The sequence below is a fragment of the Plantactinospora siamensis genome (assembly GCF_042434095.1).
Taxonomy (GTDB): Bacteria; Actinomycetota; Actinomycetes; order Mycobacteriales; family Micromonosporaceae; genus KBS50.
In genome coordinates this window covers 115,344-172,415 of sequence record NZ_JBHLUE010000001.1, presented here as the reverse complement: position 1 = coordinate 172,415, position 57,072 = coordinate 115,344, and the positions used below count along the sequence as shown (strand labels likewise).

Annotated in this window: 49 protein-coding genes and 3 pseudogenes (2 of these 52 running past the window's edge); 31 read left to right on the top strand and 21 right to left on the bottom strand. The window is 72.5% G+C overall.

Annotated features, from left to right (window positions below):
* Positions 1-438, top strand: partial view of a cell division protein PerM gene (locus ACFFHU_RS00705; protein WP_377334577.1) — the 3' end only. The gene continues 951 nt to the left of window position 1, outside the view; the window shows 438 of its 1,389 coding nt (coding positions 952-1,389); the start codon falls outside the window, past its left edge; the stop codon is at positions 436-438.
* 249 nt (positions 439-687) lie between these two features.
* Here ACFFHU_RS00705 and ACFFHU_RS00700 read toward each other — a convergent pair whose 3' ends face one another.
* The gene (locus tag ACFFHU_RS00700; protein WP_377334575.1) at positions 688-1,341 is read right to left on the bottom strand and encodes a DUF4190 domain-containing protein; all 654 of its coding nucleotides are present in this window, start codon (positions 1,339-1,341) and stop codon (positions 688-690) included.
* A gap of 237 nt (positions 1,342-1,578) precedes the next feature.
* Here ACFFHU_RS00700 and purN point away from each other — a divergent pair, with 237 nt between their 5' ends.
* From purN to ACFFHU_RS00685, 3 genes are all read left to right on the top strand, one after another.
* A complete protein-coding gene (gene purN / locus ACFFHU_RS00695) occupies positions 1,579-2,199 on the top strand; it encodes a phosphoribosylglycinamide formyltransferase (protein ID WP_377334573.1) in 621 nt (206 codons plus the stop codon).
* On the top strand, positions 2,196-3,779 hold the full coding sequence (gene purH, locus ACFFHU_RS00690; RefSeq protein ID WP_377334571.1) for a bifunctional phosphoribosylaminoimidazolecarboxamide formyltransferase/IMP cyclohydrolase: 1,584 nt from the start codon (positions 2,196-2,198) through the stop codon (positions 3,777-3,779). The genes purN and purH overlap by 4 nt, the downstream gene beginning before the upstream one ends.
* A gap of 454 nt (positions 3,780-4,233) precedes the next feature.
* Positions 4,234-6,867, top strand: a complete 2,634-nt coding sequence (locus ACFFHU_RS00685; protein ID WP_377334569.1) for a beta propeller repeat protein — start codon at positions 4,234-4,236, stop codon at positions 6,865-6,867.
* Between the two features lie 325 nt (positions 6,868-7,192).
* On the opposite strand, the gene ACFFHU_RS00680 is transcribed toward ACFFHU_RS00685, so the two are convergent.
* The 6 genes from ACFFHU_RS00680 to ACFFHU_RS00655 form a co-directional block, all read right to left on the bottom strand.
* Positions 7,193-8,107, bottom strand: coding sequence for a DUF559 domain-containing protein (locus ACFFHU_RS00680; protein WP_377334567.1), 915 nt, complete (start codon positions 8,105-8,107; stop codon positions 7,193-7,195).
* Between the two features lie 141 nt (positions 8,108-8,248).
* A complete protein-coding gene (locus ACFFHU_RS00675; protein ID WP_377334565.1) occupies positions 8,249-9,313 on the bottom strand; it encodes an ABC transporter ATP-binding protein in 1,065 nt (354 codons plus the stop codon).
* On the bottom strand, positions 9,303-10,334 hold the full coding sequence (locus ACFFHU_RS00670; protein WP_377334563.1) for an ABC transporter ATP-binding protein: 1,032 nt from the start codon (positions 10,332-10,334) through the stop codon (positions 9,303-9,305). Before ACFFHU_RS00670 ends, ACFFHU_RS00675 begins: the two co-directional genes overlap by 11 nt.
* 6 nt (positions 10,335-10,340) lie before the next feature.
* On the bottom strand, positions 10,341-11,291 hold the full coding sequence (locus tag ACFFHU_RS00665; protein ID WP_377334561.1) for an ABC transporter permease: 951 nt from the start codon (positions 11,289-11,291) through the stop codon (positions 10,341-10,343).
* Complete coding sequence (locus ACFFHU_RS00660) at positions 11,284-12,189, bottom strand: ABC transporter permease (RefSeq protein ID WP_377334861.1); 906 nt, start codon at positions 12,187-12,189, stop codon at positions 11,284-11,286. Before ACFFHU_RS00660 ends, ACFFHU_RS00665 begins: the two co-directional genes overlap by 8 nt.
* Positions 12,190-12,394: 205 nt before the next feature.
* Entirely contained in the window at positions 12,395-14,020 is a 1,626-nt protein-coding gene (locus ACFFHU_RS00655) for a peptide ABC transporter substrate-binding protein (RefSeq protein ID WP_377334559.1), read from the bottom strand.
* Positions 14,021-14,328: 308 nt separating this feature from the next.
* Here ACFFHU_RS00655 and ACFFHU_RS00650 point away from each other — a divergent pair, with 308 nt between their 5' ends.
* Positions 14,329-15,189 carry a bifunctional methylenetetrahydrofolate dehydrogenase/methenyltetrahydrofolate cyclohydrolase gene (locus ACFFHU_RS00650; protein WP_377334557.1) on the top strand — a complete coding sequence of 287 codons (861 nt, stop codon included), beginning with the start codon at positions 14,329-14,331 and terminating at the stop codon, positions 15,187-15,189.
* A 160-nt stretch (positions 15,190-15,349) separates the two neighbouring features.
* Positions 15,350-16,300 carry a malate dehydrogenase gene (mdh, locus tag ACFFHU_RS00645; RefSeq protein ID WP_377334555.1) on the top strand — a complete coding sequence of 317 codons (951 nt, stop codon included), beginning with the start codon at positions 15,350-15,352 and terminating at the stop codon, positions 16,298-16,300.
* A 100-nt stretch (positions 16,301-16,400) separates the two neighbouring features.
* On the opposite strand, the gene ACFFHU_RS00640 is transcribed toward mdh, so the two are convergent.
* Positions 16,401-17,180 (bottom strand): TetR/AcrR family transcriptional regulator C-terminal domain-containing protein, encoded by a 780-nt coding sequence (locus ACFFHU_RS00640; protein WP_377334553.1) that lies wholly within the window; start codon positions 17,178-17,180, stop codon positions 16,401-16,403.
* 93 nt (positions 17,181-17,273) lie between these two features.
* On the opposite strand from ACFFHU_RS00640, the gene ACFFHU_RS00635 reads away from it, so the two are divergent.
* Both ACFFHU_RS00635 and ACFFHU_RS00630 read left to right on the top strand, forming a co-directional pair.
* The gene (locus ACFFHU_RS00635) at positions 17,274-17,672 is read left to right on the top strand and encodes a VOC family protein (protein ID WP_377334551.1); all 399 of its coding nucleotides are present in this window, start codon (positions 17,274-17,276) and stop codon (positions 17,670-17,672) included.
* Positions 17,673-17,743: 71 nt separating this feature from the next.
* A complete protein-coding gene (locus ACFFHU_RS00630) occupies positions 17,744-18,961 on the top strand; it encodes an NADP-dependent isocitrate dehydrogenase (RefSeq protein WP_377334549.1) in 1,218 nt (405 codons plus the stop codon).
* 334 nt (positions 18,962-19,295) lie between these two features.
* Here the strand turns inward: ACFFHU_RS00630 and galT are convergent, their stop codons facing one another.
* The 3 genes from galT to cysC form a co-directional block, all read right to left on the bottom strand.
* Positions 19,296-20,375 (bottom strand): galactose-1-phosphate uridylyltransferase, encoded by a 1,080-nt coding sequence (galT, locus tag ACFFHU_RS00625; RefSeq protein ID WP_377334547.1) that lies wholly within the window; start codon positions 20,373-20,375, stop codon positions 19,296-19,298.
* Positions 20,372-21,154, bottom strand: coding sequence for a DeoR/GlpR family DNA-binding transcription regulator (locus tag ACFFHU_RS00620; RefSeq protein WP_377334545.1), 783 nt, complete (start codon positions 21,152-21,154; stop codon positions 20,372-20,374). The genes galT and ACFFHU_RS00620 overlap by 4 nt, the downstream gene beginning before the upstream one ends.
* A 400-nt stretch (positions 21,155-21,554) precedes the next feature.
* Positions 21,555-23,084: an adenylyl-sulfate kinase gene (gene cysC / locus ACFFHU_RS00615; protein ID WP_377334543.1), complete on the bottom strand. Its 1,530-nt coding sequence runs from the start codon at positions 23,082-23,084 to the stop codon at positions 21,555-21,557.
* Between the two features lie 187 nt (positions 23,085-23,271).
* Between cysC and ACFFHU_RS00610 the strand changes: the two genes are divergently transcribed.
* From ACFFHU_RS00610 to ACFFHU_RS00590, 5 genes are all read left to right on the top strand, one after another.
* Positions 23,272-24,192, top strand: a complete 921-nt coding sequence (locus ACFFHU_RS00610) for an ABC transporter ATP-binding protein (RefSeq protein ID WP_377334541.1) — start codon at positions 23,272-23,274, stop codon at positions 24,190-24,192.
* On the top strand, positions 24,179-25,081 hold the full coding sequence (locus ACFFHU_RS00605; RefSeq protein WP_377334539.1) for an ABC transporter permease: 903 nt from the start codon (positions 24,179-24,181) through the stop codon (positions 25,079-25,081). Before ACFFHU_RS00610 ends, ACFFHU_RS00605 begins: the two co-directional genes overlap by 14 nt.
* A gap of 11 nt (positions 25,082-25,092) precedes the next feature.
* Positions 25,093-26,043 (top strand): ABC transporter ATP-binding protein, encoded by a 951-nt coding sequence (locus tag ACFFHU_RS00600; RefSeq protein ID WP_377334859.1) that lies wholly within the window; start codon positions 25,093-25,095, stop codon positions 26,041-26,043.
* A 7-nt stretch (positions 26,044-26,050) separates the two neighbouring features.
* Entirely contained in the window at positions 26,051-26,764 is a 714-nt protein-coding gene (locus ACFFHU_RS00595) for an ABC transporter permease (protein ID WP_377334537.1), read from the top strand.
* 96 nt (positions 26,765-26,860) lie between these two features.
* Positions 26,861-27,562 carry an SDR family oxidoreductase gene (locus ACFFHU_RS00590; RefSeq protein ID WP_377334535.1) on the top strand — a complete coding sequence of 234 codons (702 nt, stop codon included), beginning with the start codon at positions 26,861-26,863 and terminating at the stop codon, positions 27,560-27,562.
* An 81-nt stretch (positions 27,563-27,643) separates the two neighbouring features.
* Here ACFFHU_RS00590 and ppc read toward each other — a convergent pair whose 3' ends face one another.
* Positions 27,644-30,430: a phosphoenolpyruvate carboxylase gene (gene ppc, locus ACFFHU_RS00585; protein ID WP_377334533.1), complete on the bottom strand. Its 2,787-nt coding sequence runs from the start codon at positions 30,428-30,430 to the stop codon at positions 27,644-27,646.
* A gap of 113 nt (positions 30,431-30,543) precedes the next feature.
* The gene (locus ACFFHU_RS00580) at positions 30,544-31,599 is read right to left on the bottom strand and encodes a hypothetical protein (protein ID WP_377334531.1); all 1,056 of its coding nucleotides are present in this window, start codon (positions 31,597-31,599) and stop codon (positions 30,544-30,546) included.
* 54 nt (positions 31,600-31,653) lie between these two features.
* On the opposite strand from ACFFHU_RS00580, the gene ACFFHU_RS00575 reads away from it, so the two are divergent.
* Both ACFFHU_RS00575 and ACFFHU_RS00570 read left to right on the top strand, forming a co-directional pair.
* Positions 31,654-32,694 carry a S66 family peptidase gene (locus tag ACFFHU_RS00575; protein ID WP_377334529.1) on the top strand — a complete coding sequence of 347 codons (1,041 nt, stop codon included), beginning with the start codon at positions 31,654-31,656 and terminating at the stop codon, positions 32,692-32,694.
* A gap of 85 nt (positions 32,695-32,779) precedes the next feature.
* Positions 32,780-33,970, top strand: coding sequence for a right-handed parallel beta-helix repeat-containing protein (locus ACFFHU_RS00570; protein WP_377334527.1), 1,191 nt, complete (start codon positions 32,780-32,782; stop codon positions 33,968-33,970).
* A gap of 210 nt (positions 33,971-34,180) precedes the next feature.
* Here the strand turns inward: ACFFHU_RS00570 and ACFFHU_RS00565 are convergent, their stop codons facing one another.
* The 3 genes from ACFFHU_RS00565 to ACFFHU_RS00555 all read right to left on the bottom strand — a co-directional run bounded on the left by ACFFHU_RS00565 (position 34,181) and on the right by ACFFHU_RS00555 (position 37,760).
* Complete coding sequence (locus tag ACFFHU_RS00565; RefSeq protein WP_377334525.1) at positions 34,181-35,653, bottom strand: alpha/beta hydrolase; 1,473 nt, start codon at positions 35,651-35,653, stop codon at positions 34,181-34,183.
* A 205-nt stretch (positions 35,654-35,858) separates the two neighbouring features.
* Positions 35,859-36,758 (bottom strand): helix-turn-helix domain-containing protein, encoded by a 900-nt coding sequence (locus ACFFHU_RS00560; protein WP_377334523.1) that lies wholly within the window; start codon positions 36,756-36,758, stop codon positions 35,859-35,861.
* 114 nt (positions 36,759-36,872) lie between these two features.
* Positions 36,873-37,760 carry a hypothetical protein gene (locus ACFFHU_RS00555; protein ID WP_377334521.1) on the bottom strand — a complete coding sequence of 296 codons (888 nt, stop codon included), beginning with the start codon at positions 37,758-37,760 and terminating at the stop codon, positions 36,873-36,875.
* Between the two features lie 200 nt (positions 37,761-37,960).
* Here ACFFHU_RS00555 and ACFFHU_RS00550 point away from each other — a divergent pair.
* The 8 genes and pseudogenes from ACFFHU_RS00550 to ACFFHU_RS00515 form a co-directional block, all read left to right on the top strand.
* Positions 37,961-38,335 (top strand): annotated as a pseudogene (locus ACFFHU_RS00550) (transcription-repair coupling factor); the annotation flags it as partial.
* Between the two features lie 63 nt (positions 38,336-38,398).
* Positions 38,399-41,674 (top strand): annotated as a pseudogene (gene mfd / locus ACFFHU_RS00545) (transcription-repair coupling factor); the annotation flags it as partial.
* A 124-nt stretch (positions 41,675-41,798) separates the two neighbouring features.
* A complete protein-coding gene (locus tag ACFFHU_RS00540) occupies positions 41,799-42,575 on the top strand; it encodes a hypothetical protein (RefSeq protein WP_377334519.1) in 777 nt (258 codons plus the stop codon).
* Positions 42,572-43,546, top strand: a complete 975-nt coding sequence (locus ACFFHU_RS00535) for a nucleoside triphosphate pyrophosphohydrolase (RefSeq protein WP_377334517.1) — start codon at positions 42,572-42,574, stop codon at positions 43,544-43,546. Before ACFFHU_RS00540 ends, ACFFHU_RS00535 begins: the two co-directional genes overlap by 4 nt.
* Positions 43,547-43,663: 117 nt before the next feature.
* Positions 43,664-45,283 carry a DUF885 domain-containing protein gene (locus tag ACFFHU_RS00530; RefSeq protein ID WP_377334515.1) on the top strand — a complete coding sequence of 540 codons (1,620 nt, stop codon included), beginning with the start codon at positions 43,664-43,666 and terminating at the stop codon, positions 45,281-45,283.
* Between the two features lie 182 nt (positions 45,284-45,465).
* The gene (locus ACFFHU_RS00525) at positions 45,466-45,966 is read left to right on the top strand and encodes a DUF1877 family protein (RefSeq protein WP_377334513.1); all 501 of its coding nucleotides are present in this window, start codon (positions 45,466-45,468) and stop codon (positions 45,964-45,966) included.
* A gap of 210 nt (positions 45,967-46,176) precedes the next feature.
* Complete coding sequence (locus ACFFHU_RS00520; RefSeq protein ID WP_512699507.1) at positions 46,177-46,500, top strand: hypothetical protein; 324 nt, start codon at positions 46,177-46,179, stop codon at positions 46,498-46,500.
* An 80-nt stretch (positions 46,501-46,580) separates the two neighbouring features.
* A complete protein-coding gene (locus ACFFHU_RS00515; protein ID WP_377334509.1) occupies positions 46,581-46,988 on the top strand; it encodes a DUF805 domain-containing protein in 408 nt (135 codons plus the stop codon).
* A gap of 161 nt (positions 46,989-47,149) precedes the next feature.
* Here the strand turns inward: ACFFHU_RS00515 and ACFFHU_RS00510 are convergent, their stop codons facing one another.
* The 3 genes from ACFFHU_RS00510 to ACFFHU_RS00500 all read right to left on the bottom strand — a co-directional run bounded on the left by ACFFHU_RS00510 (position 47,150) and on the right by ACFFHU_RS00500 (position 49,055).
* Positions 47,150-47,869 carry a hypothetical protein gene (locus ACFFHU_RS00510; RefSeq protein ID WP_377334507.1) on the bottom strand — a complete coding sequence of 240 codons (720 nt, stop codon included), beginning with the start codon at positions 47,867-47,869 and terminating at the stop codon, positions 47,150-47,152.
* Positions 47,870-47,977: 108 nt separating this feature from the next.
* Complete coding sequence (locus tag ACFFHU_RS00505) at positions 47,978-48,100, bottom strand: hypothetical protein (protein WP_377334505.1); 123 nt, start codon at positions 48,098-48,100, stop codon at positions 47,978-47,980.
* Positions 48,101-48,347: 247 nt separating this feature from the next.
* Complete coding sequence (locus ACFFHU_RS00500; RefSeq protein WP_377334503.1) at positions 48,348-49,055, bottom strand: hypothetical protein; 708 nt, start codon at positions 49,053-49,055, stop codon at positions 48,348-48,350.
* Positions 49,056-49,241: 186 nt separating this feature from the next.
* Between ACFFHU_RS00500 and eno the strand changes: the two genes are divergently transcribed.
* From eno to ACFFHU_RS00475, 5 genes and pseudogenes are all read left to right on the top strand, one after another.
* Entirely contained in the window at positions 49,242-50,525 is a 1,284-nt protein-coding gene (eno, locus tag ACFFHU_RS00495; protein WP_377334501.1) for a phosphopyruvate hydratase, read from the top strand.
* A gap of 127 nt (positions 50,526-50,652) precedes the next feature.
* Positions 50,653-51,270 carry an FtsB family cell division protein gene (locus ACFFHU_RS00490; protein ID WP_377334499.1) on the top strand — a complete coding sequence of 206 codons (618 nt, stop codon included), beginning with the start codon at positions 50,653-50,655 and terminating at the stop codon, positions 51,268-51,270.
* A pseudogene (locus ACFFHU_RS00485) lies at positions 51,267-51,791 on the top strand (DUF501 domain-containing protein); the annotation flags it as partial. The gene ACFFHU_RS00490 and the pseudogene ACFFHU_RS00485, both read left to right, overlap by 4 nt.
* An 82-nt stretch (positions 51,792-51,873) precedes the next feature.
* A complete protein-coding gene (locus tag ACFFHU_RS00480; RefSeq protein WP_377334497.1) occupies positions 51,874-52,392 on the top strand; it encodes an amino-acid N-acetyltransferase in 519 nt (172 codons plus the stop codon).
* Positions 52,393-52,416: 24 nt separating this feature from the next.
* Positions 52,417-53,478, top strand: a complete 1,062-nt coding sequence (locus ACFFHU_RS00475; RefSeq protein ID WP_377334857.1) for a Ppx/GppA phosphatase family protein — start codon at positions 52,417-52,419, stop codon at positions 53,476-53,478.
* Positions 53,479-54,325: 847 nt separating this feature from the next.
* Here ACFFHU_RS00475 and ACFFHU_RS00470 read toward each other — a convergent pair.
* Positions 54,326-54,874 (bottom strand): DUF402 domain-containing protein, encoded by a 549-nt coding sequence (locus ACFFHU_RS00470; RefSeq protein WP_377334495.1) that lies wholly within the window; start codon positions 54,872-54,874, stop codon positions 54,326-54,328.
* A 72-nt stretch (positions 54,875-54,946) separates the two neighbouring features.
* On the opposite strand from ACFFHU_RS00470, the gene ACFFHU_RS00465 reads away from it, so the two are divergent.
* The gene (locus ACFFHU_RS00465) at positions 54,947-55,474 is read left to right on the top strand and encodes a nuclear transport factor 2 family protein (RefSeq protein ID WP_377334493.1); all 528 of its coding nucleotides are present in this window, start codon (positions 54,947-54,949) and stop codon (positions 55,472-55,474) included.
* Positions 55,475-55,549: 75 nt separating this feature from the next.
* Here the strand turns inward: ACFFHU_RS00465 and ACFFHU_RS00460 are convergent, their stop codons facing one another.
* Complete coding sequence (locus ACFFHU_RS00460; protein WP_377334491.1) at positions 55,550-56,371, bottom strand: SAM-dependent methyltransferase; 822 nt, start codon at positions 56,369-56,371, stop codon at positions 55,550-55,552.
* 153 nt (positions 56,372-56,524) lie between these two features.
* Between ACFFHU_RS00460 and ACFFHU_RS00455 the strand changes: the two genes are divergently transcribed.
* Positions 56,525-56,857, top strand: coding sequence for a PadR family transcriptional regulator (locus tag ACFFHU_RS00455; protein WP_377334489.1), 333 nt, complete (start codon positions 56,525-56,527; stop codon positions 56,855-56,857).
* A 58-nt stretch (positions 56,858-56,915) separates the two neighbouring features.
* On the top strand, positions 56,916-57,072 hold the beginning of the coding sequence (locus tag ACFFHU_RS00450; RefSeq protein ID WP_377334487.1) for an HAAS signaling domain-containing protein. It continues 869 nt past the right edge of the window; the window shows 157 of its 1,026 coding nt (coding positions 1-157); its start codon is at positions 56,916-56,918; its stop codon lies off the right edge, out of view.

Here is a 57,072-nt window from a genome sequence, read left to right as displayed (position 1 = left end):
GCCGGCACCGTCGTACGGGTCACCGAGGTCACCGTCGGCGGGCTGCCCGCCGTACCGCTGCTGGCCGGACTCCCCACCGGGCCGGTGGGTGGGCTCGGGGCGTTCCTGCTCGCGGTGCCCGTGCTCGCCGGCGCGGCCGCCGGCACCCTGCTGGTACGACGGTTGGCGCGGGCATCCGGGCGGGACGCCGCCGGATTGGCCTGGGGCCCCCTGCTGGCGGCCGCGGCGGTCGCCGGACCCGCGGGCGGGGTCCTGCTCGGACTGCTCGCGCTGGCCGCCGGCGGCCCGCTCGGCGGCGGCCGGCTCACCCGGATCGGGCCCGATGCCTGGCAGACCGGCGCGGTGGCGGCGGCCGTGCTGGCGCTCGGCGCGCTGCTCGGGGCGGCCCTGACCCGGACGTTCTACGTGGCCCGCCGCCGGCCGCGCGTCCGCCGCTGACCCCCCTCGCTCCCCGCCCGGCCCCGCCTTGACCGGCGTCAAGCGGCTCTTGGTTCCGTTGCTGGCGCCGAAGGCGCACGTGACTCACCCACGGTGACCTCGCCCAGGGGCGATCCGACATCGAAACGCCATGCCCGAGAGTCATAACTATGACTGTCAGGCATGGCGCTTCCGCATGTCCTCGCGGAGCGGCGGTGCCGGGGGGAGGATTTCCGGCGCGGATGAAGCTGGGGCGGGCGCGGTCCGGGGCTAGCCGCCGAGGACGCCGCTGCGGCCCAACGCCACCCGGCCGATGATGGCGAGGATGCCGAGCACCACGGCCACCGCGCCACAGATGAGGCCGGTCATGGCCTGGCCCCGGTTGGTCGCCAGCCCCTGGTCGGCCTTCTGCTTGCCGAGGTAGCCGAGCACGATGCCGGCGATCCCGGCGGCGATGCCGATGTAGAAGCAGCAGACCAGCGGGATGCCGGCGATACCGAAGATCATGCCGAGCAGTCCGAGGGTGTTGCTCGGGGCCTGCGGCGGCTGGCCGTAGCCGGGCTGGCCGGGCATCCCGCCGTACGGCTGGCCCGGCTGCTGCCCGTACGGTTCCGGGTACTGCGGGGCGCCGTACGGCGGCTGCTGGCCGTAGGGCGGCTGCTGCCCATAGGGCTGGCCCGAGGTGGGCTGGCCGTAGGGCTGGCCCGAGGTGGGCTGGCCGTACGGCTGGCCCGAGGTGGGCTGTTGGCCGTAGGGCGGCTGCTGGCCGTAGGGCTGGCCCGAGGTGGGCTGCTGCCCGTGGGCCGGCTGGCCGTACGGCGGCTGCGGCTCCGGCGGCGGCGCGTACGGGTCCTGGTATTGCGGCGCAGACGGGTCCTGCGGTTGCTGGCCGTACGGGTCCTGGCCTGGATAGCCGGGCTGCATGTCGGCTCCTTCGTCGAAGAGGGGACGTTGTCACGGTAGTGGATCGCGTCGCCCCGCCGGACGCTGTGGCCGCGTGGCCACCTCAAGGCGACCTCCCGGCGACGCTGCGGTCCCCCATGAGCGCCGGACGCACCGACCGGCGGACGCACCGACCGGCGGGTGCGCCGGCCGGCGGCGGCAGACAGCGGCGGGTGCGCCGACCGCTGGGTGCGGCGGCCGGCCCGGTAGGGTGCTCGGGTGACCGACCCAGCGCCGGCCGCCCGGCTCGTCGTCCTCGTCTCGGGCTCCGGCAGCAACCTGCAGGCGCTGCTCGACGCGACCGCGGATCCCGGCTACGGCGCCCGGGTGGTGGCGGTGGGCGCGGACCGGGAGGGCATCGCCGGCCTGGACCGGGCCGCCCGAGCCGGGGTGCCGACCTTCGTGGACCGGGTGCCCGCGTACCCGACCCGGGACGAGTGGGACCGGGCGCTCACCGAGCACGTCGGGGCGTACCGGCCGGACCTGGTGATCTCGGCCGGCTTCCTGAAGCTGGTCGGTCCGCACTTCCTGGCCGCCTTCGGCGACCGCTACCTGAACACCCACAACTCGCTGCTGCCCGCCTTCCCCGGCATCCACGGGCCGCGGGACGCCCTCGACTACGGCGTCAAGGTGGCCGGTGCCACGTTGTTCTTCGTGGACGCCGGGATCGACACCGGACCGATCGTCGCCCAGGTGGCGGTGCCGGTGCTGGACGGCGACGACGAGGAGAGCCTCACCGAACGCATCAAGGAAGCCGAGCGGCGCCAGCTGGTCGAGCAGGTCGGCCGGCTGGTCCGCGAGGGATGGACGATCACCGGAAGAAGGGTCACCGTTCCATGACCGAGGGCACCGCCACCCAGGGCGACCGCCGGCCGATCCGGCGGGCGCTGGTCAGCGTGTACGACAAGAGCGGGCTGACCGAGTTGGCGACCGCGCTGCACGCCGCGGGCGTGGAGATCGTCTCCACCGGTTCGACCGCCGCCACGATCGAGAAGGCCGGCGTGCCGGTCACCTCGGTCGAGGCGGTCACGGAGTTTCCGGAGTGCCTGGACGGCCGGGTGAAGACGCTGCACCCGCGGGTGCACGCCGGCCTGCTGGCCGACCTGCGCAAACCGGAGCACGTGCGGCAGCTCGCCGAGCTCGGCATCGAGCCGTTCGACCTGCTGGTGTCGAACCTCTACCCGTTCACCGAGACGGTGGCCTCCGGCGCCTCCGTGGACGAGTGCGTGGAGCAGATCGACATCGGCGGTCCGGCCATGGTCCGGGCGGCCGCCAAGAACCACCCCTCCGTCGCCGTGGTGACGGCGGTTGACGCGTACCCGATGATCATGCGTGCCCTCGACGCGGGTGGCTTCACCCCGGCGGAGCGCCGGGGGCTCGCGGCCCGGGCCTTCGCGGACATCGCGGCGTACGACGCGGCCGTGGCGAACTGGTGCGCCGTGACCCTGGACGACGCGGCGGACGAGTGGCCGGCCAGCGCTGGGCTGGCGCTGGAGCGCCGGGCCACCCTGCGGTACGGGGAGAACCCGCACCAGGCGGCGGCGCTCTACACCGACCCGGCGGCCGCGCCCGGGCTGGCCCAGGCGGAGCAACTGCACGGCAAGGAGATGTCGTACAACAACTACGTGGACGCCGACGCCGCCTGGCGGGCGGTGCACGACTTCGGGCCGGACGCCCCGGCGGTGGCCGTGATCAAGCACGCCAACCCGTGCGGCATCGCAGTGGGCGCGGACCTGGCCGACGCCCATCGCAAGGCCCACGCCTGCGACCCGGTCTCCGCCTATGGCGGCGTGATCGCGGTGAACGGGCCGGTGTCGGTGGAGCTGGCCAAGCAGGTGGCCGACATCTTCACCGAGGTCATCGTGGCCCCCGCGTTCGCCCCGGGCGCCGTCGACGTGCTGTCCGGGAGGAAGAACCTGCGTGTCCTGCGCGCGCCGGAGTGGGCGCCGGCGCCGGCCGAGTGGCGGCAGGTCAGCGGTGGGATGCTCGTGCAGCTGGCCGACCGGGTGGACGCGCCCGGCGACGACCCGGGCGCCTGGACGCTGGCCTCGGGCGAGCCCGCCGACGACGCCACGCTGCGCGACCTGCTGTTCGCCTGGCGGGCGATCCGCTCGGTGAAGAGCAACGCCATCCTGCTGGCCCACGACCAGGCGACGGTGGGGGTCGGGATGGGTCAGGTGAACCGGGTGGACTCCGCACACCTGGCCGTCACCCGGGCCGGCGCCGACCGGGCGCGCGGCGCGGTGGCCGCCTCCGACGCGTTCTTCCCGTTCGCCGACGGGCTCCAGGTGCTGATCGACGCCGGCGTACGGGCCGTGGTGCAGCCGGGCGGGTCGATCCGGGACGAAGAGGTGGTGGCCGCGGCCGCCGACGCCGGCGTCACCATGTATCTCACCGGCACCCGGCACTTCTTCCACTGACGCGGCGGCCGGACCCGGCCTGCTGTCGGCGGCCCCGGCCCCTGTCGCCCGGCCGGCTGCTGTCGCCGAACCCGGCCTGCTGTCGGCGACCCCGGCCTGCTGTCGGCGACCCCGGCCTGCTGTCGGCGGACCCGGCCCCACCCCGGTGGGTTGGGCCGAACCGGTGATTGCCATCGGGCGACTGGCTGACGGCGGTCGATGTGTGGGCCGGTCGGGCTGACCGATCCGTCGACCCCGGTCGACGGATCGGTCAAATGTGTCCGCTCGCGGTCGTCGCGGGCCACCAGCTGTAACACCAGTGCCGCGACCCGTCGCTGTATCGATCGGAGTTGGCGTGCGCGTGGGGGGCGGCGCGCCGACGCCGCGACGGTCGCCGCCGATGGGGACGACGGCCGGTTCCACCCCCGACCTCCCGGACGGCAAACACCGGGCGGTCCCCTCAGCTGGAGGACCCATGTTGAAGTCACGCTGGCGCAAGCCGGCGGTCGCCGCGGGCGCCCTGGTGGTCGTCGCCGCGCTCGGCGGGGTAGCAGTCACCAACCACGAGGTGCGTGAGGCCCTGGGCATCGCGCACGAGCCCGGCGAGGGGCTGCCGGCGCAGCCCCGCGAATGGGCCGAGATGATCGCCGGCGAGGACCCGGCGGAGGCCGGCGCGGAGGCCTTCGAGGCCAGCACCCTGGCCGCACAGTTCGCCGAGGCCCGGACCGCGCCCGGGATCGTCGCACCCGGCGCCTATTCGAACGCGTACTCCCAGCTGACCGCGCTGCCGGCCACCGCCGGGACCTGGCGTGAGCCGACCAAGCTGCCGTACGACGCGGACGACCCGCGCTACCGCGACTACTACTCGAACTCGTCCGGCGGCGCCGGCAAGGTCACCGGCCGGATCACCGGCCTGGCCGCCGACAACGGCGGGTACGTCTACGCGGCCGGCGCCGACGGCGGGGTCTGGCGCTCGACGACCGGGGGCGGCCGGTGGACGCCGATCGCCGACAAGCTGCCCAGCCTGTCCAGCGGTGACCTCGTGCTCGCCGGCGACGGATCGCTCTGGTACGCCACCGGCGAGGGCAACACCGGCGGCACCGCCTACGTCGGCTCCGGCGTCTACCGGCTGGCCAACCCGCGCGGCGGGCAGTTCGCCACCACCGACCGGGTGGGCGGGCCCGAACTGGAGAGCACGGTCATCAACAAGCTCCGGTTCTTCGACGGCAAGGTCTGGGCCGCCACCAACCGGGGGCTGTACTCGCACGCCATGACCGGCACGACCGGCGCCTGGAAACTCGAGTTCGCGCCCAACCCGAGCTACCTGCCGGGCGGGACGGACGCGAGCAACCCCAACGCGGCGTACAAGAACATCGTCAACGATGTGGCGGGCGACCCGCGCAACCCGCGGCACGTCGTGGCGGCCTCCGCGTGGCGCTCCGGCGACGCGTACAACGGCTTCTACGAGACCACCGACTACGCCGCCGGCGGCTGGCGGAAGGTCAATCCCACCGGCGCCATGCCGGCCGACGACATCGGGTACGTGACCTTCGCGTTCTCCGCCGACGGCGGGACGCTGTACGCGATCAACCAGTCGCCCCGGCTGCTGAACAAGGCGACCGGCACCGTGAACAGCTACCTCGACGGCGTCTACGTCTCCAGCACCGGCAACCCGGCCGGCCCGTGGAACAAGATCGCCGACTCGCAGAAGCTGGCCAACTCGGGCTCCGCGCTCAAGCAGTCGGTCGGCGGCAAGGGCTACGGCCCCGGCATCCAGGCCTGGTACAACCAGTTCATGACGGTCGACCCGGCCAACCCCAAGCACGTCTGGGTGGGTCTGGAGGAGGTCTACGAGACCACCGACGGCGGGGCGACCTGGAAGACCATCGGGCCGTACTGGAACTTCTACTTCTCCTGCTGGGACCTCAGCGACGCCAAGAACACCTGCCCGGACTCCACCCACCCCGACCAGCACTCGGTGGCGGTGGGCAACGGGTCCGTCTACGTCGGCAACGACGGCGGCGTCTACAAGCGGCCGGTGAACGGCCAGACCAACGCCAACGGCAATGCGACCGACTGGGCCAGCCTGAACGACGGCACCATCGACGCCCTGCAGTACTACTCGGTGGCGGTGGGCAAGGACCCGGAGAAGTCCGGCGTGGTGGTGTCCGGTGGCCTGCAGGACAACGGCGCCTCCATCCTGCGGCCCGGGGACACGGTGATGGGCTCGCACTTCGGCGGCGACGGCGGCGACGCGCTGGCCGACCCGGCGAACGGCTGCCGGCAGGTCCAGGAGTACACCAACCTGGCGATGCGGATGACCGAGAACTGCGCGGTCAACCCGGGGGCGGCGTCGCTGGACGAGGCCACCTCGCGGTCCATCCAGCCGTACAACAACCAGCCCGGTGACGAGCCGGCCCGGTTCATCGCCCCGTTCTCGCCCGACGACAAGGACGCGAAGGTCTGGGTCGCCGGCGGGCAGCACGTCTGGGTGAACACCGCCGGTTTCGGCATCAAGGACGGCAAGGGCTGGAAGAACGTCTTCGACCTCGGCGCCGGCCACACCGCGACTGCCGTCTCGGTCTCCGCCGGCGTGGCGTACGTGAGCTGGTGCGGGCCGTGCAACAACAGCGGTTTCGCCCGGGGCATCGCCACCGGGAAGGTGACCGACCCGGCGAGCTGGCACCAGCTCACCCTCCCGGGTGACTTCCCGAACCGCTTCGTCCAGGGCTTCGGGATCGACCCGGCCAACCCGGCCCACGTCTACGCGGCGGTCAACGGCTTCTCGCGCCGCTTCACCGAGGGTCCGGGCGCCGGCATCGGGCACGTGTACGAGTCGACGGACTCCGGAGCGACCTGGAAGGACGTCTCGGGCAACCTGCCGGACGTACCGGCCAGCTCGCTCAAGGTGCTCCCGAACGGCGCGCTGATCCTGGCGACCGATCTGGCGCCGTTCTACCGGGCGCCGGGTGCCACCGGCTGGCAGCGGTTCGGCGCCGGGGCGCCGCTGACCGTGGGCATGGACATCGAGTACTCGGCCACCAACAACACGGTGTACCTCGCCACGCACGGCCGGGGCATCTGGTCGTTCGCCCTGTCCCAGCTCTGACAATGTCCCCGTCGGTGGCCGGCCTCGCCGTTGTGGCCACCGACGGGGACCCGGCGGGCCGGTACCGGAGATCCTCCGGTACCGGCCCTTTCTGGTCCGTCCCGGTCTCCGTCCCGGTCCGGCCTTCTGGTTCGTCCCGGTCCGGCCTCCTGGTTCGTTCCGGTCCGGCCTCCTGGTCCACCCCGGTCCGGCCTTCTGGCCCGTCCCGGTCCGGCCTTCTGGGCCCGGCCACGGACGTCTCGGTCCGGCCTTCTGGGCCCGGCCACGGACGTCTCGGTCCGGCCTTCTGGGCCCGGCCACGGGCGTCGCGGGCGTTGGCGCGGGTTCAGGCCGCCCGGCGGTTCCGACGCGCGCGTCCGATCTCGGCCACTACCCGGTCTGGGTGTCGCAGCACGTCGTCGGCCGTGAAGCGAAGCACGATCCAGCCGGTGGCGTGCAGCGCGTTGAGCCGGGCCACGTCCCGCTGGAAGTGTGCGCGTTCCCGGTGGTGGTCGCCCTCGTACTCGATGGCGATCAATAGCTCCGGGTAGGCCAGGTCGACGCGGGCCAGCCAGCGCCCGTTGCTGTCGTGGACGTCGTGCTGGGCGACGGGACGGGGCAGGCCCGCGTCGATGATCAGCAGGCGTAGCCGGGACTCCATCGGTGACTCGGCGAGCGGTTCGGCAAGCGTGAGCACCTGCCGGAGGAGGGTGACGCGCGGCCACCCGGCGCGTTCTGTGGCGTACCGGATGAGCGCCGGCAGCTTCAGCGTTCGGCGATGCAGCAGCGCGTCGACCGCGATCAGCGCATCGGCCAGCGGCGCCCGGCGGCCGAGGTCGAAGGCCGTGCGTACGGGCGAGGTCACGGGCAGGTTGGCGAAGCGCACCACGTCACCCGGGTCCAGCCGGGTATGAGCGGCGGTAATGCGCTCATGGCGGCGCATGCTCACGGCCAGCGGTACCGCGACCGAGACCGCCCGGGTCTGCGCCGGTGAACGAGGAAGCAGGTCGACTCCCCATAGAAAGGCGGCGCTCAAGCCGCCGATCGCGGCGCCCTGCGGTAGCACGAGCGCCACGGCATCGCACCACATCCGGTGGTCATCGGGGCAGAAGGCGTCGGCATGGACGTACACGTCGGGAAGGAGGCGCCGCCACATCCGGCCCTCCAGCTTGCGCCGGCTCAGCAGGCCATCGGCGACGGCCGTGCTTCCGCGGAACGGCAGGAAACCGAGCCGGCGCGGGAGGACGGCGTGACGGGGCACTGGAGCAGCCTGCCCCACCCCGGCACTCCGCCGGGGTCTCCGCTCGCCGCCTGTGGATAACTCACGCACCTCGGCTACGACGTATACGCCAACCACCTCACCGGGGCTGCGTGAGGTGGTTGGCGTATACGTCGCCGTGGCTCAGCCCGCGACTGCGGCCTTCAGCTCCGGGAAGTGGCAGGCGCTGGGGTGGGCGTCGCCGGCGGTGCCGGCGTCCGTGCCGGCGCGCGCGGCGAGGGTGGGGGTGGGGAGCGGGACTGTGCGCGGGGTGAGCGTGGGCTCCTCCCGAGCGCAGATGTCCTGCGCCTTCCAGCACCGTGTGCGGAACCGGCAGCCGGACGGCGGGTCGGCCGGCGAGGGCACGTCGCCGGTCAGCCGGATGACCTCGCGCCGGGCCCGCGCGTCCGGGTCGGGGACCGGCACCGCGGAGAGCAGGGCCTGGGTGTACGGGTGGGTGGGCCGCTCGTAGATCTCCTCGTGCGTGCCCAGCTCCACGGCCTTGCCCAGATACATCACCATTACCCGCTCGGACAGGTGGCGCACGACCGACAGGTCGTGCGCGATGAAGATGTACGAGAGCCCGAACTCGTCCTGCAGTTGCTCCAGAAGGTTGATCACCTGTGCCTGGATCGACACGTCGAGCGCGCTGACCGGCTCGTCACAGATGATGATCTCGGGACGCAGGGCCAGCGCCCGGGCGATGCCGATGCGCTGCCGTTGGCCGCCGGAGAACTGGTGCGGGTACCGGTTGAGGTGTTCGGGGTTGAGCCCGACCACCTCCAGCAACTCCTGCACCCGGCGCCGCCGGTCGCCCCGGGGCGCGGCGTCGGGGTGGATGTTGAAGGGCTCGCCGATGATGTCGCCGACGGTCATCCGCGGGTTCAACGAGCTGTACGGGTCCTGCATGACCATCTGGATGTTCCGCCGCATCCGCCGCAGCTGACCGCCGGATGCCTTGAACAGGTCGACGTCGCCCAGCGTGGCCGCGCCCGAGGTGGGTGTCTCCAGCCGCATCAGCAGCCGGGCCAGCGTCGACTTGCCGCAGCCGGACTCGCCGACGATGCCCAGCGTCTCGCCCCGGTGCAGCTGGAAGCTGACACCGTCGACCGCCTTGACGGCGCCCACCTGACGTTGAAAGAGCACGCCCTGGGTCACCGGGAAGTGCTTGACCACGTCCCGGACGTCCAACACCACGTCAGCGCTCATCGAGCACCTCCTGTGCGAAGTGGCAGGCACTGGTCCTGCCGCCGCCCAGCGCCAGGCTCGGCGGAACAACGTCCGCGCAGACGTCGCGGCGGTAGGGGCAGCGCGGGTGGAAGGCGCATCCGCTGGGGATGGCCATGAGGTTGGGCGGCAGGCCCTTGATGCTGGCGAGCCGGTGTCCGCGCTGGTCCAGGCGGGGGATCGACTCCAGCAGACCCTTCGTGTACGGGTGGGCCGGCGCTCGGTACAGCGAATGCACGTCGGCATGCTCGACGATCCGGCCGGCGTACATCACCGCGATGCGGTCCGCCACGTCGGCCACCACGCCGAGATCGTGCGTGATGAGGATCATCGCCATGTCCAGCTCGCGACGCAGCTCGGCGAGCAGGTCCATGATCTGCGCCTGCACCGTCACGTCGAGCGCGGTGGTGGGCTCGTCGGCGATGAGCACCTTCGGGTTCATGGCGAGCGCCATCGCGATCATCACCCGCTGCCGCATGCCGCCGGAGAACTGGTGCGGGTAGTCGCCCACCCGCTGCTTCGCGGCCGGGATCCGGACCAGGTCCATCAGCTCGACGGCCCGCTTCCGGGCCTCGCTCCGGGACATCTTCTCGCGCAGCCGCAGCGTCTCGGCGATCTGCCAGCCGACCGGGAAGACCGGGTTGAGCGCCGACAGCGCGTCCTGGAAGATCATTGCGATCTCCTTGCCGCGTACCCGTCGCCGTTCGTCGGTGCGCATGGTCAGCAGGTCGCGGCCCCGGTACCGGATCTCCCCGGCGGGGATGACCGCCGGCGGCATGTCGAGCAGGCCCATGATGGCCTGCGCGGTGACCGACTTGCCCGAGCCGGACTCGCCGAGCACCGCGAGGGTCTCCCCGGCGTCCAGGTGGTACGAGACGCCGTTGATGACCCGGGCCACGCCGTCCCGGGTGTGGAACTCGACGTGCAGGTCCCGCACCTCGAGCAGGTGGTCGGCGCCGCCCTCGGGCCGTCCAGCGCCGACGGGAGAGACTTCAACACTCATCGTGAATCACCGCAGCTTCGGGTCGAAGGCGTCGCGGATCGCGTCGCCGAGCATGATGAAGGCGAGCACGGTCAGGGCCAGGAACGTGGACGGCACGATCAGCGGCAGCGCCGACTCGCGCATGTGCACCCGGCCGGTGTCGATGTCGATGCCCCAGGAGATGGTCGGCGCCTTGAGGCCGATGCCGAGGAACGACAGGGTGGCCTCGGCCGCGATGAACGAGCCGAGCGCGATGGTGAGCACCACGATGGCCGGCGCCAGCGCGTTGGGCAGGATGTGCCGCCACATGATGCGGCCGTTGCCGGCGCCGAGCATCCGGGCCGCCGCCACGTAGTCCTGCTGGCGTGCGGTGATCACGGAGGAGCGCACCACCCGGGCGGCGGTGGTCCAGCCCAGCACGGCCAGCACCAGGATCACCGCGAACAGCCGGGCGTCCGGGCTGTTCGAGCTGATCCGCTTCAGCAGCACGATGGCGGCCAGCAGCAGCGGGATGCCCAGGACGATGTCGATGAGCCGGGACAGGACCGCGTCGACCCAGCCGCCGAAGTATCCGGCCAGCATGCCGACCACCACGGCCACGATGCCGGTGAACAGCGCCGACAGCGCACCCACCAGCAGCGAGGCGCGGGCGCCGTACACCGAGCGGGCGTACACGTCGCAGCCCTGGAAGTCGTACCCGAACAGGGCCGAGCCGGCCGGCCCGCCGTTCTGCCGGGCCAGGACGCAGTCCCGCGGGTCGCTGCCGGTGAACAGGGCCGGCACGGCCGCCATGGCGGTCACCAGCAGCACCAGGGCCAGCGAGATCCAGAAGATCGGGTTGCGGCGCAGGTCCCGCCAGGCGTGCCCGGCCAGGCTGCGGGTCTTGGTGGCGTCGCCGGCCGGGCCGGCCGGGCCGGCCGGCTTGCCCGGCGCCGCCCCGGGGGCCTCGACGGCCGCGACGGTTTCCAGGTCACTCATAGCGGATCCTCGGGTCGAGTACGGCGTACAGGACGTCCACCACCAGGTTGGAGACCAGGTAGACCACGACCAGGACGCTGACGATGCCCACCACCAGCGGGCCGTCCTCGGTCTTGATCGCGCGGAAGAGGTTGAAGCCCACGCCGGGGATGTTGAACACGCCCTCGGTGATGATCGCGCCGCTCATCAGGTTGCCCAGCTCGACGCCGAGGAACGTGACGACCGGGATGAGCGAGTTGCGCAGCACGTGCACGCTCACCACCCGGCGGCGCAGCAGGCCCTTGCTGGTGGCGGTCCGCACGTAGTCGGCGCGCAGGTTCTCCGCGACGGAGGTACGGGTCAGCCGCAGCGCGGTGGCCAGCGAGAGCGAGCCGAGCACGATGCCGGGCAGCAGCAGCGCGTACCAGGTCGGCGCCGAACCGGCGGTGGGCGGGAAGAGCTGCCACTTCACCCCGAGGAAGTACTGCGCCAGCGGCGCCAGCACGATGGTCGGGATGCCGAGGACCAGCAGGGTCAGCACGAGCGTGGAGTTGTCGAAGAGGCTGGCCCGGCGGATGCCGGCCACCACCCCGGCGGTGACGCCGACCAGGATGGCCACGGCCAGCGCGATCACGGCCAGCCGGATCGTCACCGGCCAGGCCTGGGCCAGGATGTCCGCGATGCGCCGGCCGGTGAGCGACTCGCCCAGGTTCCCCCGCAGCAGGTTGCCCACGTAGTCGGCGTACCGGTAGAAGAAGCCGCCGATGCCGGTGGCGTCGAGGTGGTATTTCTCGGTCAGGTACGCCCGCTGCGCGGCCGTGACCGGCCGTTCGCCGGCGAGCGCCTGGATCGGGTCGCCCTGCCCGGCGAACATCAGCGCGTAGACGATGAGCGTGGTTCCGAAGAACGCCACGACCATCTGCAGCAGGCGCCGAAGGATGTAGCGGAACACTGTCGCGGTCTCCCTCATGCGGGGACGTCGAACTCAGGGGAAATGGGCGGGCTTCCCGGCGTACCGGAAGGGATGCGCAAGCCCGGCGGTCGGTGCCGGTCCGGGCGGCGTTGCCCGGACCGGCATCCCGGGCGGTGGGTCGACCCCTACCGGGCCGGCCCACCGCCGTCGATCAGCTCGCCGATTCGATCTTCAGCAGGTTGACCCGGGAGAACAGGTCCACCTCGACGTTCTTGACCTTGGTCGAGTAGCCGTAGGTGTTCTGCCCGAACCGCAGCGGGACCACCGGCATGTCCTTGGCCAGGATGTCCTCGGCCTGCTGGTACTTCTTGATGGCCGCGGCCTGGCTCGGCGCGGCCGAACCCTCCTTGACCAGCTTGTCGAACTGCGGGTTGCTGTAGCCGTAGTAGTTCGACGAGCCGCCGGTGCTGTACAGCGGGCCGAGGTAGTCCTCCATCGACGGGTAGTCCATCACCCAGCCCATCCGGAACAGGCCCACCGGCTGCTTCTTCTCCACCTTGGTCAGCAGGTCGGCGAACTTCGGCTCGGCCGAGCCGACGCAGTCCACGCCCAGGTTGGCCTTGAGCTGGTTGCAGGTCGCGTCCACCCAGTCCTTGTGGCCACCGTCGCCGTTGTAGGAGATGGTGATCTTCGACGGGCCGCCCGCGGCCGTGTACAGCTGCTTGGCCTTGGCCGGGTCGAACTTGCCCGCGTCGCCCGCGGTGTTGTCCCGGTAGCCGGGCACGACGGGGGAGACGAACGACCGTGCCGACGTCTGCGAGCCCTTGAAGATGGACTTGGTGATCTCGTCCCGGTCGATCGCCATGGAGATCGCGCGCCGGACGTCCGGGTTGCTGTACTCCTTCTGGAAGGTCGGGAACGCCAGGAACTGGAACGACGACATCGGGCTGGTCTGGTACCGGTCACCCAGGTCGGTCGGCGCGGTGCTCAGGTTCTCGGTGGGCACCGTGGGCAGCACGTCCAGGTTGTCCGCCAGCACGTCCGCGTACGCCGCGGTGAGCTGCTGGTAGATCCGGAACTCGACGTCGTTCACCTTGGGCTTCTGGCCCGGGAAGGCGTCGTACTTGACGACCTCGACCTTCGAGTCGTGCTGCCAGCTGCCCTTCATCTTGAACGGACCCTGGCCGATCGGGGCGTTCTCGTAGTCGGCCTTGAGCACGCCGGGGGCGGAGAAGGCCGCCTGGGGCAGCGGGTAGAACGCGGTGTAGCCGAGCATCGTCTTGAAGTCGATGTACGGCTGCGACAGCGTGACCGAGAAGGTGAGGTCGTCGACCTTCTTCAGCCCGGACAGCGTCTTGGCGGTCGGGGTGACCGTCTTGCCCTTCGAGTCGGTCGTCTGCATGGCGTCGTAGCCGGCGATCTTCTCGAAGAAGTAGCTGTTGCCTTGCCCGTTGGGACCGTACGCCCCGTAGTTCCAGGCGTTGAGGTAGTTGTCCGACGTGACCTTCTCGCCGTTGTGGAAGGTGTAGCCGGGCTTGAGCTTGATGGTCCAGACCTTGTTGTCCGTCGTGGTCACCGACTGGGCGGCGACCTCGTACGGCTTGTTCTTGGCGTCGTAGTCGACCAGCGGGCTGAACAGCGCCGCGAGCACCTGCGAGCCGGAGGTCTCGCTGGTGTTGGTCGGTACGAGGTGCTGCGGCTCGGCGATCTCGATGCTCACCGCGCCGTTGGGGGTGCTGCCGCCCGAGCCGCCGCTACCGCCGCTGCCGCAGGCCGCAAGGCCGAGCACGGCGGCGAGCGGGAGCGCGGTCCAGGCAGCCAGCCTGCGAACCTGCATGGGGCCTCCTTCGTCTCCTCATGTCACGCAGGAACCGGCCATGGTTACGCAGCGCGACGATGGGCAAAGGTAGGTCTCCGGGGGCGGGCCGACAAATGCCTGTGATACGGGCGATTCCCGAAATAGCCCGATGACCGGTTTTCGACCGCCGGGAGTGACCAATGACACCGCCCGCCTCGGCCCGACCCGCCGACCCGACCCGCCGCCGGCCCGGTCCGTCGCCGGCCTGATCGGCCGACCCGACCCGCCGACCGGATGTGATCCGCCGCCGGCCCGATCCGCCGACCCGGACGTGAGAGCATCAGCATGTGACGGCGACCGTTCTGGATGGCAAGGCGACCGCGGCCGAGATCAAGGATGAACTGCGAGCCCGGGTGAAGGCGCTGGCCGAGCGCGGCATCACCCCGGGCCTGGGCACCGTGCTGGTCGGCGACGACCCCGGCTCCCAGGCGTACGTCAACGGCAAGCACCGGGACTGCGCCGAGGTGGGGATCGCCTCGATCCGCCGTGAGCTGCCGGCCGAGGCCACGCAGGAGCAGGTCGACGCCGTGGTGGCCGAGCTGAACGCCGACCCGGCCTGCCACGGATACATCGTGCAGCTGCCGCTGCCGGCCCAGATCGACACCCAGCGCGTGCTGGAGTCGATCGACCCGGACAAGGACGCCGACGGCCTGCACCCGGTCAACCTGGGGCGGCTGGTGCTCGGCTACTCCGGGCCGCTGCCGTGCACCCCGCGGGGCATCGTCGACCTGCTCCGCCGGCACGACGTGCCGCTGCGCGGGGCCGAGGTGGTCGTGGTGGGCCGGGGCAACACGGTGGGGCGGCCGCTCGGCCTGCTGCTCACCCGGCGGACCGAGAACGCCACCGTCACCCTGTGCCACACCGGCACCCTCGACCTGGCGGCGCACACCCGGGCGGCGGACATCGTGATCGTGGCCGCCGGCGTACCCGGGCTGCTCACCGCCGACATGGTGCGGCCCGGCGCCGTGGTGGTCGATGTGGGGATCACCCGGGTGATCGGCGCGGACGGCAAGGGCCGGTACACCGGGGACGTGGCGCCCGAGGTCCGCGAGGTGGCCGGCGCCGTCGTCCCGATGCCCGGCGGAGTGGGCCCAATGACCCGCGCCATGCTCCTCACCAACGTGGTCGAGCGCGCCGAGCAGATGTAAGGAAGGGCCCCTTCTTATCGTTTTCCGTATAGCAGGGGCCCCTTGTTAACGGCCCCAACGGTCGGTGATCCGCGGAACCGACGCCGCCCCTGGCCGGTCCGGTGACACGATGGCTGATACGGTCCGGAAAACCCGTCGTGTATCAGAGAGTGGGACGACCATGGGCAAAAAGGTCACCGTCGTCGGCGCCGGCTTCTACGGCTCGACGACGGCGCAGCGCCTCGCCGAGTACGACGTCTTCGACACCGTCGTGATCACCGACATCATCGACGGCAAGCCCGAGGGGCTGGCGCTGGACATCAACCAGTCGCGCCCGATCGAGGGCTTCGAGACGAAGGTCGTCGGGAAGACCACGGGCAAGAACGGCGAGGGCTACGAGGTCATCGAGGGCTCCGACGTCGTCGTGATCACGGCGGGCCTGGCCCGCAAGCCCGGCATGAGCCGGATGGACCTGCTGGAGACCAACGCCAAGATCGTCCGGCAGGTGGCCGAGCAGGTCGCCAAGTACGCCCCGAACGCCGTCGTCATCGTCGTCTCCAACCCGCTCGACGAGATGACCGCGGTGGCGCAGCTGGCCAGCCAGTTCCCCAAGAACCGGGTGCTGGGCCAGGCCGGCATGCTGGACACCGCGCGATTCAGCAACTTCGTGGCCGAGGCCCTCGACGTGCCGGTCGGCTCGGTGCGGACCCTCACCCTCGGCTCGCACGGCGACACGATGGTGCCGGTCCCGTCCCAGAGCACGGTGAACGGCAAGCCGCTGCGCGAGGCCATGCCGGCCGAGCAGATCGAGGAGCTGGTGGTCCGCACCCGCAACGGCGGCGCCGAGGTGGTCGCGCTGCTCAAGACCGGTTCGGCCTACTACGCCCCGTCCGCGGCCGCGGCCCGGATGGCGAAGGCGGTGGCGGAGGACTCCGGCGCGGTCATGCCGGTGTGCGCCTGGGTGGACGGCGAGTACGGCATCTCCGGCGTCTACCTGGGCGTCGAGGCCGAGATCGGCGCCGAGGGCGTGCGCCGGATCGTGGAGACCGACCTGGACGCCGACGAGCTGGCCAGCCTCAAGGCGGCCGCCGAGGCGGTCCGCGCCAAGCAGGGCGACGTCGCGAACATGTGAGCCGGTACGCGCGAAGCGCCCCGGACCCGCGGGTCCGGGGCGCTTCGCGCGTTAACAGGGGGCCCTTCCTATACCGAAAGCGATAACAAGGGGCCCTTCCTTACGTCTTCTCGATGAGGGCGGCCAGGCCGTCCAGCACCCGGGCCAGCCCGAACTCGTACGCCCGGTCCGGGTCGTACGCCGCGCCCTGCGCCGCGCCGGCCGCGGCGCCCACCCGGACGGCCAGCGGATATTCCCGCTCGTCCAGCACCCGGGCCAGCAGCGGGCCGTTGGCCGCCCACCACTCCTGCTCGCTCCGGGCGCTGTCCCGGCGGACGGCCCGGGTCTCGCCGGCCGTCCGGGCGGCCGCCCGGACGAAGTCGAGCAGGTAGGTCAGCGCCGCGTCCCGGCGCACGTCGTCCAGGCCGGTGTCGTCGAACGCGCGCAGCTCATAGTCGTACTTGGCCATCAGGCCCGGCCCCAGCGGCGGGCGACCGGTGGTCACGGCCGCAGCCCACGGGTGCGCGGCGTACAGGGTCCGGTTGTCGGCCGCCACGGCGGCCGCGCGGGCCCGCCACGACCGGCCGGAGCGGTCCGGTCGGGGCATCCGGGCATAGACCGTGTCGAGCATCAGGTCCAGCAGCTCGCCCTTGCCGGGCAGGTAGGTGTAGAGGCTCATGGGCGCGATGCCCAGCGCCTGGGCCACCGCGCGCATGGTGACCGCGTCCAGCCCGGCCGCGTCGGCGAGCGCGATGGCCGCGTCGACGATCTCGTCCACCGTGCGGCCCTGCCGCGGCCCCCGTCGCCGTCCGCGGCCGGCCGCCGGCGCCGCGACGGCGCGGCGCCAGAGCAACGCGAGGGTACGGCCGGGGTCGCCGGTCCCGGTGGCATCGGTGGTCACCGCGCCATTCTCGCAGGCAACAACACTGTACGACGTACGCTGTACAATGTGCGGCGACAGTGTGCCCGTCGACCAGCCGTGGAGCCGCCGCCCATGAAGATCACCGCCTCCGCCCTCTCGCTCAACGTCGCCGACGTGCGCGCGTCGGCCGATTTCGTCATCCGGCACCTCGGCTTCACCGAGGAGATGTCCGCGGACGGTTTCGTCTCGCTGAGCCGCCCGGACGCCGGGTTCAACCTGATCTTCCTGCGCACCGGCCTGCCCAGCCTCAAGCCGGCCGCGCTACGTGACCGGCACGCGGCCGGCCTGCTCGTGGCGTTCGTGGTGGACGACATCGACGCCGAGTACGACCGGATCCGGGCCGAGGGGGTGGAGATCACCACGCCTATCGAGACCGAGCCCTGGGGGGAGCGGTACTTCCAGGTCACCGATCCGAACGGGGTGATCCTGCAACTCGTACAGTGGGTACGCGAGCCCGGCTCACCGGCCTGACGCCCGCAGTCCCGGACCCATGCAGTACGCTCGTACTGCTTGAGCATGTCCCCCGAGAGGAGCGCCGGCCGATGGCGAAGATCAAGGTAACCAACCCGGTCGTAGAGCTCGACGGCGACGAGATGACCCGGATCATCTGGAAGCAGATCCGCGAGCAGCTGATCCTGCCCTACCTCGACGTCGACCTGCACTACTACGACCTGTCGATTCAGCACCGCGACGCCACCGACGACCAGGTCACCGTCGACGCGGCCAACGCCATCAAGCAGCACGGCGTGGGCGTCAAGTGCGCCACCATCACCCCCGACGAGGCCCGGGTCGACGAGTTCGGCCTGAAGAAGATGTGGCGCTCGCCCAACGGCACGATCCGGAACATCCTCGGCGGCGTGGTCTTCCGCGAGCCGATCATCATGTCGAACGTGCCGCGGCTGGTGCCGGGCTGGACCAAGCCCATCATCATCGGCCGGCACGCCCACGGCGACCAGTACAAGGCCACCGACTTCGTGGTCCCCGGCCCCGGCACGGTCACCATCACCTACACGCCGGAAGACGGCAGCCAGCCCGTCGAGATGCAGATCGCGAAGTTCCCGGGCGGCGGCGTCGCCATGGGCATGTACAACTTCGACGACAGCATCCGGGACTTCGCCCGCGCCTGCCTGCGGTACGGGCTGGACCGCGGCTACCCGGTGTACCTCTCGACGAAGAACACCATCCTCAAGGCGTACGACGGCCGGTTCAAGGACCTCTTCGCCGAGGTGTTCGAGAACGAGTTCAAGGGCGAGTTCGACGCCGCGGGCATCACGTACGAGCACCGGCTGATCGACGACATGGTGGCCGCCGCGCTGAAGTGGGAGGGCGGCTTCGTCTGGGCCGCCAAGAACTACGACGGCGACGTGCAGTCGGACACCGTGGCCCAGGGCTTCGGCTCGCTCGGCCTGATGACCTCGGTGCTGATGACCCCGGACGGCCGCACGGTCGAGGCGGAGGCCGCGCACGGCACGGTCACCCGGCACTACCGGCAGTACCAGAAGGGCGAGAAGACGTCGACCAACCCGATCGCGTCGATCTACGCCTGGACGCGGGGGCTGGCCCACCGCGGCAAGCTGGACAACACCCCGGCGGTCACCGAGTTCGCCGACACCCTGGAGCGGGTGATCGTGGACACCGTCGAGGGCGGCCAGATGACCAAGGACCTCGCGCTGCTGATCTCCCGCGACGCGCCGTGGCAGAGCACCGACGAGTTCATGGCCACGCTCGACGAGAACCTGGCCAAGCGCCTCAACGCCTGAGGTGTAAGGAAGGGCCCCTTGTTATCGCTTTTTGTATAGCAGGGGGCCCCTCTTAACGCCCGTCATCCCGTGCCTGCCGTCACCGGGCAGCGACCTCCGTCGTTGTACGGGGTGGACGTGATGCCAGTCACGTCCGGGAGATCGCCCGACCGGCGACACCCGTCCGGTGTCGGTCGGTGCCTCCCGGCTGTCGCGCACAGCCAGCCGTCCCTTCCCAGAGCGGGGGGCCCTGTCCCGGGCCCCCCGCACCCGTGTCGGCCGCTGCGCCGGCTGGCCTGTTAACAAGGGGCCCTTGCTCTACAAAAAGCGATAACAAGGGGCCCTTCCTTCGCCCTCAGCCGGCGTCGCGGAGGCGCTGGGCGGCCTGCTCGGGGGCGATGTCGTTGATGAAGACGCCCACGGCCGACTCCGAACCGGCCAGGTATTTCAGCTTGTCGGCCGCCCGCCGGATGCTGAACAGCTGCAGGTGCAGGTGGGCCAGCTCCCGATCGGCGTGCACGGGCGCCTGGTGCCAGGCCGAGATGTACGGCATGGGCTTGTCGAACAGCGCGTCGAACCGGCGCAGCACGTCGAGGTAGAGCTGCCCGAACGCGTCCCGCTCCGCGTCGTCCAGCGCCGGGATGTCCGGCACCACCCGGTGCGGCGCCACATGCACCTCGAACGGCCACCGGGCGGCGGCCGGGACGTACGCGGTCCAGTGCTCGTTGCCGGCCACCACCCGGTCCCCGGCGGCGCGCTCGGCGGCCAGGACGTCCGCGTACAGGTTGCGGCCGCCGGTGGCCTCGGCGTGCCGGCGGGCCGCGGCCACCATGGCCCGGCCGTGCGGCGTCACGAAGGGGTACGCGTAGATCTGCCCGTGCGGGTGGTGCAGCGTCACGCCGATCTCCACGCCCCGGTTCTCGAAGCAGAAGACCTGCTCCATGCCGGGCAGCTCGGACAACCGCGCCGTCCGGTCGGCCCAGGCCTCGACCACCAGCCGGACCCGCTCCGGCGGCAGGGTGGCGAACGAGGCGTTGTGGTCGGAGGTGAAGCAGACGACCTCGCACCGGCCCAGCCCCGGACGGACCGGCGTGTACGGGGTCAGCTCCGCGGGCAGCTCGCCGACCCGGTCGCTCAACGAGGGGAACCGGTTCTCGAACACCGCCACGTCGTAGTCGTACACGGGGATCTCGGTCGAGCGGTCCGGCGTGGACGGGTCGAGCGGGCACTCGTCGGCGGGCGGCAGGAAGGTCCGGGTCTGCCGGTGGGCGGCCACGGCCACCCACTCGTCCACCAGTGGGTCGTACCGCAGCTGCGAGGCCGGCGGCGGGGGTGGCAGCTCCCGCCGGTCCGGCATGCTCCGGTCGGCATCGTCCCGTTCGTCGAAGTAGATGAGTTCCCGCCCGTCGGCGAGCTGCACCGAGGTGCGCTTCATTCCGTTCCACCCTCCACGATCAGCAGTTCCACGCCCCGCTCGGCCAGGCTGGCCCGGGCGTCGGGCGGCAGCCCGGCGTCGGAGATCACGGTGTGCGCCGCACCCAGCTCGACGATGGTTGAGATACCCACAACTCCCCACTTCGTGTGGTCGGCCGGCACCACGAGCCGGTCCGCCGAGGCCACCAGCGCGCGGTCGGTCTCCGCCTCCAGCAGGTTCGGGGTGCTGAAACCGGCGCGCTCGCCCATCCCGTGTACCCCGAGGAAGAGCAGGTCCACGTGCAGGGTCCGGAGCGCGGCCACCGCCACCGGCCCGACCAGGGCGTTTGACGGGGTGCGTACGCCCCCGGTGAGCACGACCGTCTGGTCCGGCCGGCCGCCGCGGTGGAACACCTCGGACACCGGCACCGAATTGGTCACCACGGTCAACCGGGGCACCGTGGCGAGCCGCCGGGCCAGTTCGGCGGTGGTGGTCCCGGCCGACAGCCCGATGGCCTGGCCGGGCTCGACCAGCCGGGCCGCCCGGGCCGCGATGGCGGCCTTCTCGGCGCGCTGCCGGACGGATTTCGCGGCGAAGCCCGGTTCGTCGGTGGAGCCGGGGTGCGCCCGGGTCGCCCCGCCGTGCACCTTGGCCAGCAGGCCGCGGTCGGCCAGCGCGTCCAGGTCGCGCCGGATCGTCATGTCGGAGACGGTGAACTCGGCCGCGAGGTCGCTCACCCGCACCCCGCCGGCGGTCCGGACCCGGTCCAGGATGGCGGCCTGCCGCTGCTGGGCCAGCATCAGGGCCGTCCGGGTCCGGTCACGAGACCGACCCTACGGGTTCACACGGAATCCAACAAATCCGAACATCGCGGCCACTCGGGCCCGTGCGGCCGCGGCCGCGCGGCGTCCCGGCCGCGCGGCGGTCCGACCGGTGCGGCGCGGCCGCCGCGGTCTGCCGGCGCGTCCCGGCCGCGCGGTGGTCCGACCGGTGCGGCGCGGCCGCCGCGGTCTGGCCGGTGCGTCCCGGCCGCGCGGTGGTCCGGCCGGTGTGGCGCGGCCGCCGCGGTCTGGCCGGTGCGTCCCGGCCGCGCGGTGGTCCGGCCGGTGCGGCGCGGCCGCGCGGCGGTCCGGTCGGCGCGTCCCGGCCGCGCGGCAGCTCCGGCGCGGCCGCCACGGCGCGGCCGGCGCGGCCCGCCGCTCAGGCCGGCTGCAGGCGCGGCTCGACCCAGCCGGTCTCGGTGAGGTGCTCCAGCACCGCCTGCACCGCCTCCTCGACGGTGAACGCGCTGGTGTCCAGCACGAGATCGGCGTCGGTCGGCTCCTCGTACGGGTCGTCGATGCCGGTCATCCCCGCCAGCAGGCCGGCCCGGGCACGCGCGTACAGGCCCTTCCGGTCGCGCCGCTCGCACACGTCCAGCGGGGTCGAGACATGCACCAGGACGAACCCGGCGCCCGCGGCCAGCGCCATCTGCCGGGCCGTCCGGCGCGCCTGGTCGTACGGGGCGATCGGGCAGCACAGCGCCATGCCCCGGTGCCGGGCCACCTCGGCGGCCACCCAGCCGATCCGGCGCACGTTGAGGTCCCGGTCGGCCTTGCTGAAGCCCAGTCCGGCCGACAGCTCCCGGCGTACCACGTCGCCGTCCAGGAGGGTCACGGTGCGGTCCCCGGTCTCCCGGAGGGCGTCGGCCAGGCCGCGGGCGATGGTCGACTTGCCCGAGCCGGACAGGCCGGTGAAGAAGACGACCAGGCCCCGGTGCCGGCGCGGCGGCCGGGCCCGGGACAGCTCCTTGGCCACCGCGGGCGGGGTGTGCCACTCCGGCAGCGGGAACCCGCGGTCCAGCAGGTCCTCGATCTCGTCGGGGCGCAGCGCCAGCCGCCGGTTGCGCGGCGGAATGTCGTCCCGCCACCGCCACTGCCCGTCCCGGTTGTCGTACGCGAGCTCGCGGGGCACCAGCACCCGCGGGCCGCCCCCGGACAGCATCTCGCCGGTGGAGAGCAGGTGGGTGACGCCGTACGCGGCGGCCACCCGGGCCCGCAGCAGCGCGTCGGAGATCTCGTCGCCGCGCCGGGCCAGCGGCACGGTGATGAGGGTGGCCGGCGGCATCCGGTCGCGGGCCGCGAACACGCAACGGACCAGCACCTCGGGCGGCAGCCCGTCCTGGGCCGGTTCGCTGCTCGGGATGAGCACCAGCAGGTGCGCCACGAGCGTGCGGGCCGCGTGCGCGATCTGCGCCAGCTGCGGGCGGTGCAGCGGGCGGTCGGCGATCACCCCGAGCACCCGGCCCGGGGGCAGCAGCGCGCGTACCTCGTCCGGCGTACGCCGCAGCCGCTGGAACGGCCCGTGCCCGCCGTCGCCGAGCCGGCGGACCGGGCCACCGAGGCCGACCTGCCCGTCCCGGCCCGTCCAGACGTCCGTGATCTCCATGAGCGCCACCGGGGCGCCCTCGGTGTCGGTCAGCACCAGGGCTCGGCGAAGCGGGTCGCCCAGCTCCATCTCGCCGGCCAGCTCGGCGGGCACCTGCAGGGTCACCGGCACCGGCCAGTGAGTGCCGTCGGCCAGCCGCCCGCGTCGGGCCAGCGAGGTGAGGTCGGCGCGGCTCATGAAACCGGTCAGCGGGGCGTACGCCCCGGCCAGCAGCAGCTCCAGATCGGCCAGCTCGTAGGGGCGCGGCGTGTACGCCGGCGCCTCGCGAAGCACCTCATCGGGCAGTGTCCACCCGTTGCTCATCGAACCCCCAACATCCCGGCCGGCACACAGTTTCGCAGCACACCGCCGATCGGTCGAGAGCGCCACTCGGGGGGAGGCCCCCCGTCGGCTCTACGGCGTTTCCCTGAGCCGGCGGCCGGAAGGATCAGGGAACGACCAGGGTCGGTCTTCCTCGCCGAGGATGCGCCGGTTTCCTAGGCTGTTCGACGTGACAGTTCTCGCGACCCAGTCGCTGACCAAGACGTACGGCGGGCGGGTGACCGCGCTGGCCGACCTCACGGTCGCGGTCGAGCCCGGCATCGTCGGGTTGGTCGGCGCGAACGGCGCCGGCAAGTCAACCTTCATCAAGATCATGCTGGGCCTGTTGCCGCCGACCAGCGGCTCGGCCCGGGTGCTCGGCATCGACCCGGTCACCGACCCGGCCGCCGTGCGGACGCGGGTGGGATACATGCCCGAGCACGACTGCCTGCCGCCCGACCTGAGCGCCGCGGAGTTCGTCACCCACATGGGTCGGATCGGCGGCCTGCCCAAGACCGCCGCCCGGGAGCGGGCCTCCGAGGCGCTCCGGCACGTCGGCCTGTACGAGGAGCGCTACCGGCAGATCGGCGGCTACTCGACCGGCATGAAGCAGCGGGTGAAGCTGGCCCAGGCGCTGGTGCACGATCCGGACCTGCTGTTGCTGGACGAGCCGACCAACGGGCTCGACCCGGCCGGCCGGGAGGCCATGCTCACCCTGATCCACCGGATCGGCACCGAGTTCGGCATCTCCGTGGTGGTCTGCTCGCACCTGCTGGGCGAGGTGGAGCGGATCTGCGACGCGCTGGTGGCCATCGAGGGCGGCCGGCTGCTGCGCTCGGCCAACATGGCCACCATGACCTCGGCCACCGACGTGCTGTCGATCGAGGTGAGCGAGGGCACCGAGGAGCTGGCGGCCCGGCTGACCGAGCTGCGCCTGCGGGTGAGCCGGGAGGGCCGATTGCTGCTCGTCCCGCTCGAGGCGGAGCAGACGTACGACCTGATCCTCACCGCGGTGGCCGACCTGGACCTGCCGCTGCACCGTCTCGACCAGCGCCGGCACCGGGTGGCCGAGCTGTTCGCCAGCAAGGAGGCCGCCAGTGTCAACGGCTGAGGTTCGCGCCGCCGCTCCGGACGGCGTGATCCACGACATCGGTTACCGCCGGTACGCGGGCCCGCGGCTCGGCCGCCGGCACATCGTGGCCGCGCTGTACGTGCACGCCCTGCGCACGTCCTTCGGGCTGGGCCGCAGCGCCAAGGCAAAGATCTTCCCCTGGCTGATCGTCGGCATCGTGACCGTGGTGGCGGCCGTGCTCATCGCGATCCGCGCCCGGCTCGGCCAGGTGGTGCTGAGCTACGCCCAGTTCGCCGACTCGCTGAGCTGGCTGGTCATCTTCTTCGTGGCCGTGGTCGCCCCGGAGCTGGTCTCCCGGGACCTGCGCAGCGGCGTCCTGCCGCTGTACTTCTCCCGGCCGCTGGCCCGCTCCGACTACGCGCTGGCCAAGTTCGCCGCGCTGGCGACCGCGGTGTGGCTGCTGCTGGGCGGTCCGCAGGTGCTGATGTTCATCGGGGCGGCGTTCTCCACCGGCAAGGGGATGCACGGGGCCTGGGACGAGTTCACCGACCTGGTGCCGGGGCTGCTCTACGCCGGCATCTGGGCCCTGGTCTTCGCCGCCATCTCGCTGCTGGTGGCCGCCCTGACCGGCAAGCGGGCCATCGCCGCGGGCGCGGTGGTGGCGGTCTTCCTGATGACCACTCCGGTGGTTGGCGTGCTGTCGGTGCTGCCCTCGCAGACCGCCAACCAGCTCGCCGGGCTCGCCTCGCCGAGCAGCCTGATCGCCGGGGTGGGCGCCTGGCTGTTCCGCGGCGTGCTCTCCGCCAACAACCGGCAGCTGCTGCCGATCGGCGACTTCGGCCCGGTGTACGGCGCGGTCGCCCTGATCCTGGTGGTCGGCTGCGTCGCCCTGCTGCTGCTCCGCTACCGGAAGGTCGCCGCCCGATGAGCACCGCTTCCATGACCCCGGCGCCCGTCGACGGCCGGCCGGTCGCCGCACCGACCCTGGTGGAGCTGGCCGGGGTGTCCCGCTGGTACGGCAACGTGGTGGCGGTCAACGACATCACCATGACGCTCGGACCCGGCGTGACCGGCCTGCTCGGGCCGAACGGCGCCGGCAAGACCACGCTGCTGCACATGATGGCCGGCTTCCTGGCCCCGTCGCGCGGTCGGGTCACCCTCGGCGGCGAGCCGACCTGGCGCAACCCGGACGTGTACCGCCGGCTCGGCCTGGTCAGCGAGCGGGAGGCCGTGCACACGTTCCTCACCGGGTACGAGTTCGTGCTGGCCAGCGCCCGGCTGCACCGGCTGGCCGAGCCGGCGGCCGCGGCCCGGCGGGCGGTCGAGCTGGTCGAGATGACCCCGGCCCAGGACCGGCGGATCGAGACGTACTCGAAGGGCATGCGGCAGCGCATCCGGGTGGCCGCCGCGCTGGTGCACGACCCGGACGTGCTGCTGCTCGACGAGCCGTTCAACGGGATGGACCCGCGGCAGCGGTTGCACATGATGGAGCTGCTGCACACCCTCGGCGGCGCCGGCCGGACGATCCTGTTCAGCTCGCACATTCTCGAGGAGGTCGAGCAGCTCTCCGGCACGGTCCAGGTGATCGTGGCCGGGCGGCTGGCCGCCTCCGGTGACTTCCGGACCATCCGCCGGCTGATGACCAACCGGCCGCACGTCTTCGTCGTCCAGTCCACCGACGACCGGGCGCTGGCCGTGGCCCTGATGGCCGAGCCGTCGGTGACCGGGGTGGAGCTGGACCGCACCGGCCTGACCGTGCGGGCCGGCGACTACGGCAGCTTCACCCGGGCGCTGCCCAAGTTGGCGCTGCGCTCCGGCATCCGGGTCCGTCGCCTGATCCCGTCGGACGAGTCCCTGGAGAGCGTCTTCTCCTACCTCGTGGAGGCATGACCACACCATGAACGCGACCATCGCCTGGATCACCACCCGGGGGCTGCTGGGCCGGCGCCGGTTCCTGCTGCTGCTTCCGCTGCCGGCGCTGCTGGTGGTGCTGGCCGTGGTGGCCCGCTCGGCCGGCGTCGACCCGGGCCAGTGGGCCCAACCGGTCCTGGTCGGCCTCGGCCTGGCCGTGGTGCTGCCGGTCGTCTCGCTGATCGTCGGCACCGGCGTGCTCGGCTCGGAGATCGAGGACGGCACGATCGTGCACATCCTCACCAAGCCGATCCCGCGGTGGCAGATCATCCTGCCGAAGCTCGCGGTGGCCACCGGGGTCACGGCGCTGACCGCGGGCATCCCGCTGTACGTCGGGGGCGTGCTCGCCCATTCCGTACGCCTCGGCCTGGGACTCGCCGCGGCCGGCGCGGTGGGCGCGCTGGCGTACTCGGCGCTGTTCCTGGCGCTCAGCCTGCTCACCCGCCGGCCGGTGCTGCTCGGCCTGGTCTATGTGCTGATCTGGGAGGGCCTGCTGACCAACCTGGTGAGCGGCACGGCCGTGCTCTCCATCCAGCAGTACGTGCTCACCATCACCGACCGGATCGCCCCCACCGAGCTGTTGAAGCACAACGTGTCGCTGCCGGTGGCGCTGATCATGACGGCCGTGATCGTGGTCGGCTTCACCGCCCTAGCCATCGAACGCCTCCGCAACTTCAGCCAGCCCGGCGAGACCAGCTGAGGTAAGGAAGGGCCCCTTCTTATCGCTTTTTGTATAGCAGGGGGCCCTTCTTAACGCGTTGACTTCGTGTCCACTCGAACTCCTAGGGTGGTCCGCATGAACGGATCATTGGTAACCCTGATTACCGGTGGATCAAGCGGGATCGGGGCATCGGTCACCCGCGACCTGCTCGGTAAGGGCCACCGGCTTGCCATCACGGGCCGGGACGCCGGCCGACTCAAGCGGTTCGCCGATTCGCTCGGCAATCCCGCGGAGTTGCTGACCCTGCCCGGCGATGCGAGCAACGCACCCGATGTCGAGCGCGCCGTCGCAGCCGTCCTGGACCGGTACGGCCGGTTGGACGTGGCGATCGCGAACGCCGGCTTCGCCACCCGCGACACGATCGCCGACGGCGACCCCGCCCAATGGCGGGAAATGGTGCTGACCAACGTGCTCGGGCCCGCGCTGCTGGTCCGGTACGCGTTGCCGGCGCTGCGGGAGACGCAGGGGCGCATCGTGCTGGTGGGCAGCGTGGCCGGGCTGATCGGCAGCCCCGGAAACGTGTACGGCGCGACGAAGTGGGCGGTGACCGGGCTGGCCGAGAACGTCCGGCGGTTGGTCACCGGGGACGGTGTCGGGGTCACCCTGATCGCTCCCGGCCGGATCGACACGCCGTTCTGGGACGATCTGGGCGGAGCGCAGGGCACGGCCCTGCTGACCGCCGACCAGATCGCCCAGGCAATCGCCTGGACGATCGACCAGCCGGCGCGCGTGGACGTGAACACCGTCGTCGTCCGCCCCACCGGCCAACAGAACTGAGCGCACCGCCGGGCGGGCGGCGGCGTTAACAAGGGGCCCTTCCTATACAAGAAACGATAAGAAGGGGCCCTTCCTTACCCCTCAGCCGGTGTTGCGCATGCCGGCGGCGATGCCGTTGACGGTGGTGAGCAGGGCGCGCTCCAGCGCGGTGCCGTCGCCCGGGGCGCGCCGGCCGCCCGGCGCGGTGGCCACCGCGCGCCCGGCCAGCCCGGATTCGCGGTACTGCCGCAGCAGCGCCACCTGCAGGTGGTGCAGCGGCCGCAGGTAGGTGTCCCGGACCGCGAGCGTGCGTTGCAGCACCGGGGAGTTCTCCAGCAGCGCCGGGGAGGCCGTGATGGCCAGCACCTCCCGCTTGGTCAGCTCGTACTCCGCGGAGATCGTGTCGAAGATCGGGTGGAGGTTCTCCGGTACCAGCGTCTCCACGTACCGCTGGGCGATGGTCAGGTCGGTCTTGGTCAGCATCATCTCGACGTTCGACAGGAACGTCCGGAAGAAGTGCCAGCTGCGGTGCATCTCGGCCAGGATGTCGCCGAGGCCCGCCGCGCGGGCCGCGGCCAGCCCGGTGCCCACGCCGAACCAGCCGGGCACGATCTGGCGCGTCTGCGTCCAGCCGAACACCCACGGGATCGCGCGCAGCCCGGACAGCCCGGCCCCGGTGTTGGGCCGCTTCGCCGGCCGGGAGCCGATGTTCAGCGCTCCGAGCAGCTCCGTGGGGGTGGCCGCCCAGAAGTACGCGGCCAGGTCCGGATTCTCCACCAGGGCTCGGTAGGCCCGGTATGCCGCGTCGGAGACGGTGTCCATGGCCGCGTCCCAGCGTTCCAGCTGTTCGGCCGGCTGCCGCGGAGCGGTGTGCAGCAGGGCGCTCTGCAACACGGCCGCGATGGTGAGCTCGAGGTTCTCCCGGGCAAGGGAGGGCAGGGTGTACTTGTCGGAGATCACCTCGCCCTGCTCGGTGACCTTGATGGCGCCGTCCAGCGTCCCGTACGGCTGGGCCAGGATCGCCTCGTGCGTGGGGCCGCCGCCCCGACCGACCGTGCCGCCGCGGCCGTGGAACAGCCGCAGCCGTACGCCGTGCCGGGCGGCGATGTCCCGCAGCGCGCGCTGGGCCCGGTGGATCGACCACTGCGAGGTGGTGATGCCGGCCTCCTTGTTGGAGTCGGAGTAGCCGAGCATCACCTCCTGCACGTCGCCGCGGGCCGCCACCACGGCCCGGTACGCGGGCAGCGACAGCAGCTCGTCGAGGATCTCGCCGCCGGCGTTCAGCTCGGCAGGCGTCTCCAGCAGCGGCACGAAGCCGATCCGGGCCCGCCCGCTGTGCACGTCCACCAGCCCGGCCTCCCGGGCCAGCACCACGGCCGCCAGCACGTCGTCCACGCCGAGGGTCATGGAGATGACGTACGACTCGATGACCTCGTCGCCGAACCGGTCCTGCGCCTCGCGGACGGCCGCGAAGACGTCGAACGTCTTGCGCGCGGCCTCGCTGAGCGGGGTGGCCATGGCGGCCAGCGGGCGCCGCCCGGTCAGCTCCTCGGACAGCAGCTTGGTCCGCTCGGTACGGCTCAGCCCGGTGTAGTCGGTCGCCTCGCCCACCTGCTGGTAGAACTGGGCCAGCACGGCGTGGTGCGCCTCGGCGTGCTCCCGGATGTCCATGGTGGCCAGGTGCAGCCCGAAGCTGGAGATGGTCCTGATCACCGAGGCCAGCCGGCCCATGGCGGTGAGCTGACCGGAGTTGCGGGCCAGCGACGCCCGCATCAGCTCCAGGTCGGCGATCAGCTCGGCGGTGCCGCGATAGTCCCGGCCCGGCGTGTGGGCGGTGCCCTGCCGCAGCCGGCGGCGGGTGTTGGCGAGCTTGGCCAGCACGCACCGCGCCTTCAACCGGTAGGGCTCCTCGGCGTTCGTCCGGCGGAACCGGTCGGCCACCTCGGGCAGCGCGTCCAGATCCTTGGCCAGGCTGGCCGACAGGTCGAGCGAGACCCCGCGCAGCCGGCGGGACACCGACACCTCCTTGATCAGCGCCTCCATGGCGCGTTCGGTGGCGCTCAGCCCGTGCTCGTGCTGGATGTGCAGCACCTCCCGGGTGACCTGAGGGGTGACGAACGGGTTGCCGTCCCGGTCGCCGCCGATCCAGGTGCCGAAGGTGAGTGGCCGGGCCGTCGGCGGGGTCTCCACACCCAGCCCGCGCAGCGTGTCGGCGAGGTTGTCCAGCACCTGCGGCGCCGCCTCGGCGTACAGGTCCCGCAGGTAGTAGATGGCGTTGCGGGCCTCGTCGGTCGGGTCGGGACGGTCCAGCCGCAGCTCGTCGGTCTGCCACAGCAGGTCGAGCAGCTCGGCCAGCCGGCGGTTGGCCGGGCCCTCGTCGGCGGCGCCGTAGAGGATCGCGGCGGACGCCTCGGCGTCCAGTTCGTCGGCGATGGCCCGCAGCTTGGTGAGGATGGACCGGCGGGCGGCCTCGGTGGGGTGGGCGGTGAAGACGGGCCGCACGGCCAGCCGCCGGGCCGACTCGGCGATCTCGTCGGCCGGCACCGCGCGCTCGGCGATCAGCGTGGCCGCCTGGTCCAGCCAGCCGCCGTTGACCGCCCGCTGCCGGCGCAGGTCCCGGGCCCGGTGCACCTGCTCGGTGATGTTGGCCAGGTGGAAGTAGGTGGAGAAGGCGCGGGCCAGCTTGGTGCCGGTGGCGATGTCCATCGCCCCGAGGCGGGCGGCCGCGGCCTCGGCGTCGGTCCGGACCAGCGCCCGGATCTCCTCGACGAGGTCGAGCAGCGGCGGACCCTCCTGGCGGGCCAGCGTCTGCCCGAGCAGGGTGCCGAGGCGGCGGATGTCCGCCCGCAGGGCGGCGTCGGGACCGTCGGGGTGATGGTGGTCGGTCATCGTGCGCTCCTTACGTTGGTACGAAGGACTGCGCTGTCCGACAGGAAGTGATGGTATCGCCCGGACCTCTGCCGGGGATGTGCCGGTCTCCGGGCGGCCACCCGGGACGCGGTCTAGCGCTCATGTCGGGGCGCCGCCCCGCCGCCGACCACCCGGGTCGCCACCAGCAGCGCGAGCAGGCCGGCCAGCGCCCACAGCGCCAGTTCCAGCAGCGGCCAGTGCGCGGCCCGGGCGGGGAAGTACGCCACCGACTTGATCAGATCGGTGGCCAGGCCGGGAATGTTCCACCGGTGCATGCTGCCGAACGGGCCGGGCAGGAACTCGGGCGCGTAGACCCCACCGGAGCCGGGGTTGCCGAGCACCACCAGCAGCAGGATCACCAGCCCGGTGCCGACCATCCCGAGCCAGCCCTGGGCGGCGGCGGCCACCATGGCCGCCGCGAACGCGATCAGCATGCCGGCGCCGGCCACGCTGGCGCCGTGCCGGGTGAAGACGCCGAGCGCCGGGCCGGTGACCAGCCAACCGGACAGCCCGAGCAGCACCGAGTAGATCGCGAACGCGGCCACCCGCAGCGTGGCCCGGCCGAGCGTGCGGGGAACCGTGCCGAGCGAGATGCCGAGCGCGGCGGTACCCAGGTAGCCGCCGAGGACCAGCCCGATCGCCAGGTAGAACGGGACCAGGCCGCGCCGGTCGTCCGACGAGGTCGGGTAGGCGTCGGTGACCGATAGGGGTGCGCCGGCGGTCTGCGCCGCGGCGCCGATCACGCCTGTGACGGCCTCGGCGGCGGCCGGGCTGCCGGCGCTGGCCGTGCGCAGGGTGAGCCCGCCCGGGCCGCTGGCGAGGACCGCGTAGACGTCCCGGGCCCCGAGGGCGTCGTTGGCGGCGGCCGGCGAGGCGTACGTGATCTCCCGTACCGCGGTCGTGCGCGCGCGTACCCCCGCCAGCAGTTGGTGTGCGGGCCCGTCGCCGGCGGCGACCGCGACCGGAAGGGCACGCGGGCGCGGGTTGTGCAGCGCCCCCGCGTACGCGGCGATGAAGGCCGTGGTGATCACCAGGGTGCCCAGCAGCAGGGTGGCGCCGCGCAGCAGCGTGCGCCGGAAGGCCGCGTCCCGGACCGGTTCGGCGATCCGCCCCCAGCGCCCGTGGCGGCGCGACGACTCGTGGCTCATTTCGGTAGCTTATGGAAGGTTTATCCGCTTGCGCCGGCCGATAGCTTTCCCGGTATGCCGCAGCCGAGTTATCCCGCCAAGCCCCGCCCCGGCGACCGGGTCGCGGTCGTGTCGCCGTCCGCCGGCCTGCCGGCGATCTTTCCCGAGGTGTACGAGCTGGGCCTGCGCCGGCTGCGCGACGAGCTCGGCCTGGAGCCGGTCGAATACCCCACCACCCGGGTGCTGGGCGCCCACCCGGCCGATCGGGCCCGTGACCTGGTTGCCGCGTTCGCCGACCCGTCGATCACGGCGGTGCTGGCCACCGTGGGCGGCGACGATCAGATCACCGTGATCCCGCACCTGGACGACGCGGTGCTGCGGGCCAACCCCAAGCCGTTCTTCGGCTACTCGGACAACACCAACCTGCTGAACCACCTGTTCGGGCTGGGCGTCGTGAGCTACCACGGCGGATCGGTGCTGGTGCACCTCGGCCGCGGGGGCGCGCCGCACCCGGTCAGCCTCGACTCGCTGCGCGCCGCGCTGTTCACCTCCGGCTGGCACGAGCTGACCGCGCCGGCCGAGTGGACCGATGAGCCCGGCGACTGGCGTGACCCCGCGTACCTCGGCACCGAGCCGACGATGTTCCCGGCCGAGGGCTGGCGCTGGTCCGGCCCGGCCACCGTGGTGGAGGCGCCGCTCTGGGGCGGCAACCTGGAGATCCTGCACTGGCTGCTGGCCGCCGGGCGGGTCGGGCCGAACGCCGACTACGCCGGCTGCGTGCTGGCCATCGAGACCTCGGAGGAAATGCCGCCGGACACCGAGGTCTACCGGATCCTGCGGAACATGGGCGAGCGTGGCCTGCTGGCCGGGTTCTCCGCTGTGCTGGTCGGCCGGGCCAAGGCGTGGAACCACCCGCGCCCGCTGGCCGCCGCCGAGAAACGGGCGTACGCCGAGGCGCAGCGGGCCGCCGTGGCTCGCGCGCTGCACGAGTACGCCCCGGACGCGATCGTGGTGTACGACCTCGACATCGGGCACACCGACCCGCAGCAGATCCTCCCGTACGGCGGCACCGTCCGGGTCGACGCGGCGGACCGCCGCATCTCGGTCCGCTACTGACCTCGGTCGGATCAACGACCGGCCCGATCCGTCGATCACTGTGCGTAAATACGCTTGGTGCATCTGATCGCTGCGGGAGGGTGTCATGAGGGGACCGATCCGGCTGGCGATCGTCGCGGCCTCGTCGATTTTGCTGGTCATGACCGCCGGGACGGGCGGGGCGGAAGCGGCCGGGCCGGTCCTCCACTGCGGCGACACGATCACCACCAGCATCACCCTGCGCAACGATCTGCGCTGCGCCGGTGACGGCCTGGTCGTGGCCGCCGACGGGGTCCGGATCAACCTGAACGGGCACCGCCTCACCGGGTCGGGCACCGGCGCGGGCATCCGGGACGAGGAGCACGCCGGGCTGGCGGTCGGCGACGGCGCCATCTCCGGCTTCGCCCAGGGAATCGCGCTGGACACCGTCCGGGACGTGTCGCTGACCGGCGTACGGCTGCTGCACAACGGCCTGGCCGCCGACTGGGGCGGCGGCCAGCTGCGGATCCGCGGCGGGGAGTTCGACTCGACGGGCTGGGCGGTCGCGGCCTCCGGGTACGACTCCCTGGTCATGGACGGGGCAAAGGTCACCGGTGGGGTGCTGGCCGACAACGTCCACGGCGCCGCCTCCCGGGTGGTGAACAGCCGGATCCGCGCCGGTGACCTCTTCCTGATGGAGTCCGCCGGGTTCACGATCCGGGGCAACACCTTCGTCGACGGCGGCGCCTCCTCGTCCGAGTCGGGCGGCCTTGTCATCGAGGACAACCGGTTCACCAACGGCGGGGTGGGCCTGGAGGTCACCGACGATGTGCTGCTGCGGCGGAACACCATCTCCGGGGGCGGAATCAGCATCGACTTCGGGCCCTGCCGCGACATCCGGGTGCTGGCCAACACGGTCCGCGGCGCCCGCTTCGGGGTGTACGTCAAGGGGCAGGTGCTGGCCGAGTTCGAGGGGATGGTCATCTCCGGCAACCGCCTCACCGGCAATTCGGTGGCGGGCGTGTTCCTCACGACGTCCGTTCCGTTCATCCCGAGCGGTCCGGTCACCGTCGCCGGCAACACGCTCCGGCACAACGGGTACGGCCCGGACATCGTGACCGACTCCGCGGGCCGGCGGGTGAACGACGGGCTGCACACCGACGTGCCCGTCGGCAGCGGGCTGCTGGTGCGCGGCAACCGGACGTACGGCAACGCCGACTTCGGGATCGAGGCCCTGCCGGCCGGCAGCGTGCGGGACGGCGGCGGCAATCTCTCCAGGGGAGATCGCAGCGGCTGCGTCGGCGTCACCTGCCGCTGACCCCCGCCGCCCGCGCTCCCAACGCCGCTGTCGCCGCTGTCGTTGTCGCCGCTGCCGCCGTGCCGCGCCGTGGCGACAAATGATCATGGGCTTTGCCGCGAGAATCCGCCGCCCGGATCCTCGCAGCAAAGCCCATGATCGTCCCCCGGCGCTGCGTCCTCCGGCGCTGCGTCCCCCGGGGACGCGCCGCCCGGGGCCTTGGGTCGGGCGCTAGCGGGGCGGGCCGAGCAGGAACTCCCGGACGGCCCGGTCGCCGTCGGCGTTGCGGCCCTGGATGGAGTGGCCCATCCTGGCCACCACCACGAGCTGGCCGTGTGGCATCCGCGCCGCCTCGCGTTGCGCCCAGGGCAGCGGCGTGGACAGGTCCCGGTCGCCGTTGATCAGCAGCACCGGCATGGTCAGCGGGCGGCGCGGCGATGGCGCCGCCGGCCGGACCGGGGGCCAGTACCGGCAGGTCTGCGCGATGCCCTGCTCGCCGGCCGTGCGGGTCGGGAACGGCCACGTGTAGTCGGCCGGGATCCGGGCCACGGCCCGGTCCAGCGCCCGGCCGCGGACGGCCACCGGCGCCATCGGGCTGCCCCACGGTGGGTCGGCCAACTCGGCGCAGAACGTCGCCGCGTGCAGCCCGGAGCTGAACTGGCTGAACGGCGTGTTCTCGCCGCCCTGGAGATCCTCGATGGCCGACAGCAGCGGCCCCGGGGTGCCCTGCGCGGCCAGGTGCAGGAACAGCAGCTCCGGCCAGTAGCCGTCGCCGGTCAGCTTCGGGTCCACGATCGTGGCCGTGACCAGGAAATCGAAGATCCCGACCTCATTGCCGTACCGACCGATCACGTCGGCCAGTTCGGCCGCTGGGTCGTACCCGCAGGACTGCTCCTGGCAGGCCTGCCGCAGCACGTACCCGACCCGGTGCATGCTGTCCGCGTACAGGGTGGGCACGCCGTCGCTCGGCACCACCGAGTCCAGCACCATCCGGGCGACCCGGTCCGGGTGGCTGCGTCCGTACCGCTGGGCCACGAAGGTGCCGTACGAGATGCCGTCGAGGGTCCAGCGGGAGACCCCGAGGGCCCGGCGCAGGCTCTCCAGGTCGGCCACGGTGTCGGCGGTGGCGTAGTGGGCGCGGGGCGGGCCGAGCTGCCCGGCGCACTCCGTCACCGCATCCGGGGACGGCGGGGTGACGTCCGACGAGCCGACCTCGGCCTGCAGCCGTAGGCAGTCGATGCCGGCCGGACCGGTGCCCCGCTGATCGATCACCACGAGCCGGTAGTCGCTCAGCAGATAGCCGATCCGCGGGGTGATCCGCGGCAGCAGCCCGACCCCCGGCTGGCCGGGACCGCCGGTCAGGAACAGCAAGGTGCCGCGGGGCGCGGTCAGGTTGTCCGAGGCGGCGACCCGCAGTCGCAGCGAGCCCGGCAGATGCCCGGAGCGATCCAGCGGCACGGTGAGGTCGGCGCAGGTGAAGCCGGTGGCCTCGGCGCACGGCTGCGCGTCGCTGAGACCGGGCCGGCCCGCCAGCGGGAGGCCCGGAGGCGCGGTCGGGGCACCGGTCCGGCTGCTGACCAGGGTGGCGCCCCGGCCCGGGGTCCCGGCCACCGCGGCGGCCGGCGTGGCGGCGGTGATCAGGGCCAACGACCCCACCATGAGGGCCAACAGGCGCGATCTTCGCGCCCGTTGGCTGGTACGCATGGCGATCTCCTCTGACCGACGCGGGGATTCGATGTCTCGGTGGCTGCCCGGAACGCCGGAGCCGCGCCTCGGGTCCGCGCGGCTCCGGCCGTCGAGACCGGTCCGGACGCCGCTCGCCCCCGTCGTATCGTGCGGGCCCTCCGGTCAGCTCCCATGGTTGCGACCGGCCCTGGGCACGGTCTTGTACTTCCGTGCTCGATCCGAGTCAGCCCGGTGAGGAGGGGGTGAGCATCCGGCGCAGTCGGGCCGGCGGGTGCCCGAGTTGCCGCTGCAGGACCCGGCTGAGGTGGGCCTGGTCGGCGAAGTGGTGCCGGGCCGCCACATCCCGGAGCGACGACCCGTCCTCGGCAAGGCTGTCCAGCACGGCCCGCACCCGCAACTGGTTCCGGTGGGTGCTGATGCTCCGGCCGGTGACCCGGTGGAAGACCCGGCTGAGGTGGTGCGGCGAGGAGCCGACCTCGCGGGCCAGCGCCGTCAGGCTCAGCCCGAGACCGCCGCTGGCCAGCACCTCCCGGGTCCGGTTGACCAGCCGGCGGTGGTCGGACAGCGTCGCGTGCCGGCGGCCGGCCGCCCGGTCGACGTCGTCGTCCCGGTCCATGGCCCCGGCCGGGGTGCGCTTGATGACCGAGGTGAGTAGCCCGTGCAGCCGCTCGGCCAGCTCGAACTCGTCGATGCCGCGCCGGGCGTCGGCCAGCAGCAGCCGGTGGGCCAGCTCGAACCGGTCGTCGGCGGTGCCCTCACCGCCCGCGCGGTCCAACCACCAGTCCGCATCCGGCCGCCCGGCCAGCACCTCGGCCGGCACCTCCAGGCAGCTGTAGACATCCCCACAGCCGAGCGGGTGCGCCACCCACATCTCGTCGCCCGGGCGGGTCAGCAGCACCGAGGTGGCGTCGGCGAAGGTGACCCGACCGTTGAGCCGGCGGAGGTAGCCGCCGGAGCGGCCGAGCACCACCCGATACCCGAGGTCGGCCGCCGGCCCCGACCAGCCGGGTCCGTCGATCAGGCAGCGGACCTCGTAGAACAGCATCCCATCCGGCACGCCGAGGACCCGCCACTCGCCCTGGGAGGTCTCCCGCCTCGGGTCACACGCCTCTTCCTCGCACATGCCGCCTCCCCATCTCTCCCAGTAAGACACGGGGAAACCGGCCATTGGTTGTCGCGTGGCGTCGTCGGCCGGGGCCGGGGGAGACGCCCGCCGCCGGACGGCGGCGGTTGAACCTCAGCCGAGGACGTCGTCGATGGTGGCGGCGGTGGCGGCGCGGAGGAGCCAATCGTCGAGCTGCGCCCGATCCGTGCAGGCGAGGATCCGATCTCGGGCTTCGGCCGGCACGCGCACGCCGCGGCCGACGAGCAGGGTGAGCACCGCCCGGGCCTCACCGCGAGCTTCACCTCGAGCTTCGCCTGCCTGTTCGTGTTGGGCGGCAAGCTCGCGAAAGAGCTCGCTGTGGTATTCGTAGCCAACATCGGTGGTCATGAACGCCTCCCAACGGGCCCGGGCTGCCGTGGGCAGTCCGGCCAGCACAACGTCATAGTACAAGAATGCGGTCCTGGGGTTGAGCGAGCGCAGCGCTTCCATCAGGGCGGGGAAGGTCGCTTCAACCTGACTGTCGTGGCCGTGGCAGATGGCCGACAGCACGGTCAGCGCCGGGTTGGCGCGCGCCAGATCCGCGTCGACCACCAGCGGCACGTCGCTCGGCGTGAAGATCATCGGCCGTAACGTCAGGCACAGGCCGTCGAACTGGAACAGGTCGCGATAGCGGCGGGCGATCCGCAGGTCCGGACAGTAGACCAGCAGGGCCGCGTCGACATCCAGTTCGGCTTCGAGTTGGGCCACATACAGTTTCCACATCCGTCGCTTGCCGGAGTCCCAGCCGCGTTGGATCTCCAGCACCACCGTGAGCAGCGGCCGATCGGCTGGGTCGCAGAACAGCAGCATGCTGTCGGCGTGGTACGTACGTGGGACCAGCACCCGCACATCGGTGGCATGGGTACGGGCGTGGTGGTAGTCGGGGACCTTGACGTTGAAGAGGTTCGTCAGCAGCCAGGCCACCGGATTCGGATCCAGTTTGGCCAACGCCACCGCAGACTCGTGTTCCGCACTCGGCACGGATGGACACGTTACGCAGCGAAAGCGAAACCGAGCGTGATTACGTACCGGCGTGTCTGATCGTGGCAGCTCGGTGGGCGGCGCTCATCGCGGTCGTGCCCGGCCGCCCGGTACGACATGGCGATACTCTCGATGAGTAGCACCCCCGTCCCGTTGCGGATGAGGGGGATTTGTCGTGTTCTGGTGCAAAGGTTGTGATCATGACGTCGCTCGCCGGCCTGTTGACGGCGGCCCTGGCTGACCCTGCGCTGACCCGCGCCCGCGATCTCGCCCGCGGTGATTTCGACGTGGCCGACGGCCTGGACGTCACGGCCCCACCGGCGCTGCGGCCGTTCGTCGTGGCCGCCGCCGCGGCGGACGAGCAGTGGGGTGGCGCCGGTCGACCGGTGCTGGCCGTCACGGCCACCAGCCGGGAGGCCGACGATCTTGCCGCGGCGCTGGGCAGCCTGCTGCCGCCGGACCAGGTGGCCGTCTTCCCGTCCTGGGAGACGCTGCCGCACGAGCGGCTGTCCCCGCGGTCGGACACGGTCGGCCGGCGGCTCGCCGTGCTGCGCCGGCTGGCCCACCCGGAGGCCGATGTGCCGGTGGCCCGGCCGGACGGAGCGACCGGTCCGGGCGCCGAGGGCAACCCGGGCAGCGGCCCCGCCGGCCCGCTGCGGGTGGTGGTGGCGCCGGTCCGTTCGGTGCTGCAGCCGCAGCTGCGTGGGCTGGGTGACCTCGAGCCGATCCGGGTGGCGGCCGGCGTCGAGGCCGAGCTGGAGGCGGTGGCCCACCGGCTGATCGACATGGCGTACGCCCGGGTCGACCTGGTGACGAAGCGCGGCGAGTTCGCCGTCCGCGGCGGCATCCTGGACGTCTTCCCGCCCACCGACGAGCATCCGTCCCGGGTCGAGTTCTGGGGCGACGAGGTGGAGGAGATCCGCACCTTCGCCGTGGCCGACCAGCGGACCATCGAGCAGGTGCCCCAGCTGTGGGCGCCGCCCTGCCGGGAACTGCTGCTCACCCCGGCGGTCCGGGAGCGGGCCGCCGCGCTGGCGGGCGAGCACCCCGAGCTGGCCGAGATCCTGGACAAGCTGGCCGAGGGCATTCCGGTGGAGGGGATGGAGTCGCTGGCCCCGGCGCTGCTCGGCCCGGAGAGCCTGGAGCTGCTGCCGCACTGCATGCCCGCGGGCACCCACGTGCTGCTCTGCGACCCCGAGCGGATCCGCACCCGGGCGCACGACCTGCTCCGTACCTCGGAGGAGTTCCTGCAGGCCAGTTGGGCCGCCGCGGCGGTCGGCGGCGCGGCGCCGGTCGACCTCGGGGCCGCCGCCTTCCGCAGCCTGGGCGACGTCCGCGCGGCCGCGGCCACGCTGCGCCAGCCCTGGTGGTCGGTGTCGCCGTTCGGCCTGGCGGCCGCCGAGCCGGCGGTTGACCGCGAGCCGTGGCTGGACGACGACGAGGCCGTGCAGGTCACCCCCGACGAGGGCGTGGCGCTCACCCTCGGCGCCCAGGCGACCCCGCTCTACCACGGCGAGACCGGCCGGGTGGTGGACGACCTCAAGCGCTGGGCCGGCGAGGGCTGGCGGGTGGCCCTGGTGTTCGAGGGGCACGGGCCGGCGCAGCGGGCCGTCGAGGTGCTCCGGGACGCCGGACTCGGCGCGGCCACGACCGAGACCATCGAGTCGGCGCCGGCGCCGGGCGAGCTGGTGGTCACCTGTGGCCGCATCAACCACGGGTTCCTCGACCCGGCGAGCCGGCTGGCCGTGCTCACCGGTAACGACATCACCGGCGGCCGCGGCTCGTCGACCCGGGACATGCGCAAGATGCCGAGCCGGCGCCGCAACACCATCGACCCGCTGGAGCTGCGCGCCGGCGACTACGTGGTGCACGAGCAGCACGGCATCGGCCGCTACCAGGAACTCGTGCAGCGCACCGTGAACGGCGCCTCGCGGGAATACCTGGTCATCGAGTACGCCGCCAGCAAGCGCGGCCAGCCCGGCGACCGGCTGTTCGTCCCCACCGACCAGCTCGACCAGCTCTCCCGGTACGTCGGCGGCGAGCAGCCGACGCTGCACAAGATGGGCGGCTCGGACTGGCAGAAGTCCAAGGCCCGGGCCCGCAAGGCGGTCCGGGAGATCGCCGCGCAACTGATCCAGTTGTACGCCGCGCGCAAGGCGTCCCGGGGGCACTCGTTCGGCCCCGACACGCCCTGGCAGCGGGAGCTGGAGGACGCCTTCCCGTGGACCGAGACGCCCGACCAGCTGGCGGCGATCGAGGAGGTCAAGCGGGACATGGAGCAGTCGGTCCCAATGGACCGGCTGATCTGCGGCGACGTCGGATACGGCAAGACCGAGATCGCGGTACGGGCGGCCTTCAAGGCCGTGCAGGACGGCAAGCAGGTGGCGGTGCTCGTGCCCACCACGCTGCTCGCCCAGCAGCACTACAACACGTTCGCCGAGCGGATGGGCCAGTTCCCGGTGACCATCCGGCAGCTGTCCCGGTTCCAGACCCCCAAGGAGGCCGAGCAGACGCTCACCATGGCGGCCGAGGGCAGCGCCGACATCGTCATCGGCACCCACCGGCTGTTGCAGGCGGCCACCCGGTTCAAGTCCCTCGGCATGGTGGTGGTGGACGAGGAGCAGCGGTTCGGCGTCGAGCACAAGGAGCACCTGAAGACGCTGCGCGCCTCGGTGGACGTGCTGAGCATGTCGGCCACACCGATCCCGCGGACGCTGGAGATGGCGATCACCGGCATCCGGGAGATGTCCACGATCGCGACCCCGCCGGAGGAACGGCACCCGGTCCTCACGTTCGTCGGTGCGTACGACGACCGGCAGGTGGCCGCGGCCATCCACCGCGAGCTGCTGCGCGACGGCCAGGTCTTCTACCTGCACAACCGGGTGGAGTCGATCGAGAAGGCGGCGCGCCGGATCCGCGAGCTGGTCCCCGAGGCGCGGGTGGCGGTGGCGCACGGCCAGATGGGCGAGGAGGCCCTGGAGAAGGTCATGGTCGGCTTCTGGGAGAAGGAGTTCGACGTCCTGGTCTGCACCACGATCGTGGAGTCCGGCATCGACATCCCGAACGCCAACACGCTGATCGTCGAGCGCGCCGACCTGCTGGGCCTGGCCCAGCTGCACCAGATCCGCGGTCGGGTGGGCCGAGGCCGGGAGCGGGCGTACGCCTACTTCCTCTATCCCCCGGAGAAGCCGCTGACCGAGCACGCGCACGAGCGGCTGGCCACCATCGCCCAGCACACCGAGCTGGGCGCCGGGATGTACGTGGCCATGAAGGACCTGGAGATCCGCGGCGCCGGCAACCTGCTCGGCGGTGAACAGTCCGGGCACATCGAGGGCGTCGGCTTCGACCTGTACGTCCGGATGGTCGGCGAGGCGGTCCAGCAGTTCAAGGGCGAGCGGCCGGAGGAGGAAGCGGAAGTCAAGATCGATCTGCCCGTCGACGCGCACCTGCCGCACGACTACGTGAGCGTCGAGCGGCTCCGCCTGGAGATGTACCGCAAGCTGGCCGAGGCCCGCGACGTCGACCGGCTGCGCGAGGTCGTGGTCGAGATGACCGACCGGTACGGCGAGCCGCCGGCGCCGGTGCAGAACCTCGTGGCGGTGGCCCGGTTCCGGCTGCTGGCCCGCCGGTACGGGCTGACCGACGTCTCCGTGCAGGGCCGGCACGTGCGGTTCGGGCCGCTGCCGCTGCCGGACTCCAAGCAGCTGCGGCTCAAGCGGTACCACCCGGACGCGGTCTACAAGGCCGCCACCGACCAGGTGAGCGTGCCCCGGCCCAGCACCCGGCGGGTGGGCGGCGAGCCGCTGCGCGACCAGGCCCTGCTGGACTGGTGCGCCCAGCTCCTCAAAGACGTCCTCGGCGAGCCCGAGGAGCCCGCCGGGGTTGCGGGCCCCGCAGTGGCGAGCGGAAGGTGACGAGGCGAGCCCGAGGAGCCCGCCGGGGTTGCGGGCCCCGCAGTGGCGAGCGGAAGGTAACGCGGCGAGCCCAAGCCGGTGGCCGCTGTCACAGCCGGCGACCGGTCATGAGAGAGTGACCGCCATGCGTGCTCGTCCTGTCGCCTCCGCCGTCTCGCTCGCCCTGGTCGCCGTCGCCGCCCTCGGCGCCTGCGGCCGGTCCGAACCGGGCGTCGCGGCCTACGTCGGCGACGCCACGTACTCCACGGACCGGGTCGACCACATCTACACGGACGCCCAGTCGAAGTTCCACGACGCGGTGCAGGGGCAGATCGCCGCCCAGGCCGCCCAGTCGGGGGCGTCGCCGACGGTCGAGCCGCCGCGCTCGACGGTCACCCGGCAGGACGTGGTGGATCTGCTGGTCGGCATCGACCTGGGCAAGCGGGTCGCGGCCGAGAAGAAGATCCCCATCTCCGACCAGGTCACGGCCGAGCAGCTCGAGTCGGATATCCAGATGCCGGCGAGCGCCGAGTTCGCGAAGCTGTGGGGCGAGTGGATCGACATCTACGGCACGCTGAGCGAGAAGCTGCCGCCGGCCGAGCTGAGCGACCAGGCCGTGATGGCGATCTACCAGGCGCTGGTGAAGGTCGGCAAGATCCCGGGCGGGATGAGCGTGACCCAGGTGCGGCAGACGTTCGGTGACGGCGGCTTCGTCCGTACCACCACGGCGGTGAGCGCGGCGCTGGCCGACGAGGCCAAGCGGATCGGGGTGACGGTGAACCCGCGGTACCGGCCGCTCGGTGTGCCCGCCGTGGTGAGCACCGGCAGTGGCGTGATCCTCTACGAGCTGCCGTACGTGGACCAGGACGGTCCGGTGATCGACCTGGCCCCGTCGGCGGGGCCCAGCGCGCCGGCACAGTGAGCGCGCGTCCCCGGGTGGTCCTGCTGGTCACCTCGCCGCGGTTGCCGGCGGGCCTGCTGACCGCGTCGGCCTGGGACGCCGTACGCGCCGGGCCGGTGCTGGTCGCGGCCGAGGGCGCGCAGACCGCGGCCCTGCGCGCCGCGGGCGCGGAGGTCCGGATCGCCGGCGCCGAGCCGGTGCCCGAGCTGCTCGCGGCGGCGGCCGAACACGGCACGGCGGTGTGGCTGGCCGGGCCGGCCGGCGATGAGACGCTGGCCCGGGAACTCGGCCTGCGGCTGGCCCGGGAACCGGCGCTGGCCGAGCTGGAGCTGCTGTACGGCTCGTGGGACCCGCCCGGCGCCCGGCTGCTGGACGCGGTGACCGTGCTGGACCGGCTCGCCTCGCCCGGCGGGGATCCGTGGAAGCGGGCACAGACCCACGAGAGCCTCGCCCGGTTCCTGCTGGAGGAGGCGTACGAGGCGTACGACGCGATCCTCACCGGCGACCTGGCGGCGCTGCGGGACGAGCTGGGAGACGTGCTGCTCCAGGTGGTCCTGCACGCCCGGCTGGCCGAGGAGCTGCCGGAGAACCGGCGGTGGACCGTCGACGACGTGGCCGCCGGGCTGGTGGAGAAGATGATCCGGCGCAACCCGCACGTGTTCGCGGGCGCCGAGGTCGGCAGCATCGAGGAGATCACCGAGAACTGGGAGCGGATCAAGCGCACCGAGCGGCCGCGCCGGTCGGCGCTGGACGGGGTCGCCCCCAGCCAGCCGGCGCTGGCCCTGGCCGCGAAGTACCTCGACCGGGCGGCGCGCGCCGGGCTGGACGTACCGCTGCCGGAGCCGGCGCCCGACGACCCGCAGCGGCGGCTGGGCGCCGAGCTGCTCGCGGCGGTGGCCCGGGCCCGGTCGGCCGGCCTGGACCCCGAGTCGGCGCTACGGTCGGCGGCCCTCGGGTACGCCGACGCCATTCGCGCCGCCGAGGCCGGCTGACCCCGACCCCCGCCCCCGCGAACACCCGGCGTCCCCGGCGGCGGTCACCGGATCTGCTGCCGAATTCACCGTTTCGAGCGCCGTGAAGCCCATGATCGTCGGGGGTAGGGTGAGCGCATGCAGGAATTCGTGCCGCTCGCCGAGCGGATCGTGGACGCGCTGCTGGCCAGCCGGCCCGAGCTGGCGGCGGACGCCGGCGACCACCGGTTCGACGACCGGTTGCCGGACCTGTCCGGCGCCGCGGTGGCGGCCGACGCGGCCATGCTGGTGGACGCCGCCAACGCGCTGTCCGAGCTGGACGGCGAGCTGCTGGACCCGGCCGAGCGGGTCGACCACGCGGTGCTGTCGGCGCTGGTCGACCGCTACCTGTTCGAGGCCACCGAGGTGCGCGCGCCGGAGTGGGATCCGTTGGCGCACAACCCCGGCGTGCTGTTGCACGCGCTGATCGCCCGGCCGTTCGCGCCGGCCGATGTGCGACTGACCAGCCTGGCCGGCCGGCTCGGCGCGGTTCCCGACGCGCTGGCCACCGCGCGGGCCACCCTCGCCGACGTGCCGCGGATCCACCTGGAGACCGCGGCCGCGCAGTTCGCCGGCACCGCGGCGCTGGTCCGGGACGAGCTGCCCCGGCTGCTGGCCGAGGCGCCGGCGCTGCGGACCCGGGTCGAGCCGGCGGCCGAGACGGCCGCGCGGGAGCTGGACGGGTTCGCCGGCTGGCTGCGCGAGCGGCTGCGCTCCGACGACGGGCCGGGCCGGGACCCACGGTTCGGGCGCCGGCTCTGGGAGGCGCGGCTGTGGCACACCCTGGACACCGAGCTGTCCGCCGGGCAGGTCCTGGAGCTCGCCCGGACCAATCTGGACCGGGTGACCGAGGAGATCACCGCCGCGGCCGTCGAGCTGGTGGGCGGTCCGGCCACTCCGGAGACGGTACGCCGGGCACTGGCTCAGCTCGCGGAGCAGCGGCCGGACAACGGCACCATCGTCGAGCTGGCGAGGCGGACGCTCGTCGAAACCACCGACTTCGTCCGGGACCACGACCTCGTCTCGCTGGTCGACGATCCGTGCGTGGTCACCGAGATGCCGGAGTTCGCCCGCGGGGTGGCGGTGGCCTACTGCGACCCGCCGGGCCCGCTCGAGACGGCCCCGGTGCCGACCTTCTACTGCATCGCGCCCACCCCGGCGGACTGGTCGGCCGAACGGGTCGACTCGTTCTACCGGGAATACAACAACCACATGGTGCGGAACCTCACCGTGCACGAGGCCATGCCCGGGCACTTCCTCCAGCTCGCCCACTCCCGCCGCTACCGGGGCAGCAGCCGGGCCCGGCTGCTCGGGCACTCCGGGCCGTTCGTCGAGGGCTGGGCCGTGTACGCCGAGGAGCTGATGACCGACGCCGGCTTCGGCGGCCTGCCGATCCGGTTGCAGCAGCTCAAGATGCAGCTACGGATGACCATCAACGCGATCCTCGACCAGCTCGTGCATTGCGAGGACCTGCCCGAGGCCGAGGCCATGGCGCTGATGACCGAGCGCGGCTTCCAGGAGGAGGGCGAGGCGGCCGGCAAGTGGCGCCGGGCGCTGCTCACCGCCACGCAGCTCTCGACGTACTTCGTCGGCTACACCGAGGTGGCCGGGATCGCGGCCATGCGCCCGGCGGACGTGTCGGTCCGGCGGTGGCACGACCTGATGCTGTCGCACGGTTCACCGGCGCCCCGGCACGTCCGCGCCCTCCTGGGCGGCTAGGACTCGCCCGAGAGCCACCATTCGGCACGCCTACTGGAATGAGTGGTTGGAACTTCCTCCGGTCCCAACGGCTTCACGAGAGCGGTGGACCACAAGGAAACCACGGGTACGGGGCTGCGTGTTACGGTGCGCCCGCGGACTTCCAGCCGGGACGCTTGAGGACGCGGCGCCGTGGAGGGACAGTGGCGGCGGTTTCCCTGCGACTGCGGCAGGTGTCGCAGCAGGACCTGGATCGGGGCCTGGGGCACCTCGAGTCGGGCTTCGTGGCAACCCTGGACAACGAGGTGTATGACGCGGAGACATGCTCCGACCTGCTGTGCGATCTTGGTGAAAACTGGGAGTTCGTCCACTTGGCGGTAGCCGGGCAGCGCCATCAGGACGATGGGATCAGCGGTCTGCCGGTGCTCGGCGGGGAGCGGCTGGGGGAGGTTGGTCCTACGGACCGGGACCTGATCCTCAAGCTCACCACGGACGAGGTTGCCGCGGCTGCCGGTTTCCTGCGGGAAGCGGACGTGTCGGCCCTGATGACGGCGCATCGACCCCTCCTGGCCGAGCGCACCGGCGGGATTCTCCCGGACGTGTTCCTCAATATGATCGGCTCGCAGGTGGCGGATCTGCGGCGGTTCTACCTGTCGGCCGCCGAGGCGGGCCGAGCCGTTGTGAAGCGCTCGTACGCGCCCTGACAGAGCACGGCACGATCAGCCGTCGAATTGCTCCCAGATGAATCCGGGATAGCGCAGGGAACGCAGGGCGCAACGCTGCCGGGTTCCGGCGTAGACCTCGATGCGCACGTGTGCTGGGACTTCCTCACCCACACGGACGGCTGGCTGCGCGGGGCCCTCGGTCTCGACTTTCACGCGGCCACCGGGCTGTACTGGTGGACGGTAGCCGACGTGAGCAGCACGATCATCGGTGGGCTGGTCGCGGTCTGGCTTGCCGGGCGTGCGGCGCTGCGGACAGCGGTCGACGAGCCGATTCCGGTTCCGGGACGGGACCGCTCGGCTGTGTTCTGGTCATCCGCCGGCGTTGGCGCAGCCGTTGGCCTTGGGGGAGTGCGATTCCTGCCAGCGGCAGGGGACATCGCGGCCTTGGGCGTACGCCTGTTGCATCTGCTCGCACTTGTTCTGTTGGTTGGCGCGCTATGCGCGAGGGCTTGGTTTGGCAACTCCGGCAAGGAATGCCGGCAAATCTTGGCTTCCGCCACAACGGCCAATTGACCGGCCGTCGGCGGTCTGGTGGGCTTTGACGCAGTCGGCCCCCTTGCGGGCCTCAATCCCGAATTCTCTTGGAGATAGCCATGTCACCCCTTGACGCGATCAGATCCGCCCTCACCCAGTACGCCGGCTTCAGCGGTCGGGCCCGCCGGTCGGAATACTGGTGGTTCTTCCTGTTCACGGCAGTCGTCGGCATCATCGCGGGCCTCCTCGACGACGTCTTCGGCACCAACTTCGGGTCGCGGCCGGGGTCCAGCGGCGTCATCAGCCTGATCGTCACGCTGGCCCTGCTGCTGCCGGGCCTGGCCGTCGGCGTGCGGCGGCTGCACGACACCAACCGCTCGGGCTGGTGGATCCTGATCGGCCTCATCCCACTGGTGGGCGGCATCGTCCTGCTCGTGTTCTTCATCCTCGACGGCACGCGGGGCAGCAACCAGTACGGTCCCGATCCCAAGGGCGCTCCGGAGGTCACGGCCCCGAGCCTGGCCTGAACCGGCTCCATCGATCACGGGGGCCGGCCGGGCGGTGTCTCGGCCGGCCAGCCGCCCTTCGGCCGGAGCGCCGGCCAGCCGCCCTTCGGCCGGAGCGATCGTGGCCGCTGAACAACCAGCCAGCGCCGTCCGCAGCGAAGGTGCAGGAAGAGCGAGGTAGGTCAGGCGGCCCGCTCCGGCCCCGTACCGGCGTCGCCGACATTGGGCGGACGCTTGGCGTCCGGTGAACGGACCAGGCTGTGCAGCGCCGCGTTCGGCGGCCGTGCCGAGTTGGGCGGCGTCGCGGACCTGGGCGGCGGTGTCCCGTTCGGCCGCCGCGGGCCGCGCCGGTGAGAACCGCCGTCGACCGACAGGTGGATCGAGGAGAGCACCTGCCGGACGGCCGAAGGGGGCGTCCCCTCGGTGGACACCCGCAGCAGCTCGTCCACGAAACCCAGCTTCAATTCGGTGGGAGCGTCCCGCAGGGCCCGCAGCGCGAAGCCGAGCTGGGGAGATCCGGCCGGCTGGTCCAGAGCCCAGCAGAGCACCGCCGCGGCGTCCGGCCCGGAGAACAGGTTGTGGCAGGCCTCGGCGTACGCCTCGTCGGCCGCCCGGATCCGGCTCCACGCGTCGAGCGCGGCCGCCGGGTCGGCGGCCGATCGCACCAGCGCCACGAAGGCCGGCCGACCGGCCAGCCGCAGCCGGCCGTCGGCGGTGCGGCCCAGGACGACCGCGGGCAGCACCGCACCGACGGGCGGCAGCTCGTCCAGCGGCGCGTCCTCGACGGGGACCCGCTCCAGCACGGCCTCGTCGCCGCCATGGGTCAACCGCGCGAGCAGGCCGAGCGGGTGATGTCCGGTCACCACGCATTCGACCACCGAATATCGGGCCGGTTCCGGCATGCTTCCCCCACAGATTCTCTATCGGTCGGGCGGCCAGGCCGGCGACGCCCGCGCCGGACCAGAAAGCGGTCGGGGCCGGACCGCTCCCGCCCGGCCCCGACCGCGGTATCAGGACGGCTGGCGAACGGGCCCGCGCAGCCGGAACGTCCCGTCGCGGTCCCACTGCGCGACGGGGGTGGTGACGGACGGGCCGGGCCCGGTCACCGTGGTGGCGAACAACGATCGACGCACGGGACCTCCCGACTCAGCCTGTGGTGAAACCTGCCCGCCGGGCGATTCTTACCGTCGTTCTCGGCCGGGGCAATGCAGCGATTTGACGGCCGTTCGCATTACGCGGACACCCCGGGGACGGCGGGCGAGAAAGGTCACCCGATGGCTTCGCGACCCATCGAAGGGTGTGGTCGCCGCTCCTAGCCTAAGCCCGACCGGAGCACGGGGGTGATGGTCGCATGGTGGTTGAGGGGGCCCGGCCCGGGTGTCAGCGGCCACCGGGTCGCCGGTCGCGCACCTCGGCGCCCGCCGGCAGGTCGAAGGCGCCCCCGTCGACACCGGCACGATAGCTGCTCAACGCCGTCTCCCGCGGTCGGCCGTCGAGCACCCCGGTGAAGCTGCCGAGGACCCCGTCGCTGGTGACGCAGGCTTTGAAGGCGGCCGTGGCGGCGTTCGCCAGCTGCCGGACGGCCACGCAGGAGCCGTGCCGGCCGGCGACCGTGGTGTCCCGCTGCTCCACGACCGCATCCTGGTCCAGCGCGGTGGCCGTGAGCAGCGAGATCACCACCGGCGGCGTGACCAGGCCGGCCCGGCTGGCCGCGGCCAGGGCCGTCGCGGGCGGCGGCTCCGTCGGCCCCGGCGGCGGATCGAGGGTGCAGGTCGGCCGGGGCCCGCTGGTCACGCAGCGGGCCAGCGCGTCCGCGCCGACCATGGTCATCCCACCGGGATACCGGTACGCGGCCCGGCGCGGGCCCGGAGTCTGGGAGATCGTGCCCCGGCCGCCGCCCGGCAGGGCGTACTCGGCCGAGTACGCCAGCCCGGCCGCCGCCTCCAGCCGGCCGGCCAGGTCGTTCACCAGGTCCGTCCGCGGCAGCGTGCGCTCCGGGTCGTCCAGCGACTCGCAGCCGCCCAGCAGCACCGTGGTGGCGATCGCGCCGGCCAGGACGCGGGTCAACGGGCCGGTATCCGAGCGCATACCGGCCAGCCTGGCCGATCGCCGCGGCCGCGCGCAATCCGGTTACCGCGCCGGCCGAGGTCCGGCAGGTGGACGGGTCTGCCGGGCACCGCCCGGACGGCCGACCGGAAGGCGATACGCTGCGGGCGTTGCCTCGGCCGCGCCGTCGCGGCCCGATCGGTTTCAACGACAACGAGGAGCGACACAGTGGCCACCATCGAGGGAATCGTCGCCCGGGAGATTCTCGACTCGCGCGGGAACCCGACCGTCGAGGTCGAGGTCGGGCTGGACGACGGCACGGTGGCGCGGGCGGCCGTGCCGTCGGGCGCCTCCACCGGCGCGTACGAGGCGATCGAGCTGCGCGACGGCGACCAGGACCGCTACAACGGCAAGGGCGTCGAGAACGCGGTCACCAACATCGAGGACCGGGTGGTCGACCAGCTGATCGGGTACGAGGCGAGCGAGCAGCGCCTGATCGACCAGAAGATGCTGGACCTCGACGGTACGGCCGACAAGTCCGGGCTGGGCGCGAACGCCATCCTCGGCGTCTCGCTGGCGGTGGCCAAGGCGGCCGCCGGCAGCGCCGAGCTGAGCCTGTTCCGCTACCTGGGCGGCCCGAACGCGCACCTGCTGCCGGTGCCGATGATGAACATCCTGAACGGCGGCGCGCACGCGGACTCCAACGTCGACATCCAGGAATTCATGATCGCTCCGATCGGCGCCCCGACCTTCCGCGAGGCGCTGCGGTACGGCGCCGAGGTCTACCACGCGCTCAAGTCGGTGCTGAAGAAGCGTGGCCTGAGCACCGGGCTGGGCGACGAGGGCGGCTTCGCGCCCGACCTGCCGACCAACTCGGCGGCGCTGGACCTGATCGGTGAGGCCGTGGAGAAGGCCGGCTACCGGCTTGGCACCGACATCGTCTTCGCGCTCGACGTGGCGGCCACCGAGTTCTTCGACAACGGCGTCTACACGTTCGAGGGCGCCGGAAAGTCCGCCGACGACATGGCGGCCTACTACCACAAGCTGCTCGACTCGTACCCGATCGTGTCGATCGAGGACCCGCTGGCCGAGGACGACTGGAGCGGCTGGAGCACGCTCACCGCCTCGGTCGGGGAGCGGATCCAGATCGTCGGGGACGACCTTTTCGTCACCAACCCGCAGCGGATCGCGCGCGGCATCGCCGAGAAGGCCGCCAACGCGGTGCTGGTCAAGGTCAACCAGATCGGCTCGCTCACCGAGACCTTCGACGCGGTGGACCTGGCGCACCGGGCCGGCTTCCGGACCATGATGAGCCACCGGTCCGGCGAGACCGAGGACACCACCATCGCCGACCTCGCGGTGGCCATGGGCTGCGGTCAGATCAAGACCGGCGCGCCGGCCCGCTCCGAGCGGGTCGCCAAGTTCAACCAGCTGCTGCGGATCGAGGAGGAGCTGGCCGACGCCGCGCGCTACGCCGGCGCCGGCGCCTTCCCGCGGTACCGTTCCGCCTGACCGGCACGCCGTCCGGGGCCGGTCCGCCCGGTCCCGGACGGTCTGCGCAGACTAGGGTCGGGGCAGGGACCTCGGCCGAGCCGAGGACCCTGACCCCGACCGAGCGTGGGGAGGAGCCCCGCCGGCCATGAGCCAGCGCCGTACACCCAGCGGGCAGCGGCCCGCGCGCCAGCCCGGCCGACCGGCGGTCCGCGGGACCGCCCGGGAGACCCGCGTCCGGGCCACCGGCCGGGCCGGCTCCGGCCGCAGCCCGGCGCCGGGCCGGGACGCCAGCCGGTCCGCCAACCGGCCCGCGTCCGCCCGCCGGGCCGCCGCGGCCGGCGCCGCCGAACGCACCAGCGCGGCCGCGCCGCGCCGGATCACCGGGCGCGCGACCGTGCTGTTCGGCGTGATCATCGCCCTGGCCCTGGCCTACACCTATCCGGTACGCCTCTACCTGACCCAGCAGTCCGAGATCGCCCAGCTGGAGGCGGCGCAGAACGCCCAACGCAAGCGGATCGGGGAGCTGAGCGACCAGGCGGCGCTGTGGCAGGACGACAACTACATCAAGACCCAGGCCAGGAAGCGGTTCTACATGGTGGAGCCCGGGGAGACGCCGCTGATCCGGCTGGACGACCCGGCCGGCGCGGCCCGGGACGCCGGTCAGAACCCGGCCGCCACCAAGCCCGGTCCGGCGGCGCCCTGGTCCGAAACGCTGTGGTCCAGCATCCAGGCCGCCAACGGCGATGGGCAACCGGGCTCATGAGCGCCGCTGACGACGTACCGCCGCCGGAGCGTGCGGAGGCCACGGCGGGTGACCTGGCCGCGGTGGCCGCGCAGCTCGGACGCCGGCCCCGGGGTACGCGGGCCGTGGCGCACCGGTGCCCGTGCGGGTTGCCGGACGTCGTGGAGACCACGCCGCGGCTGGCCGACGGGACGCCGTTCCCCACCCTGTTCTATCTGACCTGCCCGCGCGCCACCGGCGCGTGCAGCCGGCTGGAGTCGGCCGGGCTGATGAAGGAGATGGCCGAGCGGCTGGCCACCGATCCCGACCTGGCTGCCCGGTACCGCGCGGCGCACGAGGACTACCTGGCCCGCCGGGAGGCCATCGGTCGGGTGCCGGAGATCGCCGGCGTCTCGGCCGGCGGCATGCCGGGCCGGGTCAAGTGCCTGCACGTGCATCTCGGGCATGCCCTGGCGGTCGGCCCCGGGGTCAACCCGTTCGGCGACGAGACGCTGGCGGCCATCGACCCGTGGTGGACGGCCGGCCCGTGCGTCGAGCTGCCGGACCTTGCTCCCGGCGTGGAGTCGGCGGAGCGGACTCGGGACGGCGCGCCGGTGGACGGCTCCGGGCCGGGTCTGGGCTGACGTGAGCGAACCGGACGTGCTGGTGCGGCGGGCCCGGACCGCGGACGTGCGCGGCATCCGTGAGCTGATCGACACCTACAGCCCGGAACGCCGGCTGCTCAGCAAGGCCACCGTCACGCTGTACGAGGACGTGCAGGAGTTCCGGGTGGCCGTGCGGCCGTCCGACGGCCGGCTGGTCGGCTGCGGGGCGCTGCACGTGATGTGGGAGGACCTCGCCGAGATCCGGACCGTGGCCGTGCATCCGGACTGCCGGGGGCGGCGGATCGGGCACCGGATCGTCGAGGAGCTGCTGTCGACCGCCCGCGAGGTCGGGGTCACCCGGGTCTTCTGCCTCACCTTCGAGACCCGGTTCTTCGCCTCGTTCGGGTTCGCGGAGATCGATGGGGCGCCCGTTCCGTCGCCGGTGTACGAGCAGCTGCTCCGCTCGTACGACGAGGGCGTGGCGGAGTTCCTGGATCTCGAACGCGTCAAGCCGAACACCCTCGGGAACACCCGGATGCTGCTGCGGCTGGCTGGGTAGGTTCGTCCAATGAGCGCGACACGGGTGGCGGCGATCGACTGCGGGACAAACTCCATCCGGCTGCTGGTGGCCGACCTGCCGGAGCCCGACCGGGCCCCCGGCCCCGGGGGTCCCGCGGACGGTCCGTCGGAGCCGGCGGGCGGTGGGGCGGAGCCGGCGGGCGGTGAGTCGGCGGCCGCGGCGGCGCCGCTGCGCGATGTGGTGCGCCGGATGGAGATCGTCCGGCTGGGTCAGGGCGTCGACCGGACCGGCCGGTTGGCCCCGGAGGCCATCGAACGGACCCGGGTGGCGTTGGCCGACTACGCGGCCGAGATCGAGCGGACCGGCGCCGAGCGGGTCCGCATGGTGGCCACGTCGGCGTCCCGGGACGCGAGCAACGCGGACGAGTTCCGGGCCATGGTGAGCCGCACGCTCGGCGTCGAACCCGAGGTGGTGACGGGGGACGAGGAGGCCCGGCTGTCGTTCACCGGCGCCGTCCGCGGCCTGCCGCCGGACGCCCGGGCCCCGTTCCTCGTGGTGGACATCGGCGGCGGCTCGACCGAGTTCGTCGTGGGCGCGCGCACGCTCGAGGCCGCCATCTCGATGGACATCGGCTGCGTCCGGATGACCGAGCGGCACCTGCACGGCGATCCGCCGACCGTGGACGAGATCGCCGCGGCCCAGGCCGACATCACGGCGGCGGTGGACCGCGCGCTCGACGCCGTGGGTCGCGGTGCTTCCGGCGGCGGCCGGCAAACCGGCGGCCGGCAGGCCCGTGGCGTACCGGGCCGGGAGGCCGCGACGCTGGTCGGGCTGGCCGGTTCCGTGACGACCGTCGCGGCCATCGCGCTCGGCCTGCGCGCGTACGACCCGGGCCGGATCCACCACGCGCGGATCCCGTACGACGACGTGGCGAAGGTGACCACCGAGCTGCTTTCGATGAGCTCCGAGCAGCGCCGGGCGATCCCGGTGATGCACCCGGGCCGGGCGGACGTGATCGGGGCCGGCGCGCTGGTCCTGCAGACGATCATGCAGCGGGCCGGGATGGACGCCGTGGTGGCCAGCGAGCACGACATCCTCGACGGCATCGCCTGGAGCCTCTCCTGAGGCGGCGGCTCCCCGCGGAAGATCGACACAACATCGGCGTACCAGGGGTATCGCGGTCGCCGGTGTCCACCGACTTCGCCGATCTCGTGTTGACCTTGGTCTTTTAGCATGCTCGGCGGGGAAGCCGGCCATTGTCCACAGGGCCGGTCCGGGTTGCCGGCACGGGCTGTCCACAGGGGTGCCGGGAGGTGGGTCCGAGCGGAACCCTGGGAGCATGCCTCCAGGTCCCGCCCGCCCCTCGGCCCTGGCCTGGCGCGTCTTCCGCGGCTCTGAGGCGATCCGGCGAGGCCTACTCACGCCTGACCAGCTGCGCGGTCGCGGCTGGATCCGGCTCGGCCGGGACGTGTACGCCGACTCCAGGCTGGAACGGGATCATTCGCTGGCCTGTCAGGCAGTTGCCCTGCGGTTGCCGCCAACGGCCGTCATCGCCGGACCATCGGCAGCGTATCTGCATGGCGTCCACCACGCCGCGACGTTCGGCGACGAGGTGCATGTGCTGCTTCCCGGACCGGCGCGGCTCGACTCGCGGCGCGGGCTGCGAGTGCACTCGACCCGGTCGGCGTCGGTGGGGCGGCCCACCGTCGGCGGCTTTGAATCACCCACCGGAGGTGCGGTTCGGGTCGGGGGCCGGAGTGATCCACCGCGCCCGAGTGTCGTACGCATGACCCGCGACGGCCGGTTACCTTGCAGCGGCGCCACGCCGGCGGCCTGGGAGACGGCGGTCTGGCTTGATCCGGTCCGCGGCTGGCGCCCGTGATCAACGCGACATCGGCGTACCGGGGGTGTTGCGGTCGCTGGCATCCCCCGACTTCGCCGAACATGTGTCGATCAAGGGAGCCCGGGCGGGTCAGGAGTGCCGGGCGGCTGTGGCGCCGGGAGGGCCGGCCGGGGCCACCCGGGCCAGCCAGCGTCGGTGGGCGCCGCCGAACGGTTCGGCCGCGGCCGACACGGCCGCCATCAGCCAGTCCGCCGCGGCGCTCGCCTGCGCCACCACCTCCGCCGGGTAGCCGTACCGGATCTGGTGCTCGGCGAACTCGTCGTCGTCGTACCGCTCGACCCGGCCGTCGGCCCGGATCCGCCCCACATCGAGGTCCAGGTCGATCATCGTCACCGTGTGCGGGTCGGGCCAGGTCGCCGGCGTGGTGATGTCGCAGTAGATCTCCAGCCGCGCCGGCTCACCGTTGAAGACCGCCGTCCACCAGCCGCTTCCAGGCACGAGCAGGACGTGCGGCTGGGGGATTGTGATGGGTGGCCCGTCCGCCCCCTTGCGCATGATGGTCCCCGGCGGTGCGCCGAGCCAGCTGCCGTGCTCGTCGGCGCCCAGCCGGGTCATCGTCTGGTGGTAGTGCAGCGAACCGTCGAACTTCGTGTACGCCACCCGCACCGCGTCGCCCATGCGTTGACCGTACCGATGGATGCCCGTCCCCATGGGACAGTGGGAACCGGGCCAGTATCGGGGGAGGATCCGGTGACCGCATCGCGACAGAGGCAGGCGTACGAGGAGACCGTGGCCGCGTGGCGGGCGGCGGGTGAGCTGGGCGACGCGGAGGCGGCGGCCCGGTGCCTCAGCGCGGACGTCGAACTCATCTCTCCGCTGACCGCGCAGTTCCGGTTTCATGGCCCGGACGAGATCCGGGAGATGCTGACCGCCGCCTTCGAGGTGATCGAGGACATCCGGTTCCACACGGCGGTCGGCGAGGGCGACACCCGGGCGTTGTTCTACCACGCCCGGGCCGGTGGGGAGCGGGTCGAGGAGGCGCAGTTGCTCCGGCTGGATCGGGACGGGCACATCCGGGAGATCACCCTGTTCGGCCGCCCGCTGCCGGCGCTCACGGCCGTGCTGGCGGGGATCGGCCCCCGGCTGCTGCGTCGGCAGTCCCGGCCCGCGCTGGCCCGGGTGGTGAGCCTGGCCAGCGCGCCGCTGGCCAGGCTGACCCGGTTGGGCGATCGCCGGCTCGTCCCGCTCGGCGACCCCCGCCGAGGCCGGCGGAGCTGACCGATCAGCCGCCGAGGCCAGCGGAGCTGACCGATCAGCCGCCGAGGCCGGCGGAGCTGACCGATCAGGGCACGGTCAGGGCTTCCGGGCCACCGCGCCGTACACCGACACCGCCGCGTCGGACGGCGGCTCGGCGTCGGCGTCGGGCCGCCAGTGCGTCACCACCTGGAGACCGGGCTCCACCAGTTCGAGGCCGTCGAAGAACCGCTCGATCTCGGCCCTCGGGCGGACCCGCATGGTCACCCCCTGGAGCCGGTAGATCTCCGCGATCTTCTCCCAGGCCGCCGGCTCGAAATCGCCGGTGAGGTGCGAGAGCGCGAGGTAGCTGCCGGACGGCAGGGCGTCGAGCAGGCGGCGCACGATCTCGTACGGCTGGTCGGAGTCGCCGACGAAGTGCAGGATCGCGATGAGCAGCAGCCCGACCGGCTGGTCCAGATCGATCACCTTGCGCAGCCGCGGCGAGCCGAGGATCCCGTCCACGTCGCGCAGGTCGGCGTCGAGGTACTCGGTGCGGCCCTGCTCGGTGCCGGTGAGCAGCGCCCGGGCGTGCGAGAGCACGATCGGGTCGTTGTCGACGTACACGACCCGGGCCGTGGGGTCCACCTGCTGGGCCACCTGGTGCACGTTCGGCGCGGTGGGGATGCCGGTGCCGATGTCGAGGAACTGCCGGATGCCGCCTTCGGCCGCGAGGTAGCGGACCGCGCGGGCCAGGAAGGCGCGGTTCTCCCGGGGCGGCACCCGGCTGTTGCCGTTGGCCTGCAGCCCCTTCTCCGCCGCCGCCCGGTCGGCGGCGAAGTTGTCCTTCCCGCCCAGCAGGTAGTCGTAGACCCGGGCCGGGTGCGGATAGTCGGTGCGCAGGTCCACCGGCGGCCGGTCGGCCTGCTCGTAGTTGGGCACCGGAAAACTGTCGGTCAACTCAACCCCCGGGATCCGTCGGTGACATCTGCACTCTAGAGGCGGTCGCCGATTCCCGGCCATCCCGGTCACTGCCGGGTCGGGTCTACGGTGCGTCTGTTGAGCTATCTCGCAATGCGCAGTAGTGTGCGACGCGTGGACACCACGCAGTTGCTCAAGGGCGTGCTGGATCTCGCGGTCCTGGCCGTGCTCCGGGACTCCGACGGCTACGGGTACGACATCATGCGCCGGCTGCGCGAGGCCGGCCTCGATGAGGTCGGCGACGCCTCCGTGTACGGCACGCTGCGCCGGCTGTTCGGCGCCGGCCTGCTGACCACCTACGTGGTGCCGAGCGAGGCGGGACCGCACCGCAAGTACTACTCGCTCAACAAGGCCGGCCGCGAGCACCTGGCCCGCTCCGGCAAGGTGTGGCGGTCGTTCGCCCACACTATGAACTCTCTGCTGGAGGATCGGGGGATCGCCGCGTGAGCGCGAGGAGTGAGCCGGGGTTGCGAGCCCCGCAGTCGCGAACGAAGGGTGGCGCCGCGTGAGCGTCATCAGTGGACAGGAGATCACCGAGTACGTCGGGCGGGTGCACGTCGCGCTGGCCGATCTCCCGCCGGACGTACGGCGGGAGCTGTTGGAGGATCTGCCGGAGCATCTCACCGAGGTCGGCGCCGAGTCGACCGGCTCGCTGATCGACC

Excerpts from the sequence above, each read along its gene's own strand:
- ACFFHU_RS00515 (WP_377334509.1), top strand. The coding sequence starts at position 46,581 with ATGTCACCCCTTGACGCGATCAGATCCGCCCTCACCCAGTACGCCGGC.
- ACFFHU_RS00635 (WP_377334551.1), top strand. The coding sequence starts at position 17,274 with ATGAAGATCACCGCCTCCGCCCTCTCGCTCAACGTCGCCGACGTGCGC.
- ACFFHU_RS00595 (WP_377334537.1), top strand. The coding sequence starts at position 26,051 with ATGAACGCGACCATCGCCTGGATCACCACCCGGGGGCTGCTGGGCCGG.
- ACFFHU_RS00665 (WP_377334561.1), bottom strand. The coding sequence starts at position 11,291 with ATGAGTGACCTGGAAACCGTCGCGGCCGTCGAGGCCCCCGGGGCGGCG.
- ACFFHU_RS00575 (WP_377334529.1), top strand. The coding sequence starts at position 31,654 with ATGCCGCAGCCGAGTTATCCCGCCAAGCCCCGCCCCGGCGACCGGGTC.
- ACFFHU_RS00560 (WP_377334523.1), bottom strand. The coding sequence starts at position 36,758 with ATGTGCGAGGAAGAGGCGTGTGACCCGAGGCGGGAGACCTCCCAGGGC.
- purH (WP_377334571.1), top strand. The coding sequence starts at position 2,196 with ATGACCGAGGGCACCGCCACCCAGGGCGACCGCCGGCCGATCCGGCGG.
- cysC (WP_377334543.1), bottom strand. The coding sequence starts at position 23,084 with ATGAGCAACGGGTGGACACTGCCCGATGAGGTGCTTCGCGAGGCGCCG.
- mdh (WP_377334555.1), top strand. The coding sequence starts at position 15,350 with ATGGGCAAAAAGGTCACCGTCGTCGGCGCCGGCTTCTACGGCTCGACG.
- ACFFHU_RS00500 (WP_377334503.1), bottom strand. The coding sequence starts at position 49,055 with ATGCGCTCGGATACCGGCCCGTTGACCCGCGTCCTGGCCGGCGCGATC.
- ACFFHU_RS00580 (WP_377334531.1), bottom strand. The coding sequence starts at position 31,599 with ATGAGCCACGAGTCGTCGCGCCGCCACGGGCGCTGGGGGCGGATCGCC.
- ACFFHU_RS00675 (WP_377334565.1), bottom strand. The coding sequence starts at position 9,313 with ATGAGCGCTGACGTGGTGTTGGACGTCCGGGACGTGGTCAAGCACTTC.
- galT (WP_377334547.1), bottom strand. The coding sequence starts at position 20,375 with ATGAAGCGCACCTCGGTGCAGCTCGCCGACGGGCGGGAACTCATCTAC.
- ACFFHU_RS00620 (WP_377334545.1), bottom strand. The coding sequence starts at position 21,154 with ATGCTGGCCCAGCAGCGGCAGGCCGCCATCCTGGACCGGGTCCGGACC.
- ppc (WP_377334533.1), bottom strand. The coding sequence starts at position 30,430 with ATGACCGACCACCATCACCCCGACGGTCCCGACGCCGCCCTGCGGGCG.
- ACFFHU_RS00590 (WP_377334535.1), top strand. The coding sequence starts at position 26,861 with ATGAACGGATCATTGGTAACCCTGATTACCGGTGGATCAAGCGGGATC.
- ACFFHU_RS00540 (WP_377334519.1), top strand. The coding sequence starts at position 41,799 with ATGCGTGCTCGTCCTGTCGCCTCCGCCGTCTCGCTCGCCCTGGTCGCC.
- ACFFHU_RS00670 (WP_377334563.1), bottom strand. The coding sequence starts at position 10,334 with ATGAGTGTTGAAGTCTCTCCCGTCGGCGCTGGACGGCCCGAGGGCGGC.
- ACFFHU_RS00630 (WP_377334549.1), top strand. The coding sequence starts at position 17,744 with ATGGCGAAGATCAAGGTAACCAACCCGGTCGTAGAGCTCGACGGCGAC.
- ACFFHU_RS00530 (WP_377334515.1), top strand. The coding sequence starts at position 43,664 with ATGCAGGAATTCGTGCCGCTCGCCGAGCGGATCGTGGACGCGCTGCTG.
- ACFFHU_RS00510 (WP_377334507.1), bottom strand. The coding sequence starts at position 47,869 with ATGCCGGAACCGGCCCGATATTCGGTGGTCGAATGCGTGGTGACCGGA.
- ACFFHU_RS00655 (WP_377334559.1), bottom strand. The coding sequence starts at position 14,020 with ATGCAGGTTCGCAGGCTGGCTGCCTGGACCGCGCTCCCGCTCGCCGCC.
- ACFFHU_RS00490 (WP_377334499.1), top strand. The coding sequence starts at position 50,653 with ATGAGCCAGCGCCGTACACCCAGCGGGCAGCGGCCCGCGCGCCAGCCC.
- ACFFHU_RS00685 (WP_377334569.1), top strand. The coding sequence starts at position 4,234 with ATGTTGAAGTCACGCTGGCGCAAGCCGGCGGTCGCCGCGGGCGCCCTG.
- ACFFHU_RS00570 (WP_377334527.1), top strand. The coding sequence starts at position 32,780 with ATGAGGGGACCGATCCGGCTGGCGATCGTCGCGGCCTCGTCGATTTTG.
- ACFFHU_RS00600 (WP_377334859.1), top strand. The coding sequence starts at position 25,093 with ATGACCCCGGCGCCCGTCGACGGCCGGCCGGTCGCCGCACCGACCCTG.
- ACFFHU_RS00660 (WP_377334861.1), bottom strand. The coding sequence starts at position 12,189 with ATGGTCGTGGCGTTCTTCGGAACCACGCTCATCGTCTACGCGCTGATG.
- ACFFHU_RS00700 (WP_377334575.1), bottom strand. The coding sequence starts at position 1,341 with ATGCAGCCCGGCTATCCAGGCCAGGACCCGTACGGCCAGCAACCGCAG.
- ACFFHU_RS00470 (WP_377334495.1), bottom strand. The coding sequence starts at position 54,874 with ATGGGCGACGCGGTGCGGGTGGCGTACACGAAGTTCGACGGTTCGCTG.
- ACFFHU_RS00565 (WP_377334525.1), bottom strand. The coding sequence starts at position 35,653 with ATGCGTACCAGCCAACGGGCGCGAAGATCGCGCCTGTTGGCCCTCATG.